Below are 57,671 nucleotides of genomic sequence, written 5' to 3'. Positions count from 1 at the left end.
CGGGCGTCAGGATCTCGTGCCACAGCGCCCGTGCGCGCAGGTCCTCGACGGCTGTCCCCGCGGCGTCGATCAGCGCTTCCGCGCAGCGCTCGCGCAGGGCCTTGTCCCTCCAGTCGACCGCGCCGCCGTGGCCGGTCACCGTCGCGGTGAGGGTGACCGCCTCGTGCGCGTCGTCCGGGCGGATGCGCGGGTCGTCGGGCCGCAGCACGGTGACCGTGGGCCGCTCGGCGAGACGGCCGCCGAAGACGGCCGCCGCCTCCGCGCCGGTGTCGGGGGAGTGGACCACGCTCCGGTGGACGGCCGAGGCGGGCCGCGCCCCGCTCAGTCCCAGCAGGACGGTGAACCGGCCCGGCAACTGCCCTGCGTCGGGCCCCCCTTGCGGGCGTACGTCACCGTCCTCCCACAGCTCCTGCCCGGCCGCAATCGCGGTGTCCGCGCCCGCCACCACATGGTCGGCCTCGGCGACCGCGCCCCCGGCGAGCTCGACGCCGGCCGCGCGACCGTCCCGCACGACGACCGACGTCACCTCCGACCCGAAGCCGAACTCCACCTTCCGGGCCAGACAGCGCTCGTACACCGCACGGGCCAACTCCCGCATCCCGCCCGCGACATACCAGCTGCCGAACGTCTGCTCCATGTACGGCAGCAGGGCGGCGCTCGCGGGGGCGCGCCGGGGGTCCAGGCCGTATGCCAGGGCGCAGCCCTCGAAGAGCGCGGCCAGCCGGGGGTCGGCGAGCTCCAGGGCGCCGACCTCGGCGACGGTGGCCGCCTGCCGGGTGCGCAGCATTCTGCGCTGCCGCAGGGCCGGGTAGGGATCCCGGCCCAGCACCTGCCAGTCGTCCCACAGGGGCTCCTCCAGCAGCGGCCGGCGGGAGCGGTCCCAGGCGTCCCGCGCCCGTCCGAGGAAGTCGCCCCACCGCTCACCGGCTCCGGCGCCCAGCGCCGACTCCAGCGCGGAGACGATGCCCGCCCGTGAGGCGTTCGGAAGGGTCACCGCGGAGCCGTCGGCGAAGAGGTGCCGGCTCGCGGGGTCGACCTCGGTCAGGCCGACGCACCGCTCCAGCGGCTCTTTGCCGGTCTTCAGGAACAAGTCCCGCCAGACGGCGGGCAGATGCAGCAGACCCGGTCCGGTGTCGAAGACGAACCCGTCGCGTTCGAAGGCGCCCAGCGCGCCGCCGTACGTCGCCGAACGCTCGTACACCGTCACCCGGTGGCCTGCCACGGCCAGCCGGGCGGCAGCCGCCATGGCGCCCATCCCGGCGCCGATCACCGCAATCCGTGCCATGTCAGGGACTGTATCGGCCGCCTGTGACACTCAGCCCGGAGGGCGGCCGGCCACCGTGGCGGCCAGTCGTTTCTCCTCGCGGCGCTGCGCTCTGCGGCGCAGGAACCTGCGGATCCTGGACGCCAGGAACACCACGACGACGATGCCGAGGACCAGCAGCGTGGCGGCGATGATCGCCGCGGCCACCGGGTTGAAGACGGCAAAGGTGATGATCCCGGCGACGCCCAGGTCCTCGGCGACGCTCATCGCGACATTGCTGAACGGCTCGGGCGAGGTGTTGATCGCCATCCGGGTGCCGGACTTGACGAGATGGCTCATCAAGGCGGTCGAGCCGCCGATGGCGCCGGCCGCGATCTCCGGCAGCGACCCGCTCTCCCCGGCCAGCAGCGCGGCCACGACCGCGCCCGCCACCGGGCGGATCACGGTGTGCACCGCATCCCATATCGAGTCGACATAGGGGATCTTGTCCGCCACCGCCTCGCACAGGAAGAGCACACCGGCGACGACGAGGACGTCGGTGCGCTGGAGCGATTCGGGCACCTCGTCGGAGACCCCGGTGGCGCCGAAGATGCCGAACAGGAGGATCACCGCATAGGCGTTGATCCCGCTGGCCCAGCCACTGGTGAAGACGAGAGGGAGTACGGACACGGACGCGATCGTAACCAGAGGCGGGCCGCCGCGGGTGGGGATGAGCGCGGACGACTGAGTACCCGTACCTAGTGGGAGAGATGAGTAGGCGGGCGGATGGGGCGCCACGTGCGCAGAGGGAAGAGTGGAGACCACGGAAGGGGCGCAGCGCCGGCACCGCCGACACGGGGCGGCGGAACGGCGCGGCTCCCCTGACGGAACGGGGGGTGCACGACGGAGAACCCATCGACCACGGGTTGTCCGGCACCACAGGGGGACACAGGGGAACGGGGACACGGGGGGTACCGGGGAAACACGGGGGACGCACGGGGGACAAGGACGCCGGTCCGGCACGGCTCGGGAGACCGAACCGCGCCGGACCGGCGTCTTTTCCTGCGCCCGTCGACGGGCCGGTCGCATCACGCCTGCCCCCCGACAGGCGTCATTGCGTCCGGTCTCCGTCCGGTCGCATCGTGCTCCCGGCGAGCCCCCGAGGGGCCCCGGGAGGTCTCAGCGGCCGCTCACCCGGCCGTGCAGCAGCCGCGAGAGCGCCGCGTGCACGTCGTCGATCGACCGCTCCCGCTGGAAGGCCTGCCAGTCCAGCGCGGCCACCAGCACCATTCCGACCAGCGCTGCCGCGGTCAGCGAGATGTCGATCTCCTCGCTCAGTTCGCCGTTCTCGACGGCCTCCCGCAGCACCGTCTCGACCACCGCCACCGCCTGCTGCCGGACGACCAGGAGCGTCGACTGCCAGGCGCGGTTGGTGCGCCACAGCTCGGCCACGTACAGCTGGGTGAAAGCCGGATAACGGTCGATGAAGACCAGGCCCGCCCGGATCATGGCGTCCAGCGCCTCGACCTTGGTACCGCCGCGCTCCGCCGTCTCGTCGGCCGCGGACTGGAGCGACGCCGTGAGGAGGCCGACGCCGTACCGCAGCAGCTCCTCGAAGAGCTCGGTCTTGCTCTTGAAGTTGTAATAGACCGTGCCCTTGGCCACGCCGGCGCGCTCGGCGATCTCGTCCACCGTGGTGGCCGAGAACCCCTGTTCGGCGATGAGCGTCACCGCGGCTTCGTAGAGCTTCGCCCGGGTCGCCCGGCGTCTGGTGCTACTGCTGTCCATGACATCGATTCTCACAGGTCCGCCGCCCCTTCAGAGGCTCAGCTCGGGGTGCAGGCGGTCGAGCGTCCACACCTGCTTGCGGCGGGCGGAGATCGCGGTGAGCGCCAGCGCACCCGCTGTGAAGGCGATCATGACGGCACTCGCCTCCCACACCGGGCCCAGCCCGCCGCCCGTGATGAGCCGGCGCAGTGCGTCGACGACATAACTCATCGGGAGGAAGGGGTGGATCGCGTTGAAGAACGCCGGGCTCGTCTGGACGGGGTAGGTGCCGCCCGCCGAGGTCAGCTGGAGCATCAGCAGCGCCAGGACGAGGATCCGGCCGGCCGCCCCGAACCGGGCGTTCAGCCACTGGATGATCGCGGCGAAGCAGAGAATGACGAGCGCCAGGAAGCCGACCGTGCCGGCCGCGTGGACCATCTGCAGACCGACCGTCCAGTGCAGCACCGACATCAGCGCCACGACCTGCACCAGGCCGAGGGCCACCACCGGCAGCCAGCCCGCCACCGCGATCCGCCAGGCAGAGGCGCCCGCGGCGAGCGCCCGCCGGTTCAGCGGCGAGATGATCATGTACGCCACCATCGAGCCCACCCACAGGGAGAGCGGGATGAAGTACGGGGCGAATCCGGTGCCGTAGTTGGGCGCCTTGTGCAGGGACTGGCTCGCCAGCTTCACGGGGTCGGCCATCACCTCGGTACGGCGGTCCCGGTCCTTCTTGTCGTAGTCGGGGATCTTGTCGACGCCGTCGTTCAGACCGCCCGCGAGCTCGTCGGAACCGTCGGCGAGTTTGAACAGACCGCCGTCCAGCGTCCCGGCACCCTTCTTGAGCCTGCCCACGCCCGTGTCCAGTTCGGTGGAGCCCGACCGTGCGGTGCTCAGACCCGAGTGCAGCTTGTCCGCGCCCTGAGCGACCTTCCTGGCACCGGAGTTGAGCTCGTTGACCTTCTTGACGGCCGACTCCAGGTCGTCGTCGAGCCGCGGTGAGCGCCGGGCGATCTCGTCGGCCTTCTTCTGGAGATCGGCGAGCCGGGTGTCGAGCTTCTTGAGGTCACCCTGGTGGTCCTTCACCACGGCGTCGACATCGTCGGCGACCTTCGCCACGTCCTTCGCCGCGTCCCTGGCACGCTCCAGAGCCGAGCAGGCACCGGCGTCCGGCAGCAGGGCGTCCTCGCAGCGGGAGCGGTGGAGCGCTGCCAGCTCGTCGGCGGACTTGTGCGCGCGTGCGGCCGCGGCCGGGGCGCTCTTCACCAGATGGTCGAGGGTGTGGCGGACGGTCCGGGAGGAGTCGGAGACCAGACGGGCCGCGTCACCGATCGACTTGCCGTCGTCCCGTACGTACGGGCGGATACCGGCGGCCACCGCGTTGACCTTGTCGGCGAGTTGCTGGGTGCCGCCCGCGACCTTGCGGGAACCGGTCTCCAGCTCGCTCGCACCCTTGGAGAGCTTCGACAGACCGCCGACGAGTTTGCCGCTGCCGTCCTTCGCGTCCTCGAGGCCGTCGGCGAGCTCCTTGGAGCCCTTCTTGGCCTTGCCGATGCCGCCCTTGAGCTGGTCGGCGCCCTTGGCCGCCTTCTCCGTCGCGTCGTGGATGCTCGAGAAGGAGATGAAGATGCGGTCCAGGAACGAGCGGGACGCGTCGGTCGACGCGGCCGTGCGCACCTCGGCGAAGACCGTCCGCGAGATCTGGCCGACGATGTAGTTGTTGGCGTCGTTCGTACGGACCTGAAGGGCGCCGGTCTCGGGGGAGTTGCCCGAACTCGACGCGATGCGCTCACTGAAGTCCCCGGGCATGGTGAGCGAGAGGTAGTACGCGCCGTCCTCGACGCCCTCGCGTGCCTCGGCCGCACTCACCTCGTGCCACTCGAAGACGTCGCTCTCGCGCAGCCCCTTGGTGATCTCGTCGCCGGCCGTGATCTTCCTGCCCTCGGCCCGGGCACCCTTGTCGTCGTTGACGAGAGCGACGGGGATCCGGTCCAGCCGGCCGTACGGGTCCCAGAAGGACCACAGGTACAGCGCGCCGTAGAGCAACGGCAGCAGCACCACGGCGACCAGTGCGGCACGCGGCAGTTTCCCCCTGCCGAACCGCTTGAGCTCAAGCGCGGCCAGTTTCGGCGAGCGCATCGGCCGTCCCCTCCTCGGTGGTGTTCACGACGGTGGTCTCGTCGTGGGTGCCGGCGTGGTCGGTGCCGGTGTCGTCGGTGGTGCCGGCCGTGGTCCCGCCGTCGGTGCCGGTGTCGTTCGTGGTGCCGGTGGTGCCGGCCGTGGTCCCGCCGTCGGTGCCGGTGTCGTTCGTGGTGCCGTCGCCCTGACTGTCGTCGTCCGGGTTGCCGTCGGCCGGGCTGTCCGTGCCTCCGCCGGTGCTGACGACGACGGTCGCCCCCTCGGGCGCCTCGCTGCAGACCGCCAGCACGGTCGTGCCCGACTCCGCGACCGAGCGCAGCAGCCGCCACGCCTCGGCCCGGTCGGCGTCGGAGAGTTTCAGATCGGCGTCATCGACGGCGAGCAGCCGCGGCCGGCCGATCAGTGCCAGGGCCACGGACAGCCGCAGCGCCTCCAGCCGCTCCAGATCGCGTACGGAGGTGCGTTCCCGCTTGGGGAGCGTGGCCGTGTCCAGCGCGGCGGCTTTCAGCGCCTCGTCGACACGGCTCCGTGCCTCCTTCGCCCGCTCGGCGCGCGGCCTCAGCAGGGCGCGCAGCGAGGCGTCGAAACGGCGCTGCAGCAGGGCGCGTTCGCGCAGGTGCTCGCCGACGGTCAGCGCCGGGTCGAGCTCGCTGACCCCCTGCACGGGGCCGAGCGCGCTGATCCTGCGCACCGCGGCCATCTTCCGGGGCAGCGGCAGTCCGGCGACCTCGGCGCCCCCCTCGGTGGGACGCATACGGCCCGTGAGCGCGAGCAGAAGACTTGTACGGCCCGAACCGGACGGGCCCACGACGGCGATGAGCGAGCCGGGCTCCGCCTCGACGGCGACCGACCGGAAGGCCCAGCCGCGCGGGCCCTCGAGCCCGAAGTCCTCGGCAGTGACGGCTGCTCCGTGCGGGCTGTCCACGTGCCCTCCCCCAATTTTTGAACTGACCAGTCAGTGCAAAAACTACTACCGAACCTACGATCGAAGCAAAGGAGCAGGTCAGGGCCGATTGTCAGTGGGGGCCTCCACGATGGACACATACGGCCACAGTGCCGTCACACGACGACAGGAGGTTCGTCATGGCCAGCTCCTACGCAGCAGCCGCACACCGGCGCCGCGCCACCGGCCCTGCCCCCTCACTGACCGGACCGGCGAGCGACGTGCACCCCGTCCTGCGGCGGGCCACCGCGCCCCCCGCCGCCCTCGACCTCCTCGCCCAGGCCCGTACCGGACTGGACGAGGCAACCACCCTCGAAACGCCCAACGAGCGCTATGCCACGGCCCACCTGGCTGCCCTGCGCACCGCCGCCGCGGTGCTCGCCGCGCGGGGCCGCCCGGAGACGAACGAGCGACGACGCCGACGGATCCGGAGCGCTTGGGAAGTGCTCCCCGAGATAGCACCCGAACTGGCGGAGTGGAGCATCCTGTTCGCCTCGGGCGCCACCCGCAGGGCACGTGCCGAGGCGGGCATACAGGGGGCGGCGAGCACGCGCGACGCCGACGACCTGCTGCGTGACGCGGCCATGTTTCTGCGCCTGGTGGAACGGATGCTGGTGCTCCAGCCCGCCCTGCCGCAGCCCCGGACGGAGCCGCCGGGGAGGGGTGACGCCGCGGGGTGAGGCGGCCACGGAGCAGCCACCGGAAAGGGTCCGCGCCGCGGGGTGAGACGCAGCGCTGGGACGTCCGGCCGAGGCAATAGGGTGGGAGATGTCGTGCGTTCATCGACGTCGGTCATCGCTCACCGCCCGCCCCGCCCGCGTTCCAGCAGCCCGGGGCGGCACCGCCCGAGGAGTCAACTGCCGTGCCGGACCCGTCCCCCGGTGGGAAGACCCCACCGCGTCAGCCCCGCTCCGCCCTGCGCACCTCGGTCGTCTGGGAGGTCCTCAAGGACGCCCTGGACCGCCGGGCCAAGGTGACCGGGACGGACAGCCTGGACGTCCTGGACACCGGCGGCGGCAGCGGTTCCTTCGCGGTGCCCGTCGCCCGGCTCGGCCACCGCGTCACCGTGGTCGACCCCAGCCCGAACGCCCTCTTCGCGCTGGAGCGCAGGGCCGCGGAGGCCGGAGTCGCCGACCGGATCAAGGGCGTCCAGGGGGATGTGCACGGCCTCTTCGACGTCGTCGAGCGCGACGGTTACGACGCGGTCCTCTGCCACGGCGTCCTGGAGTACGTGGACGACCCGGCCGAAGGCGTGCGCAACACGGTCGCCGCCCTGCGGGCCGACGGCACCATCAGCCTGCTGGCCGCCGGCCTCGGCGGTGCCGTCCTCGCCCGGGCGCTCGCCGGGCACTTCACCGAGGCCCGGCAGGCGCTGACGGACCCCGCGGGCCGCTGGGGCGACGGGGACCCGATGCCCCGCCGCTTCACCGCGGAGCAGCTCACCACGCTGGCCTCCGACGCCGGTGTGGAGGTCGGCGCGGTGCACGGCGTGCGCGTCTTCGCGGACCTCGTTCCCGGCGTCCTGGTGGACACCGAGCCGCGCGCTCTGGAGGCTCTGCTCAAGCTGGAGGCGGCCGCGGCCGAGCTGCCCGCCTTCCACTCGGTCGCCACCCAGCTGCACGTACTGGGCGAGAAGCGCGCCTGATCAGCGGCGCAGCCGCACATGGAGTACGCCACAGACCCCCCGATCGTGGGCTCGGCCCCGTATGATCGGGGGACACCATCCGGCATGACGGATCGGCGGTTGGGGAATCTACGCCTCAGCAGCCAAGCCGCCATGGCGGCCCGGGCGGTGAACAGGCATAGAGGGCGGGTTTCACGGGGGCGATTCCCTGCCTATCCTGAAAGGGCCGCATACCGGTCGCCCCCCGCGGCCGACGACTAGGAGGACTCCGTGCCGCTCTCGGAGCACGAGCAGCGAATGCTCGAGCAGATGGAGCGAGCGCTGTACGCCGAAGATCCCAAGTTCGCTACAGCGCTTGAGGGAAGCGGGCTGCGTACGTACACCCGGCGACGGGTCTACCAAGCGGTCGCCGGCTTCCTGGTGGGTATCGCGCTCCTCATGGCCGGAATGGTCGCGCAGCAGATCTGGATCAGCGTGGTGGGTTTTCTCGTCATGCTCGGCTGTGCGGTCCTGGCGGTCACCGGATGGCGCAAGGCGCCGAAACCGGGTGAGCAACAGACCCTGGGAGACGCGCCCGCAACCGCGCGTCGCCAGTCCCGTCAGCGCAAGTCGATGATGGACCGGATCGAGCAGCGGTGGCAGCGCCGCCGCGACGAGCAGGGCCACTGAACCACCGCGGTCCTCGCGGAGGAGCTCACCGAGCAGGTGAACTGTTCGCGTGAGCTGCCGTGGTGGGATCGCGAGGCCCGGCCCGTGCGCCGGACCGGCGTGCCCCGGATTCGGGTGTCCGACCTTTCGCGTGCCTCGGGTCCCTGCGGCCCGAGTCCCGACTGTCCCGAGGCTCCGTTTCCCGAGTCCTGGGATCCGTTTCTCGGATTGAAGAGTCCCGGACACCACGTGCGGACGCCCTGTGTGCCGGAGGCATCGGTGCCGGAATTCCCCGGCCGATCCCGTCCCCGCAGGGCCGGATCCCCGAGTACTCAGCCCCCTGAATATGACCCCGGCGCATGCGCCGGCCCGGAGAACGGGTGAGGGGCCGACGCCCGAAGCGTCGGCCCCTCACCCGTTCTCGTGGTGTCTCAGCCCCGCTGGCGCGACGGACGGCGCAGGAACCCCGCCCACCGCTCCGGGGCCCAGCGGCTGCCGCGCCAGCTGTCCGTGAGCGACGCCCAGCGGCCCGAGAGGTCCCAGACCACCCGTACGGTCGAGCGGGGCAGCAGCAGCGCACGCAGCCGGGTCCCACGGCTCGTTCCGGACCGCAGTCCCTCCCGGATGCGGGTCACGTCGTCGCTCAGCCCCGTGCCCGGCTTGGGCACCGGCGCATAGAGCACCTGCTCGACGGCGCCCGCGATCCGGTGCACCGCGTCCGCCGCCTCGCCCTCCAGACGGCCGAGCCGCACGATGCGGGCCGCGGTCTTGCGTGCTGTCTGCGACTCGTCGGGGAGGATGCCGAAGTCCCAGGCGGTGTCCGTGACCTCCAGCCAGGCCGCGAGGGTCCGCGCCCCGGCGTCGGCCGGTGTGCGTCCGCCGGAGCCCAGCCGGCGTGCGGTGACTCTCAGCCGCCACAGCATCGGCAGCAGCGGCACACCCACTCCGAGCAGCACGGCCAGGCCCACCAGCAGGGTGGTCTTCAACGGGAAGCCCGAATCGCCGGGCGGGGTCAGATCCTGCGGCGCTGCCGCACCGCATTCACCGAGCTGCCGGGCCTGGGCCGGGCAGCGCTCGGAGGCGGACGGGGCGACGCTGGGTGCGGTGGAGGCGGTCGCCTCGGGCTGCGTCGGGCTGCTCGGCCCGCCCGACGGGGACTCCGAACGGGTGTACTCCGGTGCGGTGCCCCGGCTCGGGGTCGGCTCGAACCGTGTCCACCCCACGCCCTCGAAGTACAGCTCCGGCCAGGCGTGCGCTTCCTTCAGACCCACCGACATGCTGCCGTCGGCCAGCGGACTGCCCGGCGTGAAGCCGACCGCGACCCGTGCCGGAATGCCGAGCGTCCGCGCCATGGCGGCCATGGAGAACGAGAAGTGGACGCAGAATCCCTGCTTCTGCTGGAGGAAGCGGGAAATGGCGGAGACGCCCGTACCGGACTGGACATCGGTGTCGTAGGTGAAGCCACCGTCGACGGCGAACCAGTCCTGGAGCTTCACCGCCCGCTCGTAGTCGTTCGCGGCGCCTTCGGTGACCTTCTTCGCGGTGTCCTCGACCACGTCGGGCAGCACGTCGGGCACCTTGGTGTACTCGCGCACCAGCGAGGCCGGGGCCGGCGGAGCGCTCGCGAGCTGCTCCGCCGTCGGCTTCACCATCAGGCTGCTGACGGAGTACTTCGCGCCCCGGGTCGACTGGCCGCTGTCGCCGACCACCGTCCGGCCGACGGGCTCGAAGCGCCAGCGGCCTTCGATGTCCACGTCGGTCGCCGGGTAGGGGAGGGGCAGCCAGCTCTGCCGGTAGGAACCGGCGGCCGTGATGTTCGTTCTGATCTCGGTGGCGCCGACTGACGGGCTGAGACCGTCCGGCTGCGGAAGGCGGCGCGGGATGTCGGTGATGTCGCGCTGCGAGGTCTTCCACGCCGTGCCGTCGAACTGGTCCAGCGCCACGATCCGCAGATAGAGGTCCTGGGTGTCCGGTGCGTTGGTCCGGTAGCGGATGACCTCGCGGTTGTCGGGCTGCCGCAGGCTGTCCTGGAGGGAGACCAGCGGGTTCACCGCGTTGATCGTGCCGCCGCCCCCGCCGCCCGTGCCGTTACCGGTGGAGGCCAGCAGGCCGCCGTCCAGGGCCGGCAGCGCCGCCGGGACCACGAGTGCCACGCCCAGTGCGAGAGCGCCGATCCGGCGCCCGGTGCGCACCGGGGCGAGCGGATTGCCGCCGGCCGAGTCGAAGCCCTGCGCACCGCGCCCCTGTACGGGCACGGCTCCGCCGAAGACCCGGCCCCACTGCGAGAGCCGGTCCCGGCCCTCGGCCAGCAGGAGTACCAGATAGCCGCAGGCGGCCAGCAGGAACCACAGCCAGCTCGCGCCGCCGCCCGCCAGGCCGGCCGCGACCGAATAGAGCGCGAGGAGTGGCAGACCGGCGGGTGCGGCGCTGCGGAAGGTCACCGCGAGGGCGTCCACCGCCAGGCCGATCACCATGACCCCGCCGATCACCATCAGGCGGATGCCGTCGGTCGCGGGCGCCGGGATCGCGTACCGGCCGACGTCCTCGCCGCCGGCGGAGAGCAGGGTGCCGAAGTGCTGGAACGCCTCCGGGCCCGGCAGTACGCCGAGGAGCGCGTGCTCCCGGGCGAAGACCACCGTGAGCAGCAGCAGTGCGACGAGCGCCTGCACGAGGACGGTGAGCGGCCTGGCCAGCGGCACCCGCCGGGTCAGGGCGCCCGCGCCGCTCTGGACGGCCAGCAGGAAAGCCGCCTGCACCATCCAGCCCGCCGTGTCGATCAGCGGCAGGATCGCGCCCGATGCCATCAGTGTGGCGGCGAACGCGCACAGCGCCAGCCGTCCGCGACCGCTCATGTCCAACCCCCAGAATTGCCGTTCGTGCTGCTGGACTCGGTGCGCTGGCGGCCCGCCTGCTGCCACAGGTCGGCGAGCGGGGCCCCCGGCGCCACGGCGAGCGCGGTCCAGCCGGACTCCCGCAGCAGCCGCAGCCGCTCGTCGACCGCGCCGGCCACGGCACCGCTCGTCACCCAGGTCCCGCTGTCGAGGACGAAGGCCACGGCGGCGCCGCTGCGATGGCGCATCCGCGCGGCGAGCGTCGCCTGCTCCTCGTCGAGGTCGCCGAAGAACGCCACCAGGAGTCCTTCGTTCCCGCCGCGCAGCACGTCGTACGCCCGGGAGAGCCCGCCGCCGTCGGAGTGGTCGACGACCGCGAGGGTGTCCATCATCAGACCCGCGGAGTCCGCGGACTCCTGGGTCGAGCCCGCGAACCCGTCCGCGCCCTCGCCCGGCACCGAGCTGCCGGTGTCGGTCAACAGCCGCACCGCGAAGCCCCGTTCGAGCATGTGGACCAGCGCTGACGCGGCGCCCGAGACGGCCCATTCGAAGGCCGAGTCGGGACCGGCCCCCTGATAGGCGGCGCTCCGGGTGTCGAGCAGCACGGTGCAGCGCGACCGCTGGGGCTGCTCCTCACGGCGCACCATCAGTTCGCCGTAGCGCGCGGTGGAGCGCCAGTGCACCCGGCGCAGGTCGTCGCCATGCCGGTAGGTGCGCGGGATGACGTCGTCGTCGCCGGCCAGCGCCAGGGAGCGCTGGCGCCCGTCGCCGTACCCCGAGGCCTCGCCCGCCAGTCGCACCGACGGCAGCGACTCGGTCCGCGGGATCACCGTGAGGGTGTCGAACGCGCTGAACGAACGGGTCAGTTCGCACATCCCGAACGGATCGCTCAGCCGCAGCTGGAGCGGCCCGAGCGGATAGCGCCCGCGCAGGTCCGACCGCACCCGGTAGGACACCTCGCGGCGTCCGCCGGCCTCCACGCGGTCGAGCACGAACCGGGGCCGCGGGCCGAGGACATACGGCACGTGGTCCTGGAGCATCAGCAGTCCGGTGGGCAGCCGCGAGACGTTGTCCATCCGCAGATGCACCCGGGCCTCGGAACCGGCCGGCACCCGCGACGGCGAGAGCCGCCTGCTGCCCGCGACCCGGTAGCGGGTGCGGTAGAGCACGGCCACACAGACCAGGGGCAGCACGGCGAGCAGCAGGCCGACCCGCAGCAGATCGCTCTGCCCGAGGACGTACGCGCAGATCGCCGCGGCGATGCCGGCCGCGAGGAACGAGCGGCCGCGTGTGGTCAGCCCGCCCAGGGCCGCACGCACTCCGCCCGAGGCATTGCCCTCGGCGGCACCGGGGCCCTCGGACGACATCACAGCCGCCGGGCGCCGGGCTGCTGGCCGTAGAGCGGCGGCTGGACCGGACGGCCCGCGATGTAGGACGTCTCCGTGCCCTCGGCCGTGGGCACGGGGGTGCGCTGAAGGATCTCCAGCACGACCTGCTCCGCGGTGCGCCGGTTCAACTGGGCCTGGGCGGTGGGCAGCAGACGGTGCGCGAGCACCTGCACCACGAGCGACTGGACGTCGTCCGGCAGTGCGTACTCCCGGCCGTTGAGCGCGGCCGTGGCCTTGGCGGCACGCAGCAGATGCAACGTGGCACGCGGCGATGCACCGAGTCTGAGGTCCGGGTGGTTACGGGTGGCCGCGACCAGCTCCACCGCGTACCGCCGGACGGAGTCGGCGACATGCACGGTGCGCACCGCGTCGATCAGCTTCACGATGTCGTGGGCGTGCGCCACCGGCTGAAGGTCGTCCAGCGGGGAGACTCCGCCGTGCACGTCGAGCATCTGAAGCTCGGCCTCCGCGCTCGGATAGCCGATGGAGACCCGCGCCATGAAGCGGTCGCGCTGAGCCTCCGGCAGCGGGTAGGTCCCCTCCATCTCGACCGGGTTCTGCGTGGCCACCACCATGAACGGACTGGGCAGTTCGTAGGTGTTGCCGTCCATCGTGACCTGGCGCTCCTCCATCGACTCCAGGAGCGCCGACTGCGTCTTCGGCGACGCACGGTTGATCTCGTCGCCGATCACGATCTGGGCGAAGATCGCGCCCGGTTTGAACTCGAAGTCGCGCTGCTGCTGGTCGAAGATCGACACACCGGTGATGTCCGACGGCAGCAGGTCCGGCGTGAACTGGATACGCCGCACGGAACAGTCGATGGATCGCGCCAGCGCCTTGGCCAGCATCGTCTTGCCCACGCCCGGGACATCTTCGATGAGCAGATGTCCTTCGGCGAGCAGCACGGTCAGCGAAAGCCGTACGACCTCTGGCTTGCCCTCGATCACACCCTCGACCGACCTGCGGACACGATCCGCGGTGGTGGTCAGATCTGTGAGGCTCGCTCGATCGTCATAGGTCGTCACCCGGCCCTCCTCGGCCCGTTCTACGGGCCGGTGCGTATGGAACGGCCCGGCCCACCAAAAACACGAACACCGGTCTCCGGAAGTTCCGGAAGGGTGTCACAGACGCATTCTTGTTGGCGTTACCGCTTCGTGTCACTCGCCTGTGGACAACTGAGAGGGATTTGCCGGATCTGCTCTGTTATCTCCGGGTGTTCGTCCGGTCACACCGCGGGGTCGATCTCCCGCAACAGCCCCTGCTTCACGTCGAAGACAAAGCCGCGGACGTCGTCGGTGTGCACCAGGAACGGGGAGGTACGCACCCGCTGCATCGACTGGCGCACGTCCTGGTCGACGTCGCGGAACGCCTCCACCGCCCACGGCGGACGCTGCCCCACCTCGTCCTCCAGCTCGTGCCGGAAGTCCTCGGTCAGCGACTCGAGACCGCAGCCCGTGTGGTGGATGAGTATGACGCTCCGGGTGCCGAGGGCGCGCTGGCTGATGGTGAGCGAGCGGATCACGTCGTCCGTGACCACGCCGCCGGCGTTCCGGATCGTGTGGCAGTCGCCGAGTTCCAGGCCGAGCGCGTCGTGCAGGTCGAGCCGCGCGTCCATGCACGCGACGACGGCCACCTGGAGCACGGGGCGGGCGTCCATGCCCGGGTCCTGGAAACGGGCTGCGTATCGCTGGTTCGCTTCGACGAGACGATCGGTGACCGTCCCACCCGTACGCGCGGCGTCGGCGGAGTGGTGCGCAGAAGTCGTCATGACAATGACGGTAATGGGCACAGGCCTTCGAAGCCTGCTGTGAGAGGGGACAAAGAACATCAACAAGGCTTGTTGTGAGCTAACCCACAGGGGGGACACGGAAGGGCCCGTTCGGGTGAAGTGCGGTCATTCGCGACGGGTGTGTCACCCCTGCGCGACGCGCCAGCCGGTTGATTGACCGAAGGGGCCGGTGGACTAAAGTGACGCGCAGTTCACCGACACATCCTGCACGTTCACACCCTGCACATTTCCAAGAGTCTCCCCGCGTGTGCGGCATTCACGTACGGCTCGGCCTCCCTCCGCTCGCCGGTCGGTCGAGGCCCGCGGCGGACCTGAGAGGGCGCTTTGAGCAATACCCGACACGTCCCGGTGATGCTCCAGCGGTGCCTGGACCTGTTGGCCCCGGCCCTGGAGCGACCGGGTTCGGTCGTCGTCGACTGCACCCTCGGCCTCGGCGGACACAGCGAGGCGCTGCTCACCCGGTTCCCCGAGGCGCGCCTGGTCGCCCTCGACCGGGACAAGGAGGCCCTGCGCCTCTCCGGTGAACGGCTCGCCCCCTTCGGAGACCGAGCCACGCTCGTCCACGCCGTCTACGACGAACTCCCCGATGTGCTGGGCCGCCTCGGCATCCCGCGCGTCGAGGGCGTCCTCTTCGACCTCGGTGTCTCCTCCATGCAGCTCGACGAGGCCGACCGCGGCTTCGCCTACGCCCAGGACGCACCGCTCGACATGCGGATGGACCAGACGACCGGCATGAGCGCCGCCGAGGTGCTCAACACCTACCCGGCCGGCGAGCTGGTGCGGATCCTGCGGGCGTACGGCGAGGAGAAGCAGGCCAAGCGGATCGTCTCCGCGGTCGTGCGGGAGCGCGAGAAGGAGCCCTTCAGCAACAGCGCCCGTCTGGTCGAGCTGATCCGTGACGCGCTGCCGCAGGCCGCCAAGCGCACCGGCGGCAACCCGGCCAAGCGCACCTTCCAGGCCCTGCGCATCGAGGTGAACGGCGAGCTCAGCGTGCTGGAGCGGGCGATCCCGGCGGCCGTCGGGACGCTCTCGGTCGGCGGGCGGATCGCCGTGCTGTCGTACCACTCGCTCGAGGACCGCCTGGTCAAGCAGGTCTTCGCGGCCGGCGCGGCCAATACGGCCCCGGCCGGTCTGCCCGTGGTCCCCGAGGAGTACCAGCCGCGGCTGAAGCTGCTGACCAGGGGCGCGGAACTGCCGACGGAGGACGAGATCGCCGAGAACCGCCGCGCCGCGCCCGCGCGTCTGAGGGGTGCGCAGCGCATCCGGGAGGACGTGCGGTGAGGCAGGCGCCCCGGGCTGCCCGGCCGGCCACGGCCGCGAGGCCCGTGCCGAGGGGACGGACAGGTCGAGAAGCGATCGGGAGGATGCGGTGAGCGAAGCGGCCAAGCAGCTGAAGGGACGCGCCGCCCGACTGGCCCGGCTGATGCCGGCAGGACCGAGCACCGCGGCACGTACCCCCTTCGTCCTGCTGGTCGTCGTGCTCCTCGGCGGTGGGCTGATCACACTGCTGCTGCTGAACTCGTCCCTCAACGAAGGCTCCTTCGAGCTGAGCGAGCTCAAGCGGGAGACCACCGAACTCACCGACGAGCAGCAGGCGCTCCAGCGGGACGTGGACAGTTACTCCGCCCCGGACGCGCTGGAGCGGCGGGCGCGCGAGCTGGGCATGGTGCCGGGCGGCAACCCCGCCTTCATCGACCCGGACGGCACGGTCCGCGGGGTGCCCGGCAAGGCGACGGCCCGGCCCTCGCCCGCGCCCTCGCCCCTGGAGATCGCCGAGACCCCACTGACGGCGACCGAGCCCGCGCCGTCCCCCGTCGCTTTCCCCGCGGCCTCGTCTCCCGCGACGGCCTCCTCCTCCGCCCCCGTGTCCGGGGCACAGCCGTCCGGAGCCGTACCCCGCACAGCGCCCGACCCCGCGGCGCCCACGCCGTCGATCCCGCCCGCGAAGCCGACCCCCACGCCCCCCGGCAGGTGACGCAGTGCCTCCTCAGCAACCACCGCGCCGCCGGGTGCCAGGGCCCTCCCGGCGGCCGTCCGCACGCCCCCGGCCGCGTACGCCCAAGCCCGGACCCAGTGCCATCCGGCTCGGCAGCCCGCGCCCGCGGCTGCGGCTGGTCAGCCTCGGACTGACCCTGGTGATGCTGGCCTTCGTCGTACGCCTTCTCCAGGTACAGGCGGTCGACGCGAGCGCGTACGCGGCCAAGGCGGAGAAGAATCGCTACCTCAGCCATGTGCTCGCCGCGGAGCGCGGAGAGATCACCGACCGGGCCGGGGTCGCGCTCGCCACGAGCGTCGACGCGTACGACATCACGGCCGACCCGAAGATGTTCACGCCCGAGGACAGCAAGTCGCCCAACGCGCCCGAACAGGCCGCCGGACTGCTCGCGCCGATCCTCGGCAAGGACGCCAACGAGCTCGCCAAGAAGCTCAGGACGCCCAAGTCCCGCTACGCGGTGCTGGCCCGCCGCCAGACCCCTCAGGTCTGGAACCAGATCAAGGACCTGAAGGGCGTCTTCGCCGAGAAGGCCAGGGCCGACAAGGCCAAGGGCGGACCCGGAGCCAATGTGCTCGGCGGCGTGTTCCAGGAGCCGAGCACCAGACGCGTCTACCCCAACGGTGACCTCGCCGCCGGGATACTGGGTTATGTCAACGCCGACGGCCACGGCGGCGGCGGTATCGAGTCCATGCTCGACAAGCCCCTCGCCGGCGAGGACGGAAAGATCACCTACGCCCAGTCCGGCGGCCGGCGCGTGCCCACCGCGGGCGGTACCCACGAGACCCCGGCCGTGCCCGGCTCGGACATCGAGCTGACCATCGACCGCGACATCCAGTGGGCGGCCCAGCGCGCGATCAGCGAGCAGGTCAGGAAGTCCGCGGCGGACCGCGGCTACGTGATAGTGCAGGACACCCAGACCGGCGAGGTCCTCGCCATGGCGAACGCGCCGGGCTTCGACCCCAACGATCTCTCCGAGGCCAATTCGGCCGCCATGGGCAACGCGGCCCTCCAGGACGCGTACGAGCCCGGCTCCACCGCGAAGGTCATGTCCATGGCCGCCGTGCTGGAGGAGGAGGCGGCCGTCCCCGGCACGCATGTCGTCGTGCCCAACCGGCTGCACCGAGGGGACCGGCTCTTCAAGGACGACATCGACCACCCGACCTGGTACCTCACGCTCAACGGCGTGCTCGCCAAGTCCAGCAACATCGGCACCATCCTCGCGACCGGCCAGCTCGGCAGGACGCAGGCGCAGGCCAACGGCGTCCTCCACTCCTACCTGCGGAGGTTCGGACTGGGCAGCCCCAGCGGACTGAACTACCCGGGGGAGACGCCGGGCATCCTCGCGCCTCCCGCCAAGTGGTCGACCTCGCAGCAGTACACGATCCCCTTCGGCCAGGGACTGTCGATCAACGCCATGCAGGCGGCGTCCGTCTACTCGACCATCGCCAACGGCGGCGTCCGCGTGGAGCCGACGATGGTCCGCGGCACCAAGGGTCCCGACGGACGGTTCACGCCTGCCCCGGCACCCAAGAAGACCCGCGTCGTCAGCGAGAAGACCGCGAAGACGCTCGCGACCATGCTGGAGTCGGTCGTCGGCAACGAGGAAGGCACCGGCACCAAGGCCCGTATCCCCGGCTACCGGGTCGCGGGCAAGACGGGCACCGCCAACCGCGTCGACCCGGAAACCGGGCGCTACCGCGGCTACACCGCCTCCTTCGCCGGCTTCGCCCCCGCCGACAAGCCCAGAATCACGGTCTACTGCGCCATCCAGAACCCCACGAAGGGCAGCTACTTCGGCGGCCAGATCTGCGGCCCGATCTACCAGCAGGTCATGGAGTTCGCGCTGAAGACGCTGCAGGTGGCGCCGACCGGCAACGAACCCGCCCGGCTGCCCGTCTCCTTCCAGCCCGGCGAATGACCGGAGGAACCACCCGTGACAACGCCCTCATCGCACCGTGCTGCTCGCGGCACCCCCTCATTTAGCCCCGGACAGGGTGCGCCCGGTACGCTCACCGCCGTGCCACACGCTGATCAGTCCCGAACCACCCCGCAGGACGCCACCGCGAAACAGCCGGGAGCGCCCCGTCCGGACCGGCTCCACCCGACACCCCTCGGGGAGCTGGCCTCCCGGCTGGGGGTGAAGAGCCCCGAAGGGCATCCGGCGGACGTCACGGGCATCACGCACGACTCGCGTGCCGTACGCCCCGGTGACGTGTACGCCGCTCTGCCCGGCGCCCGCTTCCACGGCGCCGACTTCGCGGCCCAGGCCGCAGATCTGGGCGCCGCCGCGATCCTCACGGACCCGGCAGGTGCCGAGCGCGCGGAGCAGACCGGTCTGCCGGTCCTCGTCACCGACGATCCCCGGGCCCGGATGGGCGAGCTCGCCACCGAGATCTACGGACACCCCGGCAACGACCTGCTGCAGATCGGCATCACGGGCACGTCCGGCAAGACGACCTCGGCGTACCTCGTCGAGGGCGGCCTGCGGGCGGCCGGCCGCAGTACGGGGCTGATCGGCACCGTCGAGATGCGCATCGGCGACGAGCGCATCAAGTCCGAACGCACCACCCCCGAGGCCACCGACCTCCAGGCGCTGTTCGCGGTCATGCGCGAGCGCGGTGTCGAGGCGGTCGCCATGGAGGTCTCCAGCCACGCCCTCGTGCTCGGCCGGGTCGACGGCTGCGTCTTCGACGTCGCCGTCTTCAACAACCTGAGCCCCGAGCACATGGAGTTCCACTCCGACATGGAGGACTACTTCCAGGCGAAGGCGCAGCTCTTCACGCCCCTGCGCAGCAGGACGGGCGTCGTGAACTTCGACGACGAATACGGCCGCAGGCTCATCAAGGAGGCGTCCGTACCGGTCACCACCTTCTCCGCCGAGGGCCACCCGGACGCCGACTGGCATGCCGAGGACGTCGAGATCAGCTCGGTCGGCTCGGTCTTCACGGTGGTGGGCCCCGGCGGCGAGCGGATCCGCGCCGAGGCCCCGCTGCCGGGACCGTTCAACGTGGCCAACACCCTGGCCGCCGTCGTCACCCTGGCCGTCGCCGGCATCGACCCGCAGACCGCCGCGGACGGCATCGCCGCCGTGCCCGGTGTGCCGGGCCGTCTGGAGCGCGTGGACGAGGGCCAGCCGTATCTGGCCGTCGTCGACTACGCCCACAAGACCGACGCGGTCGAATCCGTGCTGCGCTCCCTGCGCAAGGTCACCGAGGGCAATGTGCACATCGTGCTCGGCTGCGGCGGAGACCGGGACAAGACCAAGCGCGGCCCGATGGGCGCCGCGGCGGCCCGTCTCGCCGACACCACCGTGCTGACCTCCGACAACCCGCGCTCCGAGGACCCCCTGGCGATCCTCGCCGCCATGCTGGCCGGCGCCGCCGAGGTACCGATCCACGAGCGCGGCGACGTCCTGATCGAGGCCGACCGGGCCGCGGCCATCGCGCTGGCCGTCAGCCGCGCCGAGCCCGGCGACACCGTGCTGATCGCGGGCAAGGGCCACGAGCAGGGCCAGGACATCGCCGGAGTCGTCCGCGCCTTCGACGACCGCGAGGTCCTGCGCGCAGCCATCCGCGCCACCCTTCCCGCGGGTTCGGCCCGCGAAGGCGGGCCGGAACGAGAGCACCCGGGGATGACCAAGTGATCGCTCTCTCCCTCGCCGAGATCGCCGAAATCGTCGGCGGGCAGCCGCACGACATACCGGATCCGGCGGTGCGGATCACCGGTCCCGTGGTCATCGACTCCCGCCAGGTGGGGCCCGGCGCACTGTTCGCCGCGTTCGCCGGCGAGCGGGTCGACGGCCACGACTACGCCGAGCGGGCCGTCGGCGCGGGTGCCGCGGCCGTCCTGGCGACCCGCCCCGTCGGCGTAGCCGCGATCGTCGTGCCCGACGTCACCGCCGCGCTGGGCGCGCTCGCGCGCCACGTCGTCGAACGCCTCGGCACCACGACCGTCGCGCTCACCGGCTCCGCCGGCAAGACGAGCACCAAGGACCTGATCGCCCAACTCCTGGAGCGCAAGGGCCCGACCGTCTTCCCCGCGGGCAATCTCAACAACGAGATCGGCCTGCCCCTGACCGCCCTGCGGGCCGACGAAGGCACTCAGCACCTCGTCCTCGAAATGGGCGCCCGCTACATCGGCGACATCCGCTACCTCACCGGCCTGGTGCCGCCGAAGGTCGGGCTCGTACTGAACGTGGGCTCCGCCCACATCGGCGAGTTCGGGGGCCGCGAGCAGATCGCCCAGGCCAAGGGCGAGATCATCGAGAACCTTCCGCCCGCCGACGCGGGCGGCGTGGCCGTGCTCAACGCCGACGATCCGCTGGTACGGGCCATGGCCCCCCGGACGAAGGCCCGGGTGGTCTTCTTCGGAGAGGCCGACAGCGCCGACATCCGTGCCGAGAATGTCCGGCTCACCCACCAAGGACAGCCCGCCTTCACGCTCCAAACCCCCACCGGGTGCAGCGACGTGACCATGCGGCTGTACGGTGAGCACCACGTGTCGAACGCGCTCGCCGCGGCCGCCGTCGCCCATGAGCTGGGCATGCCCGTCGACGAGATCGCACTCGCGCTCTCCGAGGCCGGCACCCTCTCCCGCTGGCGCATGGAGGTCACTGAGCGACCGGACGGCGTGACGATCGTCAACGACGCCTACAACGCGAACCCCGAGTCCATGAAGGCCGCGCTGCGCGCGCTGGCCGCCATGGGCGGAGCAGCACAGGCACAGGGGGGAAGGACGTGGGCGGTGCTCGGTCAGATGGCCGAGCTCGGAGACGAAGCGCTCGCCGAGCACGACGCCGTCGGACGGCTCGCCGTCCGGCTCAACGTCAGCAAGCTTGTCGCAGTCGGGGGCAGGGAAGCGTCCTGGCTTCAGCTGGGCGCATATAACGAGGGTTCGTGGGGTGAGGAGTCGGTGCACGTGTCCGACGCGCAGGCGGCGATCGATCTGTTGCGCAGTGAACTGCGTCCGGGAGACGTCGTGCTGGTGAAGGCTTCCAGGTCGGTCGGTCTCGAACTGGTCGCCCAGGCACTGCTGGAGAACGCGGCAGGATCCTCGGATGGGCAGGGTGCCGTCCGATGAGGCAGATCCTCTTCGCGGGAGCCATCGGGCTCTTTCTGACGCTCGTCGGTACACCCCTGCTGATCAAACTCCTGGCCCGCAAGGGATACGGGCAGTTCATCCGGGACGACGGTCCGCGCAGCCACGGCAGCAAGAAGGGCACGCCCACCATGGGCGGCATCTCCTTCATCCTGGCCACGCTGATCGCGTACGCCCTGGCCAAGGTGATCACCGGCGAGGACCCGACGTTCTCGGGTGTGCTGGTGCTCTTCCTGATGGCGGGCATGGGTCTCGTCGGCTTCCTGGACGACTACATCAAGATCGTCAAGCAGCGTTCGCTCGGTCTGCGCGCCAAGGCGAAGATGGCCGGCCAGCTGATCGTCGGCATCACCTTCGCCGTACTCTCGCTCCAGTTCGCGGACACCCGCAACAACACCCCCGCCTCCACCAAGCTGTCGTTCATCACGGACTTCGGCTGGTCGATCGGGCCCGTGCTGTTCGTGGTCTGGGCGCTGTTCATGATTCTCGCGATGTCGAACGGCGTGAACCTGACGGACGGTCTGGACGGTCTGGCCACCGGCGCGTCCGTGATGGTCTTCGGTGCGTACACCTTCATCGGCCTCTGGCAGTTCCAGGAGTCCTGCGCCAACGCGGTGACGCTGACCAACCCCAGTGCCTGCTTCGAGGTACGCGATCCACTCGACCTCGCCGTGGTCGCCTCCGCCCTGATGGGCGCCTGCTTCGGCTTCCTGTGGTGGAACACCTCGCCCGCCAAGATCTTCATGGGTGACACCGGCTCGCTGGCGCTCGGCGGCGCCCTCGCGGGTCTGGCGATCTGCTCCCGCACGGAGCTCCTGCTCGCCCTCCTCGGCGGACTGTTCGTCCTGATCACCATGTCCGTGGTCATCCAGGTCGGCTCGTTCCGCATGACCGGCAAGCGCGTCTTCCGGATGGCTCCGCTTCAGCACCACTTCGAACTCAAGGGGTGGTCCGAGGTCCTTGTCGTGGTGCGCTTCTGGATCATCCAGGGCATGTGCGTCATCGTCGGCCTCGGTCTCTTCTACGCGGGCTGGGCGGCCGACAAGTGAGCACGCCCGACTGGCAGGGCAAGCGCGTCACCGTCGCCGGTCTGGGCGTCTCCGGGATCCCCGCGGCGAAGGTGCTGCACGGTCTCGGGGCCGTGGTGACGGTCGTCAACGACGGGGACGACGAGCGTTCCCGTACGCAGGCGGCCGAGCTGGAGGCCCAGGGCATCACTGTGCGCCTCGGCGACGGGGCGACCCTGCCCGAGGGCACCGAACTGGTCGTCACCGCGCCCGGCTGGCAGCCCGACAAGCCGCTCTTCCTGGCCGCCGCCGCGGCCGGTGTGGAGATCTGGGGCGACGTCGAACTGGCGTGGCGTCTGCGCGGCCCGGACGCGGCTCCCTGGCTCGCGGTCACCGGCACCAACGGCAAGACCACGACCGTGCGGATGCTCGCCTCGATCCTGGAGGCCGCCGGGCTGAGGACCGCCGCCGTCGGCAACATCGGTGTCTCGCTCCTCGACGCGGTCGCGGGTGACGAGACGTACGACGTCCTCGCCGTGGAACTCTCCAGCTACCAGCTGCACTGGGCGCCTTCGCTGCGCGCGCACTCCGCCGTCGTGCTCAACCTGGCGCCGGACCACATCGACTGGCACGGCTCCATGGAGGCGTACGCCGCCGCCAAGGGCCGCGTCTACGAGGGCAACACCGTGGCCTGCGTCTACAACGTCGCCGACAAGGCGACCGAGGATCTGGTCCGCGAGGCGGACGTCGAGGAGGGCTGCCGGGCGATCGGCTTCACCCTCGGGACGCCCGGACCCTCCCAACTCGGCGTCGTGGAAGGCCTGCTGGTCGACCGCGCCTTCGTCGACAACCGGCAGCAGCAGGCCCAGGAACTCGCCGAGGTCACCGATGTGAACCCGCCGGCGCCGCACAACATCGCCAACGCCCTTGCGGCCGCGGCACTGGCCCGTGCGTACGGCGTCCCCGCGGCCGCGGTGCGCGACGGACTGCGGGCCTTCCGGCCCGACCCGCACCGCATCGAGAAGGTCGCCGACGTCGACTCGGTCGCCTGGATCGACGACTCCAAGGCGACCAACACCCATGCCGCGGAAGCGTCCCTGGCCTCCTACGACCCGATCGTCTGGATCGCGGGCGGGCTGGCGAAGGGCGCTACCTTCGACGAACTCGTCGAGAAGTCGGCAAAGCGACTGCGCGGAGTCGTACTTGTCGGAGCCGACCGTGCGCTCATCCGGGAAGCCCTCGCGCGACACGCCCCCGAGGTCCCGGTCGTCGACCTCGACCGGACAGACACTGGGGCGATGTCGGCGGCGGTCCGGGAGGCGGCGCAGCTCGCCCGGCCGGGGGACACGGTTCTCCTGGCCCCGGCCTGTGCCTCGATGGACATGTTCGCCAATTACAACAAGCGAGGCGAGGCGTTCGCGGACGCGGTCCGCGCACTCGCCGCCGAGCGCGCCTGACCGGCCCGACCTCCGCGCCGTGCCGTGCCTCCCGGGACACCTTCCGGGAGGCTCGCAGCGCGTCAGGCACGACTGGAGGGGACAGCGACCATGCCGGCCGACGACACCGCCCCCGCCGCGCGGAGCGCGGCCCGCAGCAGGGCCGGCGTCGCCCTGCGCGGCGGGACCGCCAAGGCACGCCGCCCCGTCGCCGCCAGAGCCCCCGGACCGGGCATTCCCCGGCCCCCGGGCGGCAACGGCGTCCGGCGGCTGTACGAACAGGCACGCAAGGCCTGGGACCGGCCGCTGACCGCGTACTACCTGATCCTCGGCAGCGCCCTGCTCATCACCGTGCTCGGCCTGGTGATGGTCTACTCCGCCTCGATGATCAAGGCGCTGGAGCTCTCGCTGCCGGCCTCGTACTTCTTCCGCAAGCAGTTCCTCGCCGCCGTCATCGGCACCGGGCTGCTGCTCCTCGCCTCCCGGATGCCGTCCAAGCTGCACCGGGCGCTGGCCTACCCGCTGCTGATGGGCACCGTCTTCCTGATGGTGCTCGTCCAGATCCCCGGGATAGGGCATGCGGTCAACGGCAACCAGAACTGGATCTACCTCGGCGGTCCCTTCCAGCTCCAGCCCAGTGAGTTCGGCAAGCTGGCGCTGATCCTGTGGGGGGCCGACCTGCTCGCCCGCAAGCAGGACAAGCGGCTGCTGACCCAGTGGAAGCACATGCTCGTACCGCTCGTGCCGGTCGCCTTCATACTGCTCGGCCTGATCATGCTCGGCGGCGACATGGGCACGGCGATCATCCTCACCGCGATCCTCTTCGGCCTGCTGTGGCTGGCCGGGGCGCCCACGCGGCTGTTCGCCGGAGTGCTCGGCGTTGCCGGATTCGTCGGCCTCATGCTGATCCGCACCAATGAGAACCGCATGTCACGGCTCTCCTGCATCGGGGCGATCGATCTCGGACCCCAGGGCGAGTGCTGGCAGGCCGTGCACGGGATCTATGCTCTTGCCTCCGGCGGATGGTTCGGATCCGGCCTCGGTGCAAGTGTGGAGAAATGGGGCCAACTCCCCGAACCTCACACCGACTTCATCTTCGCCATCGCCGGGGAGGAACTGGGCCTGGCGGGGACGCTGTCGGTGCTCGCTCTGTTCGCGGCTCTAGGCTATGCGGGTATCCGCGTTGCCGGACGCACGGAGGAACCCTTCGTGAGGTACGCGGCGGGAGGTGTGACCACCTGGATCACGGCGCAGGCCGTGGTCAACATCGGTGCGGTGCTCGGTCTGCTGCCGATCGCCGGTGTCCCGCTCCCGCTGTTCTCCTACGGAGGGTCGGCTCTGCTGCCGTCCATGTTCGCTGTCGGGCTGCTGATCGCCTTCGCGCGAGAGGATCCCGCCGCGAAGGCGGCTCTGGCCGTGCGGAGGCCAGGGGTGAGATGGAAGACGATGAGACGGCGCGTCAAGAGGCGTCCGTCCGGAGAGCGGTGAATTTCGGTGCATGTCGTACTCGCCGGTGGGGGGACCGCCGGCCACATCGAGCCGGCGCTCGCCCTCGCGGATGCCCTGCGCAGGCAGGACCCGACCATGGGGATCACGGCCCTCGGCACGGAGCGCGGACTCGAGACCAGGCTGGTGCCCGAACGGGGCTATGAGCTGGCGCTCATCCCCGCCGTGCCGCTGCCGCGCAGGCCCACGGCGGAGCTCATCACCGTCCCCGGGCGTCTGCGCGGCACCATCAAGGCCGCCGAGCAGGTCCTGGAGCGCACCAAGGCGGACTGCGTCGTCGGCTTCGGCGGCTATGTGGCCCTGCCCGCGTATCTGGCCGCCAAGCGGCTCGGTGTCCCGATCGTGGTGCACGAGGCCAACGCCCGGCCCGGCCTCGCCAACAAGATCGGCTCCCGGTACGCCGCGGGCGTCGCCGTCGCCACGCCCGACAGCAAGCTGCGCGGCGCCCGCTACATCGGCATCCCGCTGCGCTACTCCATCGCGACCCTCGACCGCGCCCGGGTGCGCCCCGAGGCGCGCGCCGCGTTCGGTCTCGACCCCAATCTGCCGACCCTGCTGGTGTCCGGCGGCTCGCAGGGCGCCCGCCGTCTCAACGAGGTCGTCCAGCAGATCGCCCCGGTCCTCCAGCGCTCCGGCATCCAGATCCTCCACGCGGTCGGCCCGAAGAACGAACTGCCGCGCGTGGACAACATGCCCGGAATGCCGCCCTACATCCCGGTACCGTACGTGGACCGGATGGACCTCGCGTACGCCGCGGCCGACATGATGCTCTGCCGCGCGGGCGCGATGACCGTCGCCGAACTCTCCGCCGTCGGGCTCCCCGCCGCGTACGTACCGCTGCCGATCGGCAACGGCGAACAGCGGCTCAACGCCCAGCCCGTGGTGAAGGCCGGCGGTGGGCTGCTGGTCGACGACGCGGAACTGACCCCCGAGTGGGTCCAGGGCAATGTCCTTCCGGTACTGGCCGATCCGCACCGGCTGTACGAGATGTCCCGTGCAGCCGCCGAGTTCGGCCGCAGGGACGCCGACGACCTCCTCGTCGGCATGGTGTACGAGGCGATGGCGGCACGCCGGCAGGCGTGAGCCTGCGCCGGCCCCGGGGCGACCCCGGGCCCCAGCCGGAAGGAGACCGGGAGCGTGGCCGGACCGACCACCGCCGAGCGCGGTGCACGCAAGCCCTGGAAGTCCAAGGGTGAGACGTCCGGCCCGCCCCCGGGCCGCCGCCGCAGGCGCCGGCTGCGCCTGAGCGGCCGGGCCCTGCTGCTCGCCCTCGCCGCCGTCCTGTTCGCCGGCGGCGGGGTCTGGGCGCTCTACGGCTCCGATCTGCTGCGCGTGGAGCAGGTGAAGGCGTCGGGTACGGACATTCTTTCGCCGGGCGAGGTGGTCGCGGCGGCGGACGTCCCGATGGGCTCGCCGCTGATTTCCGTCGACACGGGCGGCATTGAAGCCAGGCTGCTGAAGCGACTTCCGCGGATCGACTCGGTCGAGGTGTCCCGCTCGTGGCCCGACGGCGTCGCGATGAAGGTGACCGAACGAAAGCCCGTCCTGCTCATGGCGAAGGGCGAGCAGTTCGTCGAAGTGGACGCGAAGGGCGTTCGGTTCGCCACGGTCGACAAGGCTCCCAAAGCCGTTCCCCTGCTGCAATTGACGCCCGAGCAGTCGCCGAGTCTGCGCCGGTTCGGGACCGCCCGGCTTGTCGCCGAGGCGGTACGCGTCAGAAGCGAAGTCCCCGGAAAAGTCGCCACGGACACCCGGACCGTTGTAGTGCGCTCATACGACTACATCTCCCTGGAGTTGAGCCGCGACCGCACGGTGGTGTGGGGGAGCTCCGCGGACGGCGAGGCGAAGGCGCGCGCGCTCACCGCGCTGATGAAAGCCGCCCCGTCGGCCCGGCACTTCGATGTGAGTGCGCCCACCGCCCCTGCGGCGTCGGGGAGTTGACGCACATTTGCGCTGGCCAGCACCCTGGTTGGTCATCGCAACGGCTGATCACATAGGGTGAAAAGAAAAACGGGAGGTTCGGCGTGTTCATTGAACGTGCGCCACTTGTCGACTTAGTGTCCTGTTCGGAAGAGTCCAGCGAACGGACACACTGGTAACCCTAAACTTCAACGTTAGGGTTTGGGTCGGCGTTTCGGACCGTCCCATCGGCATCCGTCGTCGCGGCACGAGAACCGCGCCGTGACGACACGTAACTCGAGGCGAGAGGCCTTCGACGTGGCAGCACCGCAGAACTACCTCGCAGTCATCAAGGTCATCGGTGTCGGCGGCGGTGGTGTCAATGCCATCAACCGAATGATCGAGGTCGGTCTCAAGGGCGTCGAGTTCATCGCGATCAACACAGACGCACAGGCTCTGTTGATGAGCGACGCCGACGTCAAGCTCGACGTCGGCCGTGAACTCACCCGCGGCCTCGGCGCCGGGGCCAATCCGGCAGTCGGTCGCAAGGCGGCAGAGGACCACCGTGAGGAGATCGAGGAGGTCCTCAAGGGGGCCGACATGGTCTTCGTCACCGCAGGCGAAGGCGGCGGCACCGGCACCGGCGGCGCACCCGTCGTCGCCAACATCGCGCGCTCGCTCGGCGCCCTCACGATCGGTGTGGTCACCCGCCCGTTCACCTTCGAGGGACGCCGCCGCGCGAACCAGGCGGAGGACGGCATCGCCGAGCTCCGCGAAGAGGTCGACACCCTCATCGTCATCCCCAACGACCGGCTGCTGTCCATCTCGGACCGCCAGGTCAGCGTGCTGGACGCGTTCAAGTCCGCGGACCAGGTGCTGCTTTCGGGTGTCCAGGGCATCACCGACCTCATCACCACCCCGGGCCTGATCAACCTCGACTTCGCCGACGTCAAGTCCGTGATGTCCGAGGCCGGCTCGGCGCTCATGGGCATCGGCTCGGCCCGCGGCGACGACCGCGCGGTCGCCGCCGCCGAAATGGCGATCTCCTCGCCGCTGCTCGAGGCGTCCATCGACGGCGCCCGCGGCGTGCTGCTCTCCATCTCCGGCGGTTCGGACCTCGGTCTCTTCGAGATCAACGAGGCCGCGCAGCTGGTGAGCGAGGCCGCCCACCCCGAGGCCAACATCATCTTCGGTGCGGTGATCGACGACGCGCTCGGCGACGAGGTACGGGTCACGGTCATCGCGGCGGGCTTCGACGGCGGTCAGCCGCCGACCAAGCGCGACAACGTTCTCGGCTCGGCCTCGAACAAGCGCGAGGAGCCGCCGGCCACCCCGGCGCGCGGTACCGAGTCGCCCCGGTCCTCCGGACTGGGCAGTGTTCCGGTCCGCGAGGAGTCCGAGCCTCTCCCGGTCGCGAACGACCTGTCGTCGTCGTCCTCCCCGCACGTCCCGCCGGCCCGTCCGTACCCGGACACCCAGGCCGAAGAGCTGGATGTACCGGACTTCTTGAAGTGACCGTGCGGCACGACCCGATACACGCGAGCGGCGCCCATTTCGCCTTCACCGACAGGTGGGGCGGGGTGAGCGCCGTTCCGTACGAGGAGCTCAACCTCGGCGGCGCGGTCGGCGACGACCCCGCCGCCGTCCTGGCGAACCGGGCGGCCGCCGCCGAGGAGCTGGGGCTCGACCCGGACGCGGTCGTCTGGATGAACCAGGTCCACGGCAAGGACGTCGCCGTGGTCGACGGGCCGTGGGGTGACGCGCCGGTCCCGCAGGTCGACGGGGTGGTCACCAACCGTCGGGGGCTCGCCCTCGCCGTACTGACCGCGGACTGCACTCCCGTCCTGCTCGCCGACCCGGTCGCGGGTGTGGTGGGAGCCGCGCACGCCGGCCGCCCCGGGATGGTCGCGGGGATCGTGCCCGCCACCGTGGCGGCGATGACGTCGCTGGGCGCGGAGCCGGAGCGGATCGTGGCCCGTACGGGGCCGGCGGTCTGCGGACGGTGCTACGAGGTGCCCGAGCAGATGCGCGCCGAGGTGGCGGCGGCCGAACCGGCCGCCTGGTCGGAGACGAGCTGGGGGACCCCGGCCGTCGATGTGACCGCCGGAGTGCATGCCCAGCTCGAAGCCCTCGGTGTCGCCGACCGGCAGGCGTCCGGATTCTGCACACTGGAGTCGCGGGACCACTTCTCGTACCGCCGGGACCGCACCACCGGGCGGCTCGCCGGATATGTCTGGCTGGCTGGAGTGACACACGCATGACCGACCGCAGAAACGAACTCGCGACGAACCTGGCGGCAGTGGAGGAACGTATCTCCTCTGCCTGCGCGGCTGCCGGCCGCAAGCGGGAGGAGGTGACGCTCATCGTCGTCACCAAGACCTACCCCGCCAGTGATGTGCGCCTGCTCCACGAACTCGGAGTCCGGCATGTGGCCGAGAATCGTGACCAGGACGCGGCCCCCAAGGCCGAGGCCTGCTCGGATCTGGACCTCAGCTGGCACTTCGTCGGTCAGTTGCAGACGAACAAGGTCCGTTCTGTTGCGAGTTATGCCGATGTGGTGCAGTCGGTCGACCGACTGAAGCTGGTCGGCGCACTCTCGTCGGCCGCCGTGAAGGCGGAGCGCGAGCTCGGCTGTCTGATCCAGGTCGCGCTGGACGCCGACGCGGGGACCCGGGGGGAGCGGGGCGGCGTCGCGCCCGACGGGATCGACGAGTTGGCCGCCGCGGTCGCGGAGGCGCCAGGGTTGCGGCTCGACGGACTCATGACCGTCGCGCCGCTGGCCGGACCGTTCGCGGGGCGGCAACGGGCGGCATTCGAGCGGATGATGGAATTCTCATCCAGCCTGCGCGCCGGGCATCCGGCTGCGAACATGGTGTCAGCAGGGATGAGTGCGGATCTCGAAGAGGCGGTGGCGGCCGGAGCGACACATGTACGCGTCGGCACCGCGGTACTCGGAGTCCGACCCCGGCTCGGGTAACGTCGCGAAGCAAGTCGGACCACAGCAGAAAATATGGTCATTCCCGCCACATAGCGGGCAGGCCGAGTGGATCGCGGGCACTTGGTGACGAGGCCGATCCACCACAGAGCGGAGGACTCAGAGAATGGCCGGCGCGATGCGCAAGATGGCGGTCTACCTCGGCCTCGTGGAGGACGATGGGTACGACGGCCGGGGTTTCGATCCCGACGACGACTTCGAACCCGAGCCGGAGCCCGAGCGGGAGCACCGGCGGCACCAACCCCCGCACCAGGTGGAGCGGGAGGAGCCGGTGCGGGCAGTTCAGCCCCCGGCGCAGCGTGAGCCGGTTCCGCTTCCCGCTGAAAGTGGACGTCCGGCACGAATTGCCCCCGTGGCATCCATCACACCTGAACGTCCGAGCCTGGAGAAGAACGCACCGGTGATCATGCCCAAGGTTGTGTCCGAGCGGGAGCCCTACCGCATCACCACACTTCACCCGCGGACCTACAACGAGGCCCGTACCATCGGGGAACACTTCCGCGAGGGCACCCCGGTGATCATGAATCTCACGGAGATGGACGACACCGATGCGAAGCGACTTGTCGACTTTGCCGCGGGACTCGTCTTCGGTCTGCATGGCAGCATTGAGCGAGTGACGCAGAAGGTGTTCCTGTTGTCGCCTGCTAACGTCGATGTCACGGCGGAGGACAAGGCCCGCATCGCAGAGGGCGGGTTCTTCAACCAGAGCTGAGACACGACACGGGAACGACCCGGCCGCGAGGCCGGACCGAGAGAGCCAGGGGAGAGGGAAGCGCGGGATGGGCGTCGCACTACAAGTGATCTACATCGTGCTCATGTGCTTCCTCATCGTGCTGATTTTCCGGCTGGTCATGGACTACGTCTTCCAGTTCGCCCGCTCATGGCAACCCGGCAAGGCGATGGTGGTCGTTCTGGAGGCCACCTACACTGTCACCGATCCACCGCTCAAGCTTCTGCGGCGGTTCATCCCGCCGCTGCGTCTCGGGGGCGTGGCACTCGACCTGTCCTTCTTCGTTCTGATGATCATCGTTTACATCCTGATCTCCATCGTGAACAGCGTGGGGAATTGATGTGAGCGATACGGTCTTGCCGACTGCCGACGACTACGTAGAGGTGAAGAAGAGATGCCGCTGACCCCCGAGGACGTGCGGAACAAGCAGTTCACGACCGTCCGCCTCCGAGAAGGCTATGACGAGGACGAGGTCGATGCCTTCCTCGACGAGGTCGAGTCCGAGCTGACCCGCCTGCTCCGCGAGAACGAGGACCTGCGCGCCAAGCTGGCCGCGGCGACCCGTGCGGCGGCGCAGAACCAGCAGCAGCAGGGCATGCGCAAGCCGCCGGAGCAGCAGGACGGCCGAGGCCCGGGTGCCCCGGTGCCCGCCGCCATATCCGGACCGCCGGTCCAGCAGCAGCCTCCGCAGATGGGCCCGCCCCAGCTGCCCGGTGGTGCTCCGCAGCTTCCGGCCGGCCCCAGCCACGGCGGCCCGCAGGGCCAGCACGGCCCCGGCCCCATGCAGGGTGGTCCCATGCAGGGCGGCCCCATGGGCGGTCCGATGCAGGGTGGCCCCATGGGCGGCCCGATGGGTCACGGCCCGCAGATGGGTCAGCCCGGTCAGGGCCCCGGCGGCGACAGCGCCGCGCGTGTCCTCTCGCTGGCCCAGCAGACCGCCGACCAGGCGATCGCCGAGGCTCGTTCCGAGGCCAACAAGATCGTCGGCGAGGCACGTTCGCGCGCCGAGGGCCTGGAGCGGGACGCCCGCGCCAAGGCGGACGCGCTCGAGCGGGACGCGCAGGAGAAGCACCGCGTCGCGATGGGCTCGCTGGAGTCGGCCCGCGCCACGCTGGAGCGCAAGGTCGAGGACCTGCGAGGCTTCGAGCGTGAGTACCGTACGCGTCTGAAGTCCTACCTGGAGTCGCAGCTGCGTCAGCTGGAGACCCAGGCCGACGACTCGCTGGCTCCGCCGCGGACCCCGGCGGCCGCGTCGCTGCCGCCGTCCCCGTCGATGGCTTCGGCCGGCGCGGGTTCGATGGGTCACACCATGGGTGGCAACCCGTCCATGGGCCAGTCGATGGGCGGCAACCCGTCGATGGGCGGTCCGCCCTCGTACGGTGGCCAGCAGCAGATGTCCCCGGCGATGACTCAGCCGATGGCACCGGTACGGCCGCAGGCGCCGCAGCCGATGCAGCAGGCGCCGTCGCCGATGCGGGGCTTCCTGATCGACGAGGACGACAACTGACGGGCGGTCGCGCGGAGCGCGCGTAGCCGTCGGCAGGCTGAGGGCCGGGCCCGGGACCATGTCCCGGGCCCGGCCCTTGTCTTGTGCGGGTGTCTGTCGCGACCGGGGCGCCCGCCTGGCCCTTGCGCCTCAATCGCCGGCGGGGCTTGATGTGGTGCGGCTGGCTGTCGCGCTCGGGTCGGTACCGCCTGGCCGGGGTTGCGGGCCCGGGTCCTCGCGCCTGGCGGGGATCGGCTCGGCCGGCAGTCCTGCCGGGTGCTGGGGCTGAGCCGGGCAGCGTGCCCCCGGGCCGTTCGCGCCTCAATCGCCGGCGGGCTTGATGTGGTGCGGCCGGCAGTCGCGCTCGGGTCGGTACCGCCTGGCCGGGGTTGCGGGCCCGGGTCCTCGCGCCTGGCGGGGATCGGCTCGGCCGGCAGTCCTGCCGGGGGTGCTGGGGCTGAGCCGGGCTGCGTGCCCCCGGGCCGTTCGCGCCTCAATCGCCGGCGGGGCTTGATGTGGTGCGGCCGGCTACCGCACCGACGGCCTGACCGTTGGGCGTCTGCGTACCCTGCTCCTGACCGCACGCCGTCGTCAGCGCGAGTACGGCCGCCGCAGTCACCGCGAGGTCCGGCTCGGGTCGCCACGTCCTGACCGGGGGTGCGGGCCCGGGTCCTCGCGCTTGGCGCGGCCTGATGTGGGTCCGGCGAGGTGTCCTGCTCGGGGCTGTGCGGACTGAGCCCGCGTGCGGTTGGGCGGGGGCTGCGCCTCGAGCAGGCGTCGATCGGGGCCGCCCCGGCAACACGAAAGGGCCCGAGGCCGAAGCCCCGGGCCCCTTCGTGCAGGGCGGTTACTGCTTGCGCAGGTGGAACGTCAAAGACAGGCCCTCGTCCGTGAAGGGCGGGCCGAAGTCCGCGGGCGGGGTCGACGGGGTGAACGACGTCGCCAGCACCTCGTCCGAGATCAGCGGGGCGTGCTCCGTGAGCGCCTCCGTCGTCGAGGGGTCCGTCGAGGACCAGACGACCGCGATCCGGTCCGCCACATCGAGGCCGCTGTTCTTGCGGGCCTCCTGGATCAGGCGGATCGCGTCACGTGCAAGGCCCGCGAGGCGCAGCTCGGGGGTGATCTCCAGGTCGAGCGCGACCGTCGCGCCCGCGTCGGACGCCACCGACCAGCCCTCGCGCGGGGTCTCCGTGATGATCACCTCGTCCGGGGAGAGGGTGATCGTCTCGCCGTCGACCGTCACCGTGGCCGTGCCGTTGCGCAGCGCGAGCGACAGGGCCGCCGCGTCCGCCTCGGCGACCGCCTTGGCCACGGCCTGAACGCCCTTGCCGAACCGCTTGCCCAGCGCCCGGAAGTTGGCCTTCGCCGTCGTGTCGACGAGCGAGCCGCCGACCTCGGCGAGGGTGGCGAGCGAGGAGACGTTCAGCTCCTCGGTGATCTGCGCACGCAGCTCGGGGGAGAGCGACTCGAAGCCCGTCGCCGCCACCAGCGCACGCGAGAGCGGCTGGCGGGTCTTGACGCCCGACTCGGCCCGCGTCGCGCGTCCCAGCTCGACCAGCCGCCGTACCAGCGCCATCTGCTGGGACAGCACCGGGTCGATCGCGTCCAGGTCCGCCGCCGGCCACGTGGACAGGTGCACCGACTCGGGGGCGTCCACCGTCACCGGGACCACCAGGTCCTGCCAGACCCGCTCCGTGATGAACGGGGTCAGCGGCGCCATGAGCCGCGTCACCGTCTCCACCACGTCGTGGAGCGTGCGCAGGGCCGCCTTGTCGCCCTGCCAGAAGCGGCGGCGCGAGCGGCGCACGTACCAGTTCGACAGGTCGTCGACGAACGAGGACAGCAGCTTGCCGGCGCGCTGGGTGTCGTACGACTCCATCGCCTGCGTCGTCTGGTCCACCAGCGCGTTGAGCTCGCTCAGCAGCCACCGGTCCAGCACCGTGCGCTCCGCCGGGGCCGGATCGGCCGCGGAGGGCGCCCAGTTGGACGTGCGGGCATACAGCGCCTGGAAGGCCACCGTGTTCCAGTAGGTGAGGAGCGTCTTGCGGACGACCTCCTGGATGGTGCCGTGACCGACCCGGCGGGCGGCCCACGGGGAGCCGCCGGCGGCCATGAACCAGCGCACCGCGTCCGCGCCGTGCTGATCCATGAGCGGGATCGGCTGGAGGATGTTCCCCAGGTGCTTGGACATCTTGCGGCCGTCCTCGGCGAGGATGTGGCCGAGGCACACGACGTTCTCGTAGGAGGACTTGTCGAAGACCAGAGTGCCGACCGCCATCAGGGTGTAGAACCACCCGCGGGTCTGGTCGATCGCCTCCGAGATGAACTGCGCCGGGTAGCGCTTCTCGAAGATCTCCTTGTTCCGGTACGGGTATCCCCACTGCGCGAACGGCATCGAACCCGAGTCGTACCAGGCGTCGATGACCTCAGGGACACGGGTCGCGGTGGCGGAGCACTGCGGGCAGTCGAAGGTGACCGCGTCGATGAACGGGCGGTGCGGGTCCAGCGCCGACTGGTCGGTGCCCGTCAGCTCGGTCAGCTCGGCACGCGAGCCGACGACCGTGAGGTGGTCCTCCTCGCAGCGCCAGATCGGCAGCGGCGTGCCCCAGTAGCGGTTGCGGGAGAGCGCCCAGTCGATGTTGTTGTTGAGCCAGTCGCCGTACCGGCCCTGCTTGACCGAGTCGGGGAACCAGTTGGTGTTCTCGTTCTCCTCGAGCAGCCGGTCCTTGATGGCGGTGGTGCGGATGTACCAGGACGGCTGCGCGTAGTAGAGCAGCGCCGTGTGGCAGCGCCAGCAGTGCGGGTAGCTGTGCTCGTACGGGACGTGCCGGAAGAGCAGGCCGCGCGTCTGGAGGTCCTCGGTCAGTGCCTCGTCGGCCTTCTTGAAGAAGACGCCGCCGACCAGCGGGACGTCCTCCTCGAAGGTGCCGTCCGGGCGGACCGGGTTCACCACGGGCAGGCCGTACGCACGGCAGACCTTGAGGTCGTCCTCACCGAAGGCGGGGGACTGGTGGACCAGACCCGTACCGTCCTCGGTCGTGACGTACTCGGCGTTGACGACGTAGTGCGCGGGCGCCGGGAACTCGACCAGCTCGAAGGGGCGCTGATACGTCCAGCGCTCCATCTCGGCGCCGGTGAACGACGCCCCGGTGGTCTCCCAGCCTTCGCCGAGCGCCTTCTCGAGCAGCGGCTCGGCGACGACCAGCTTCTCGTTGCCGTCCGTGGCCACCACGTAGGTGACCTCGGGGTGCGCGGCGACCGCCGTGTTGGACACCAGCGTCCACGGGGTCGTCGTCCACACCAGCAGCGACGCCTCGCCGGCGAGGGGGCCCGAGGTGAGCGGGAAGCGGACGAAGACCGAGGGGTCCACGACCGTCTCGTAGCCCTGCGCCAACTCGTGGTCGGACAGGCCGGTACCGCACCGGGGGCACCAGGGCGCGACGCGGTGGTCCTGGACCAGCAGGCCCTTGTTGAAGATCTCCTTCAGCGACCACCAGACGGACTCGATGTACGAGGGGTCCATCGTGCGGTACGCGTCGTCGAGGTCGACCCAGTAGCCCATGCGGTTCGTCAGTTCCGCGAAGGCGTCGGTGTGCCGGGTCACCGACTCGCGGCACTTCTCGTTGAACTCGGCGATGCCGTACGCCTCGATGTCCTTCTTGCCGGAGAAGCCGAGCTCCTTCTCGACGGCGAGCTCGACCGGCAGCCCGTGGCAGTCCCAGCCGGCCTTGCGGCCGACGTGATAGCCGCGCATGGTGCGGAAGCGCGGGAAGACGTCCTTGAAGACGCGGGCCTCGATGTGGTGCGCGCCGGGCATGCCGTTGGCGGTCGGCGGGCCCTCGTAGAACACCCATTCGGGGCGGCCCTCGGACTGATCGAGGCTCTTGGCGAAGATCTTGCTCTCGCGCCAGAAGTCGAGCACGGCGTGCTCGAGCGCGGGCAGGTCGACCTGGGCGGGTACCTGGCGGTACTGCGGGGGTGCCATCTACGAACTCCTCCGGCGGACAGTTGCTCTTCCGTCGGAGGGACGAGAGCTGGGCTCCCGCGGTACCACCCTCCTTGGCGGCGCGGAACGCACCGCCCCCTCATTGGGGTCGCGACGCCGGGTCTACTCGCCTCACGGCTTTCTTCCGGCAGCTCCGGGGTGATCCTTCACTTCGCGCTCGCCCCCGGGCTCTCACCGTCCCCGGGTCGCTCATGGCTGCGTACGACGCTACTCGTCCCCATCCAAGCCTTTCGCTCCGCCCAGTGTACGGGCCGCCGCGAGGCGCGTCCGACCGGTTTTCGGGGGCGTCGTCGCGGGGTCCCTCGCGTGACCCGAATGGCCACTCCCGCCCGAGCGGCTCCCGGCGGCCCGATGTCGGCGGATTACGCGGATTACCCGGCGGGGAGCTGGGCACAACCGATGCAGGTTCGTCTCACCGCAGGCCGGGGCGGGCCCGCGCGGCGGTGTGCCCCGTTTGCTGCGGAGCTGGGGTCGATTTATCGTCCCAGCACGATTCGCGTGCAAGATCACAATATGTGAAGGGGCCGCGGCCATGGTGGCGAAGAAGACTGCCGAGAGGAAATCGGCGTCCAGCAGATCCACCGCCGCTGAGGCGGCGGCCAAGGGCGGGAGCGGGAAGAAGAGCACCGTCATGAACCAGGCCGCGGCACCCGAGGACAAGGCCACGGCGAAGAGGACGACCGCGAAGAAGGCGACCGCGAAGAAGACGGCGACCGCGAACAAGACAGCCGTGAAGAAGGCGAACGCGAAGAAGGCGGCGGCCGGAAAGGCGGCCGGGGCGGACAAGAGCGCCCCTGCCAAGAAGGCTCCCGCCACGAAGAGGGCGGCTGCCGCCGAGGCAGCGGCCGGGAAGACGTCCGCCAGGAAGCCGGCGGGCGGCAGGACCACGGCGAGGAAGACCGCCGCGGACAGGACGAAGGCCGTGGAGGAGACGGCCGCCTCACCGGCGGCGAAGGCGCCGGTGAAGAAGGCACCTGCGAAGAAGGCCATGGCCGCGAAGGCCGCAAGGAAGGCCGCACCGGCGGCCAAGGGGGCGGCCGAGGCCGCACAGCAGACAGGAGCCAGGACGGTGGGAGCGAAGAAGACCACGGCGGGAGCCGGCAACAGCGCCACGGCGGTGCCCGGGGCACCCGTGACGGCCGCACCCGGAGAGCTGGCCGTACGGCCCGGCGAGGACCCGTGGACGCCGGAAGAGGTCGCCGAGGCACGGGCCGAGCTGGAGGGCGAGGTGGTCCGGCTGAACGCCGAGCTGACCACGTCCGAGGCGGCGCTGGCGGGCCTCATGCGGGACTCCGGGGACGGCGCCGGCGACGACGACGCCGACACCGGGAGCAAGAACATCACGCGCGAGCACGAGTTGGCGCTCGCCGCCAACGCCCGGGAGATGCTGGAGCAGACAGAGCGCGCGCTCCAGCGGCTCGACGCCGGCACCTACGGTCTCTGCGAGAACTGCGGCAACCCCATCGGCAAGGCCCGCATGCAGGCGTTCCCGCGCGCGACCCTGTGCGTGGAGTGCAAGCAGAAGCAGGAACGGCGGGTCTGAGCGCGGCAGGTGGGTGCCGTACCCTCGTGCTCAGTCAGGCACCTAGGTTGAGGGACTCACGTGGCAGAGGCGGAGCGCATCATCGGTACGCCGGATTCAGCAGGAGCCGACGAAGCTGCGGCGCCCGCCGAGCCGCCCCGGCGCAGGCGGAAGATCGCCGTGCTCTTCGGTGTGGCCGTGGTGGCGTACCTGCTCGACCTCGTCACCAAGATGATCGTGGTGGCGAAGCTCGAGCACCACGAGCCGATCGAGGTCATCGGTGATCTGCTGAAGTTCGAGGCGGTACGGAACGCGGGTGCGGCCTTCGGTATCGGCGAGGCCTTCACCGTGATCTTCACCGTCATCGCGGCCGCGGTGATCATCGTGATCGCCCGGCTGGCGCGCAAGCTCTACAGCATGCCCTGGGCCATCGCCCTCGGCCTGCTGCTCGGTGGTGCGCTCGGCAATCTCACCGACCGGATCTTCCGCTCTCCCGGCGTCTTCAAGGGTGCGGTCGTGGACTTCATCGCGCCCGCGCACTTCGCCGTCTTCAACCTCGCCGACTCCGCGATCGTCTGCGGCGGCATCCTCATCGTGATCCTCTCCTTCCGGGGGCTGGACCCCGACGGGACCGTCCACAAGGACTGACAAGGCATACTCGACGGGTGAGTACGCTTCCCGAGATCCGCACCCTGCCCGTACCCGATGGCCTCGAGGGCGAGCGCGTCGACGCCGCCATCTCCCGGATGTTCGGGTTTTCCCGCACCAAGGCGGCCGAGCTCGCCGCTGCCGGAAAGGTGCAGGTCGACGGCTCGGTGGTCGGTAAGTCCGAGCGGGTGCACGGCGGGGCGTGGCTCGAGGTGGAGATGCCGCAGGCGCCCGCGCCCGTCCAGATCGTGGCCGAACCGGTCGAGGGCATGGAGATCGTCCACGACGACGACGACATCGTCGTGATCATGAAGCCCGTCGGTGTCGCCGCCCACCCGAGCCCCGGCTGGACCGGGACGACCGTGATCGGCGGTCTCGCGGCCGCCGGCTACCGGATCTCGACCTCCGGCGCCGCCGAGCGCCAGGGCATCGTGCACCGGCTGGACGTCGGCACCTCCGGACTGATGGTCGTCGCCAAGTCGGAGCGGGCGTACACCCTGCTCAAGCAGCAGTTCCGGGAGCGGACCGTGGACAAGCGCTACCACGCGCTGGTGCAGGGACACCCGGACCCGATGAGCGGGACCATCGACGCTCCCATCGGGCGCCACCCGAACCACGACTACAAGTGGGCGGTGACGGCGGAGGGCAAGCCGTCGGTGACGCACTACGACCTGATGGAGGCCTTCCGGGCCGCCTCCCTGCTCGACATCAAGCTGGAGACCGGGCGTACGCACCAGATCCGGGTGCACATGGCCGCCCACCGGCACCCGTGCGTGGGCGACCTGACCTACGGCGCCGACCCCACTATGGCCAAGCGCCTCGGGCTTACCCGGCAGTGGCTGCACGCCGTCCGCCTCGGCTTCGAGCACCCCGCCGACGGGCAGTGGGTGGAGTTCGAGAGCACCTACCCCGACGACCTCCAGCAGGCCCTCGACAAGATCGCGGCGGAGAGCGCGTGACGACCGGGTTCCGGGTGCGGGTCGCCGACGGGCCCGCCGATCGTGAGGCCTGCTTCGCGGTCCGCAAGGACGTGTTCGTCGTCGAGCAGCGGGTCCCCGCGGACATCGAGTACGACAACTTCGACGAGATCGGCACCGGCACCGTGCACGTGCTGGCCACGGCCGACGACGGGACCCCGCTCGGCACCGGCCGGCTGCTGCACGGGCCGGCCGCCGCGGACCGGACCGGCGGCGACCCGTCGGTCGGCTCGCTGGGCCGGCTCGCGGTGACACCCGCCGCACGGGGCCTGGGCGTCGGAGTGGCGCTGGTGCACGCCATCGAGGACGCGGCGCGAGAGCTCGGCCTCATGGCGGTGGACCTGCATTCCCAGACGCACGCGCTCGGTTTCTACGAGCGCCTGGGGTATGTGGCGTACGGCGAGGAGTTCTGGGACGCGGGGATAGGCCACCGGGCGATGCGCCGCCCCTTGTAGGCCGCCCCGGATTTCCCGTCCTCGAACAGGAGGCTCTCGCACCGTGGACCAACTGGCGCTGGTACTCGCGCTGTTGCTCGGGGCCGTGGTGACCGTACCGCTGGGGGACAAGTTCGATCTTCCGGCACCCGTGCTGATGACGCTGGCGGGCATCGCGCTGGCCTTCATCCCGTTCGTGCCCAACGTCGAGATCCCGCCCGACTTCATCCTGCCGCTGGTGTTGCCGCCGCTGCTCTACGCGACGGTGCAGCGCACCTCCTGGCGCCAGTTCGCGGCCAACGTCCGGCCGATCATGCTGCTCGCCGTGGCCCTGGTGTTCGTGACGATGGCCGCCGTCGCGGCCGTCGCGACCACGCTCGTCCCCGGACTGCCCCTCGCCGCGGCCGTGGCGCTCGGTGCGCTGGTCGCCCCGCCCGATCCGGTCGCCGCCACCGCGGTCGCCGGCCGGCTGGGGCTGCCGCGCCGCCTCGTGTCCATCCTGGAGGGCGAGGGACTCTTCAACGACGTCACCGCGATCGTGCTCTACCACGTGGCGATCGCCGCCGCGGTCAGCGGAACGTTCTCCTGGCCCGCGGCCGCCGGGGAGCTCGTGCTGTCCGCCGTCGTCGCGGTCGCGGTCGGGCTCGCGCTCGGCTGGCTCTCCAACAAGCTGATGAGCTACCTCGGCGACGCCACCCTGCAGATCGGCCTGTCGCTGCTGGTGCCCTTCGCGAGCTATGTGCTCGCCGAGGAACTGCACGGCTCCGGCGTCCTCGCCGTCCTCACCACCGCGCTCTTCCTCGCCGAGCACACGGCGGACGCCGACGACGTGACCGGCCGGCTGGCCGGCAACACCTTCTGGGACATCGTCGACACCCTGGTGACCGGCGTCGCCTTCGGCCTGATCGGCCTGGAGCTGCACAACGTCTTCGGCACGGCCGAGGCGCGGCTGTGGGAGATGCTCGGCTGGGGCGCCGCGATCAGCGCGGTCGTCGTGGGCGTACGGCTGCTCTATCTCCTGCCGGCGACCTGGCTGGCCAAGCGCCTGCACGACAAACGCGACCTCGACGAGGAGATCCCGGTCGGCTGGCGCGAGACCGTCGTCATGTGGTGGGCCGGCATGCGGGGAGTGGCGACCGTCGCGCTGGCCCTCGCCATCCCGCTCACCACGGACAGCGGCGAGGCCTTCCCCGGCCGGGACCAGATCATCTTCATCGCGTTCTCGGTGATCATCTCCACCCTGGTGTTCCAGGGGCTCACGCTGCCCTGGCTGGTCAAGCGCCTCGGGGTGCAGGCCGACTCGGACGCCGAGCGGGCACTGGAGCACGGGCTCGCCCTGCGCGCCGCCAAGGCGGCCAAGCACCGGCTGCGCGAGATCGAGGACAGCGAGGAGCTGCCGGAGGAGATCAGTGAGCGGCTGCTGCGCAGGGCCTACGAGATCGGGGCACGGATCAGCCCCGACATCGTCGAGGACGAGCGGCGCGAGTGGTACACCAAGCGGCTCGACCGGCTGAAGATGGTCCAGCGCATCCAGCGCGAGATGATGTCGGCGGCCCGCCACGAAGTGCTGTCGGCGCGCAACGAGCCCGGAGCCGATCCAGAGATCGTCGACCGGGTGCTGCGCCACCTGGATGTACGCAGCCTCCGCTGAGCGCCGCGGGCTCGTAGGATCCGGAGCATGGCGCGCACCGTGGTGATCAGTGGCGGCGGGACGGGAATCGGATTCGCGGCGGCGGAGGCATTCGCCGCCGACGGGGAGCAGGTGGTGCTGCTCGGGCGGCGCGAGGAGGTCCTCGCGCGGGCGGCCGAGCAGATCCCGGGCTCCCGCTACTGCGCGGTCGACCTCAGCGAACCGCGCGGCGCCCGGGAGGCCGCGGAGTTCACGGAGCGCGAGTACGGCACCGTCGACGTCCTCGTGCACAGCGCGGGCGGCAACGGACGTCTGGAGCAGCGTTCCGCGTACGACGACGACCCGCTGGAGGCCGTCGCCCGCGACTGGACCCTGAACTTCCGGCTCAACACCCTCACGGCCGCCCTGCTCACCGAGGCCACCCGCGGCCATCTGGCCACCCCCGGGGGCCGGGTGCTGTTCCTCAGCTCGATCGCGGCGTACCGGGGGTCCGGCCTCGCGCCGTATGCGGCAGCCAAGGCCGCGCTGCATCCGTACGCCTTCAAGCTCGCCCGCGAACTCGGACCGCGCGGGATCACGGTCAACGTCGTCGCGCCGGGGTTCGTCGAGGAGACCGAGTTCTTCGGCGGCGGTGACTTCCCCGAGGAGCGCCGAAGCGCCCTGGTCGCGGAGACCGCGACCGGGCGGATCGGTCACCCCGGCGATGTGGCGCAGACCCTGCGCTGGCTCGCCTCGTCGGCGGCCGGCCACATCACGGCCCAGGTCATCCAGGTCAACGGCGGCGCCGAGCGCGGCCACTGAGGGCCGGGACGCCCGGCGCCGGCGCTCGGATGAGAGCCGGGGTTTCTGTGCATCGCGGACACCCCGTGGGTCAGCCGCGGCCGGTCCGTGGAGTGCCTTCCTCCGGCGCGATCTGGTCCTGGGTGAGCTCGGCCGGCTTCTCCTCCCGCTCCACGGCGTGGGCGGTGGCGATCCGCGGCAGCGCGTACGGATGCTGGTCGGACAGCCAGGCGATCAGCTGCTCGCGCACCGCGCACCGCACGGTCCAGATGTCGTCCGCGTCCTTCGCGGTCATCACCGCGCGTACCTGGATCGTCGACGGCGTGGTGTCCGTGACGGCGAGCGACCAGTCGCGGCCGTCCCAGGCCGGGCACTCGCGCAGGACGTCACGGAGCTTCTCGCGCATCTCCGGCACCGGTGTGGAGTGGTCCAGATGGAAGAAGACGGTGCCGGTCATCTGCACACCGCCGCGGGACCAGTTCTCGAACGGCTTGCTGGTGAAGTACGACACAGGCATGGTGATCCGGCGCTCGTCCCAGGTCCGGACGGCGAGGAAGGTGAGCGTGATCTCCTCGACCGTTCCCCACTCGCCGTCCACCACCACGGTGTCGCCGATGCGCACCATGTCGCCGAACGCGATCTGGAGTCCCGCGAACAGGTTGCCCAGCGTCGACTGGGCGGCGACACCGGCGACGATGCCGAGGACACCCGCCGACGCCAGCATCGAGGTCCCGACGGCGCGCATGGCGGGGAAGGTCAGCAGCATCGCCGCGAAGGCCACCACACCGACCACGGCGATGACGACCCGCTGGATGAGGGTCACCTGGGTGCGCACCCGGCGTACCCGGGCCGGGTCGCGGGTGGCCGCGGCGTAACGGGTGTAGGTGGACTCGACGATGGCCGTCGCGATGCGCACGACGAGCCAGGCGGAGGCGCCGATCAGCACCAGGGTCAGCACCTGGCCGATGCCCCGGTGGTGTTCGCGGATGCTCTCGATCTGCGCCTGGCGGTAGGTGGCTCTCAGGATCGCCGTGCACAGGACGACCTGCAGGGGCAGGCGGCACCGCCGCAGCAGACCCCACAGCGGGGTCTCGGTGTGGCGGGTGTCCTCTCGGCGCAGCAGCAGGTCGACCAGCCATCCCACGAACAGCGTGAGGACGACCGAGCCACCGATGACGATCAACGGGCGCAGCACGTTCTCCATGCCCACGAACGTAACCTGACGGCATGGACATCATGCTTTTCCATTCGACGTATGGCCTTCGTCACGGTGTGCGCCAGGCCGCCGAGCGCCTGGAAGCCGCAGGTCACACGGTCTGGACCCCGGATCTCTTCGAGGGCAGGACCTTCGGGAGCACCGAGGAGGGCATGGCCTTCCAGGACGGGATCGGAAAGGACGAACTGCTCAAAAGGGCGGTTCTCGCCGCGGCGCCCCGCTCGGACCGGGGTCTCGTCTACGCCGGCTTCTCGCTCGGCGCCTCCGTCGCGCAGACGCTGGCGCTCGGCGACGAGAAGGCCCGCGGGCTGCTGCTGATGCACGGCACCTCCGACATCGCGGAGAACGCGGCGGTCGACGACCTGCCGGTGCAGCTGCATGTCGCGGACCCCGACCCCTTCGAGCCGCACGACTGGCTGACCGCCTGGTATCTCGGGATGGGGAGGGCCGGAGCCGATGTCGAGGTCTACCGCTACGCGGGCGCCGGGCATCTCTACACCGACCCGGACCTGCCCGACTACGACGAGGACGCCGCCGAGCAGACCTGGCGGGTCGCTCTCGCCTTCCTCGCATCCCTGGACGGCACGCCGTAGGACGGGTGTTGGGGTCCGGCCATGTTCGGGGGCGGGCTCAGGGCCGGGTGCAGCGGCCCGAGGCGCCGGCCGCCGTGGGGCGGCACTGGAGGCCGTAGTCGGCCGAACTCGTGCTCAGATAGCGCCCGATGCAGGTGCTCGGTGACGTCCTGCCGCGTTCGGCGCAGAAGGCCAGTGCCGCCCGGCCGTCCGCGAAGGGGCCGGGTGCGTAGATGACCCAGAACCCCGGGCGCAGCGAGGCGTAGTCGTCGCTGCGGACGAAGACGGCCTCGGGCACGGTGGCGCGGACCTTCGCGAGGCGTACGTCACGTGCGGCGGTGCCGGTGCCGAGGGGCTCGGAGTAGAGCTGGGCGATCCAGCCGCCGGTGGCCGGCGGACGGGGCGGGTCCGAGGACTCGTCGGGGCTGCTCGGCGTCGGAGTGGGCGTGGGCGTCGGCGTGGGTGACGGGGTGGGGCTGGGGCTCGGCGTGGGCCCTGGATCGCTCGTCGTCGCTGCCGGCGTCGACGCGGTGGACCCGGTCGGGCCGCCCTGGCCGCCCGCGTTGTCCTTGCCCTGGTCCCGCAGGACGAGCACCAGAGCGGTCGCGGCGGTGATCGCCACCGCCACCGCGATCACAGCGGCGACGACGGCCCCGCGAGGTTTACTGCTCGTCCGGTCCGGCAACGGCGGCGGCTGCGGGACCGTCGGCCGCGGACTGTCCAGCTGGGTGGGGACGGGAGGTACCGGGCCCGGCATCACCGGGGGCGGCGCGGTCGCCGTCATCGTCGGGCCGGCCCAGTGCGGCAGCATGCCGGACTCCACCTGCGCCAGCATGGCGTCCAGTTGCCGCGCGTCGGGGCGGCCCGCCGGGTCGCGTACGAGCAGGGCCCGCAGTACCGGTGCGAGCGGACCGGAGCGCACCGGCGGCGGTACGTCCTCGTCCAGCACGGCGGCGAGCGTGGCCAGGGTCGTCCCCCTGCGCAGCGGGCTCAGCCCTTCGACGGACACGTAGAGCACCAGCCCCAGCGACCACAGGTCGGAGGCCGGATCGTCGTCCCGGCCGCGGATGCGCTCGGGGGCGATGTACTCGGGGGAACCGATGAGTTCACCGGTGGCCGTGAGCGAGGCCGAGCCCTGGAGCGCGGCGATACCGAAGTCGGTGAGCACGGCCCCGCCCCCGGGGCCGTCCCGCAGCAGCACATTGGCGGGCTTCACATCGCGGTGCTGAATGCCCGCCGCGTGGGCGGCGCGCAGCGCCGAGAGCACCTGACGGCCGATGCGCGCCGCCTCCACGGGTGCGAGGGGACCACGGCCGAGCCGGTCCTGGAGCGTGGTGCCCCGCACCAGCTCCATCACGATCCACGGATGCGGTTCGCCGTCCACGATGTGATGGATCGTCACCACATGCGGGTGGCTGAGCCGGGCGAGTGCCCGGGCCTCGCGGAGCACCCGCTCCCGCACGGCGCCGGAGGTCCCGGCCTCCGACCGCACCGCCTTCAGGGCGACTTCGCGGTGGAGCACGGTGTCGCGAGCCCGCCACACCGTGCCCATACCGCCACTGCCCAGCGGCTCGATCAGCTCGAACCGCCCGTCGATCACGTCCCCCGGCGCATGCATGGCGTCAGGTTAGAGCAGCTCTGCGTCATCACACCCGCACAGGGTTCTTTCTTCACCCGTTGGTTCCCGGGCCGCGGGGACCGGCGGGCCGAGTGCCTCAGCGCACCGGCTGGTTCACCCGCTCGACCTTCTGCGTGCCGTTCAGCGTCCGGTACGACCGGGCCCACGTGGCGGTCGCCTCGCGCTTCTTCTTGTCGGACAGCACGTAGTAGTCCATCTGCGAGCGCTCGGCGGTCACGTCGAGGACGCCGTAGCCGTGGCTGTCCATGTCCAGCCACTTCACATGGCGGTTGGCGGCCCTGACCGCCGCCTGCGCGACGACGGAGACGGTCCCCGGTGCGACATGGAGGATGTCGTCCAGGTTGTCCGAGGTCACCGACGTCACGACGAACTCGGTCGCGGCGGACGGGGACAGCGGGTACGTCGCGGCCTTGACCGGCACGTCGTTGGCCCATGCCATGTGGATGTCACCGGTGAGGAAGACCGTGTTCTTGATCCCGCGCTGCGTGAGGTGCGCCAGCAGCTCCCGGCGGTCGTCGGTGTAGCCGTCCCACTGGTCGACGTTGATGGCCAGGCCGCCCTTGGGCAGACCGAGCAACTCCGCGATGGGCTCCAGCAGATGGGCCGGCAGCGCTCCGAAGGCGACCGGCGAGATCATCACCGAGGTGCCGACCAGCTTCCACGCCGCGTCGGACCCGGCCAGCCCGGCCTTCAGCCAGTCCAGCTGGGCACGGCCGGTGATGGTGCGGTCCGGGTCGTCCACACCGCCGTTGCCGATCGACGACTGCTGCGAGCGGAAGGACCGCAGATCCAGCAGATGCAGATCCGCCAGCTTGCCGAAGCGGAGCCTGCGGTAGACCGTGCCCTCGGTGGAGGCGCGCACGGGCATCCACTCGAAGTACGCCCGGCGGGCGGCGGCCGCGCGGGCCGCGTAGTCGCCCTCGGTGCCCGGGGTGTGGTTCTCGGCGCCGCCGGACCAGGCGTCGTTGGCGATCTCGTGGTCGTCCCAGATCGCGACCACGGGGTGCGCGGCGTGCAGCGCCTGGAGGTCCGGGTCCGTCTTGTAGGTGGCGTGGCGGAGCCGGTAGTCGGCGAGCGTGAGGATCTCGTGGCGGGGCGAGTGCTGCCGTACGCCGTACTGCTCTTCCGGGTAACCGCCCGCCGCGTACTCGTAGATGTAGTCGCCGAGATGGAGAATCGCGTCCAGGTCGGCGCGGGCGGCCAGGTGCCGGTAGGCGGAGAAGTAGCCGGCCTCCCAGTTGGCGCAGGAGACCACACCGAAGCGCACCCCCGACGTCGCGGCGTCGGTGGCCGGAGCGGTACGGGTGCGGCCCACGGCGGACACGGTGGTCCCGGCGGTGAAACGGAACCAGTAGACGGTCGCCGGGCGCAGGCCCCTCACGTCCGCCTTGACGGTGTGGTCCGTCTCGGCCGTCGACGTGGTGGCGCCACGGGCGACGACCTTGGTGAAGGCGCTGTCCTCCGCGACCTCCCAACCGACCGCGGTGTCGGGGCCCTTGTCCGAGCCCGGGAGGGACTCAGGTGTGGGGGTGATGCGTGTCCACAGCAGTACGCCGTCGGGCAGAGGGTCACCGGAGGCGAGGCCGTGCAGAAAGGCCGGAGCCAGGGCGGCGGTGGCCGCGGAGGCGGAGGCGGAGGCGGCGACCGCTATGGCGGGCGCAGCGACGACAGCAGTGGCGGCAGCGGCCTTGACGACCGTGCGGCGGCTGGGAGTTGACGGGGTTCGACTGGTCACGGCCGATCAGACTACTGACCGGTAAGGCGAATGGGCGAGCGAACTGTCAAAGTTCGCCCGCCCATCCGGAACGGTCAACCGGCGCGTTCCCTGGCGGCCGCCCGCCCGCCCGGGACCTTTCGGTCACCGGGCCTGCGGGGCGGGCCGTGAAGCCGCGCGGATCAGCCCTTGAGCACCTTGTCGAGCGAGGTCCGGAACTGCTCCACGGTCATCGGCGGGTTGTCGGTGCCCTCCGCCGTGATCTTCTTGCCGTCCATCTTCAGCGTCGGCGTACCGCCGACACCGCTCTTGTCGAACGTCGCGGACATCTTCATCGCCCACGCGTCGAACGTCCCGTCCTCGACGTTCTTCTTGAACTCGGCGTTGGACTTGAGCGCCGGGACGGAGTCGGCGACCTCCAGGAGGTAGGAGTCCTTGGCGAACTTGTCCTGGCTCTCCTCGGGGTGGAACTTCGACGAGTACAGAGCGGCCTTGTACGCCGTGAAGGCATCGGGGCTCACCTGGAGTGCGGCGCCGAGCGCGCTCAGCGCGTTCTTCGAACCCTCGCCCTGGTCGGCGTTGTCGATGAAGGTGGCGCCGACGTACTTGAGCTTGTACTTGCCGTCGGCGACGTCCTTGGTGACCGTCTCGCCGACCGCCTGCTCGAAGCTCGCGCAGACCGGGCAGCGGGAGTCCTCGTACAGCTCCAGCGTCTTCTTCGCGGCCGGCTTGCCGATGACGACGGTCGTGCCGTTCGTGCCCTCGGTGTTCTTGGGCGCGGTCACGGTCTTCTCGTCCTTCACCGACTCCCAGTGATCCGGCTTGTTGGCCTGCATCACGGCGTATCCGGCGCCGCCCGCGATCGCGAGGACCACGATCGTCGAGCCGATGACGATGAGCTGGCGGCGGGTCTTGTCCTTCTTGGCCTGGCGCTCGCGCTCCTGGCGCAGCCGCTCGCGGGCCGCCGCCTTGTTGGCCTGGCTGTTACGTGCACTCATGGTTGTTCACTCCGTGGGATGTCGTATCCGCGGATACGGGGAAACGCCGGGGACACGGAAACCGGGACGTACCGGGGTATCTCGGTACCGGGAAGTCCGGGAATCCGGAAGGGGACTGTGGGCTCAGGCGAGTACCGCGGCCGAGCTCGGCGGTCCCCTCCGTCCGACGGAATGCACCAGCAGCCGTGCGCGGGCCCGCGCCGCCCGGACCGGTGCGCGCCGGGCGACGGTTCCCGCGGATCCGTCCGCCGCCCCCACCGCGGCGACGGCCAGCAGCAGTGGCCGGAACGCGAAGGCGCCGACCGCCCGTACGAGGCCGGCCAGCGCGGACTCGCCGCGCCGCAGCCAGGCCGCGGCGAGCAGGCCGACCGAGACATGAGCGGCGAGCAGCAGCCAGGGCACGGCGGGGTCGGCGGAGTGCAGCAGGTTCGCCGCGCCCGGGTCGGCCGCGGCCACCCCCGGCAGCCCGCTGCCCACACTGCCGCCGCAGAGCACGTCGAAGCCGACCGTGCGCAGCGAACCGGCGACCGGTCCGCCGCCCGGGCCGTAACAGACGTCCTGGCCGGCGGTGAAGACGGTGTCCGCGGCCAGCTCCAGGGGGACGAGCAGGCCCGCGATCCGCCAGAAGCCGCGCTCCTGCCCGGACAGCAGATAGGCGACGCCGAAGACCAGCGCCGACATCCCGGCGAGGGTCGTCCACGGGAGCGGGGAGCGGGAGAGCAGCACATGGGAGGCGGCGGACAGCGTCACGACCAGTGCCGTGAAGATCGCTGCCCGCAGCCCCCTGAGCTGCACACCCGACAGATTCATCACCGGGGAGTCTCCCATGGCTCCCTGAGAGGGTTCTTAACGGATCCGGTCGCCGGACGGACCGGCTACAGACCGGGGATCCGGCCGTTGCGGAACAGGTCCACGAAGATCTGGTGGTCCCTGCGCGCCCGGGAGCCGTAGCTGTGCGCGAAGTCGACCAGCAGATCGGCGAAACCGTCCTCGTCCGCCGCGATCGCCGCGTCGATGGCCCGCTCGGTCGAGAACGGCACCAGCGAGTGACCGCTCTCGTCGTCGGCGGCCCCGTGCATCGTGGCGGTGGCCCGGCCGAGGTCCGCGACGACCGCCGCGATCTCCTCCGGGTCGTCGATGTCCGACCAGTCCAGGTCCACCGCGTACGGCGAGACCTCGGCGACCAGCTGGCCGGCGCCGTCGAGCTCGGTCCAGCCCAGCCACGGATCGGCGTGGTCCTGGAGCGCGCGCTGCGAGATCACCGTGCGGTGACCCTCGTGCTGGAAGTACTCCCGCACCGACGGGTCGTCGATGTGCCGGGAGACCGCCGGGGTCTGCGCCTGCTTCATGTAGATCACGACGTCGTTCTCGAGGGCGTCACTGTTGCCCTCCAGCAGGATGTTGTACGAGGGGAGGCCGGCGGAGCCGATGCCGATGCCGCGCCGGCCGACCACGTCCTTGACCCGGTAGGAGTCGGGGCGGGTCAGGCTGGACTCGGGCAGCGTCTCCAGATAGCCGTCGAAGGCCGCCAGCACCTTGTACCGGGTCGCCGCGTCCAGCTCGATCGTGCCCCCGCCGGAGGCGAAGCGGCGCTCGAAGTCCCGGATCTCCGTCATCGAGTCGAGCAGGCCGAAGCGGGTCAGCGAGCGGGCCACGCGCAGCGCGTCCAGCAGCGGGCCCTCGGCGGTGTCCAGCGTGAAGGGCGGCACCTCGTCGTTCTTGGCGCCGGCTGCCAGGGCGTGGATGCGCTCGCGGTAGGCGGCGGCGTAGATCCGCACCAGCTCGGTGATCTGCTCGTCGCTGAGGGCCTTGGTGTAGCCGATCAGGGCCAGGGACGCGGCCAGCCGCTTCAGGTCCCAGGTGAACGGGCCGACATAGGCCTCGTCGAAGTCGTTGACGTTGAAGATCAGCCGGCCGTTGGCGTCCATGTACGTGCCGAAGTTCTCGGCGTGCAGATCGCCGTGGATCCACACCCTGCCGGTGCGCTCGTCCAGGTAGGGACCGCCGTGCTGTTCCCGCTCGAGGTCGTGGTAGAAGAGGCAGGCGGTGCCGCGGTAGAAGGCGAACGCGGAGGCCGCCATCTTCCGGAACTTGACCCGGAAGGCGGCCGGATCGGCGGCCAGGAGCTCGCCGAAGGCGGTCCCGAATACGGCGAGGATCTGCTCACCGCGCTGTTCGGCCGTGACCTCGGCGGTGTGCGGTACCGACATCGCTGGGTGCCTCCTGGTGCATGACAAATGGGACAGTGCTTCCGCCCCTCCAACGCTCGAAGGTACTCGGGAGTGCCCCGCGATTGTCAGTGGAGAGTCGTAGACTTCCACGCTGTCCCCCCAGACCGTCCGTTACCCGCCACTCGCCGTTCCCCGGAGGCCCCCGCCGTGACCAAGCCGCCGTTCACGCACCTGCATGTGCACACCCAGTACTCGCTGCTGGACGGTGCCGCGCGGCTGAAGGACATGTTCGACGCGTGCAACGAAATGGGCATGTCGCACATCGCGATGACGGACCACGGCAACCTCCACGGGGCGTACGACTTCTTCCACTCGGCGAAGAAGGCCGACGTCACTCCGATCATCGGCATCGAGGCGTATGTGGCCCCGGAGTCCCGGCGGAACAAGCGCAAGATCCAGTGGGGACAGCCGCACCAGAAGCGCGACGACGTCTCCGGTTCCGGTGGTTACACGCACAAGACGATCTGGGCGGCGAACAGGACCGGACTGCACAACCTCTTCCGGCTCTCCTCCGACGCGTACGCCGAGGGCTGGCTCCAGAAGTGGCCGCGGATGGACAAGGAGACCATCGCCCAGTGGTCCGAGGGGCTGATCGCCTCGACCGGCTGCCCGTCCGGCGAGCTCCAGACCCGGCTGCGGCTCGGCCAGTTCGACGAGGCGCTGAAGTCGGCGGCGGAGTACCAGGACATCTTCGGCAAGGACCGGTACTTCCTGGAACTGATGGACCACGGCATCGAGATCGAGCGCCGGGTCCGTGACGGGCTGCTGGAGATCGGCAAGAAGCTCGGCATCCCGCCGCTCGTCACCAACGACTCGCACTACACCTACTCCCACGAGGCGACGGCGCACGACGCGCTGCTGTGCATCCAGACCGGCAAGAATCTCTCGGACCCGGACCGCTTCCGCTTCGACGGCACCGGCTACTACCTCAAGTCCACCGACGAGATGTACGCGGTGGACTCCTCGGACGCCTGGCAGGAGGGGTGCGCCAACACCCTCCTGGTCGCCCAGCAGATCGACACGACCGGCATGTTCGAGGCCAAGAACCTCATGCCGAAGTTCGAGATCCCCGACGGCTTCACCGAGGTCACCTGGTTCCAGGAGGAGGTGCGGCGCGGCATGGAGCGCCGCTATCCCTCCGGCGTCCCCGCCGACCGCCAGAAGCAGGCGGAGTACGAGATGGACGTCATCATCCAGATGGGGTTCCCCGGATACTTCCTCGTGGTCGCCGACTTCATCATGTGGGCCAAGAACAACGGCATCGCGGTCGGCCCCGGCCGAGGCTCCGCGGCCGGCTCGATCGTGGCGTACGCCATGGGCATCACCGACCTCGACCCGATCGAGCACGGACTGATCTTCGAGCGCTTCCTCAACCCCGAGCGCGTGTCCATGCCCGATGTCGACATCGACTTCGACGAGCGCAGGCGCGTCGAGGTGATCCGGTACGTGACCGAGAAGTACGGCGCCGACAAGGTCGCCATGATCGGCACCTACGGCAAGATCAAGGCGAAGAACGCCATCAAGGACTCCGCCCGGGTCCTCGGCTATCCGTACGCGATGGGCGACCGGCTCACCAAGGCGATGCCGGCGGACGTCCTCGGCAAGGGCATCGATCTGTCCGGCATCACCGACACCTCGCACCCCCGCTACAGCGAGGCCGGCGAGATCCGCGGGATGTACGAGAACGAACCGGACGTGAAGAAGGTCATCGACACCGCCAAGGGCGTCGAGGGCCTGGTCCGGCAGATGGGTGTGCACGCCGCCGGCGTCATCATGTCCAGCGAGCCCATCGTCGACCACGCGCCGATCTGGGTGCGGCACACCGACGGTGTGACCATCACGCAGTGGGACTACCCGCAGTGCGAGTCGCTCGGCCTGCTGAAGATGGACTTCCTCGGCCTGCGCAACCTCACGATCATGGACGACGCCATCAAGATGGTGAAGGCCAACAAGGGCATCGACCTGGAGATGCTCGCTCTCCCGCTGGACGACCCGACGACGTACGAACTGCTGTGCCGCGGTGACACGCTGGGTGTCTTCCAGTTCGACGGCGGCCCGATGCGCTCGCTGCTGCGGCTGATGAAGCCCGACAACTTCGAGGACATTTCCGCCGTCTCGGCCCTGTACCGCCCGGGCCCGATGGGCATGAACTCCCACACGAACTACGCGCTCCGCAAGAACGCGCAGCAGGAGATCACGCCGATCCACCCGGAGTTGGAGGAGCCTCTCAAGGAGGTCCTCGGCGTCACCTACGGCCTGATCGTCTATCAGGAGCAGGTCCAGAAGGCCGCCCAGATCATCGCCGGGTACTCCCTCGGCGAGGCCGACATCCTCCGTCGTGTGATGGGCAAGAAGAAGCCCGAGGAACTGGCGAAGAACTTCGTCCTGTTCCAGGAGGGGGCCCGCAAGAACAAGTACTCCGACGAGGCGATCCAGGCGCTGTGGGACGTCCTGGTCCCCTTCGCCGGATACGCGTTCAACAAGGCGCACTCCTCGGCCTACGGCCTGGTCACCTACTGGACCGCGTACCTCAAGGCGAACTACCCCGCCGAGTACATGGCCGCGCTGCTCACCTCGGTCAAGGACGACAAGGACAAGTCCGCGGTCTACCTCAACGAGTGCCGCCGCATGGGCATCAAGGTGCTGCCGCCCAATGTGAACGAGTCCCAGTCGAACTTCGCCGCGCAGGGCGACGACGTGATCCTCTTCGGCCTGTCCGCCGTCCGCAACGTCGGGACGAACGTGGTCGAGTCGATCATCCGCTCCCGCAAGGCCAAGGGGAAGTACACGACGTTCCCCGACTTCCTCGACAAGGTCGAGGCGGTCGTCTGCAACAAGCGGACCGTGGAGTCCCTCATCAAGGCCGGCGCCTTCGACGAGATGGGCCACACCCGCAAGGGCCTCGTCGCCCACCACGAGCCGATGATCGACAACGTGGTGGCGGTCAAGCGCAAGGAGGCCGAGGGGCAGTTCGACCTCTTCGGCGGCATGGGCGACGCGGACGACAGTTCCGAGCCCGGCTTCGGTCTCGACGTGGAGTTCTCCGACATCGAGTGGGACAAGTCCTATCTGCTCGCCCAGGAGCGCGAGATGCTCGGGCTGTACGTCTCGGACCACCCGCTCTTCGGTATCGAGCATGTCCTCAGCGACAAGACGGACGCGGCGATCTCCCAGCTCACCGGCGGCGAGCACGCGGACGGCGCGGTCGTCACCATCGGCGGCATCATCTCCGGCCTCCAGCGCAAGATGACCAAGCAGGGCAACGCCTGGGCCATCGCGACCGTCGAGGACCTGGCCGGTTCCATCGAGTGCATGTTCTTCCCCGCGACCTACCAGCTGGTGTCCACCCAGCTCGTCGAGGACACGGTCGTCTTCGTCAAGGGACGGCTCGACAAGCGCGAGGACATTCCGCGGCTCGTCGCCATGGAACTGATGGTTCCCGATCTGTCGTCCGCGGGCACCAACGCCCCGGTCGTCGTCACCATCCCCACGGTGAAGGTGACCCCGCCGATGGTGAGCAGGCTCGGGGAGATCCTCAGCCATCACAAGGGCAACACCGAGGTACGGATCAAGCTTCAGGGGCCGCGCAAGACGACGGTGCTGCGGCTCGACCGGCACCGTGTGCAGGCGGACCCGGCCCTGTTCGGCGACCTCAAGGTGCTGCTCGGCCCGTCCTGTCTGGCGGGCTGACACCGCATCCGGGCCATCGTGCCCGAACACCCGGAAGGGGCGCGCCCGTCGTCACGGGCGCGCCCCTTCCGCTGGATGCGGGCCGGTCAGTTGTGACCGAAGCGCCGCTGATGTTTACGGGCAACGTCCGCCGGGCTGCCCTGAGCCTGCGTCTGCGGGCGGGACTGGGACTCGTAGGCGGTCGTCTTCGCCTGTTCGGTGCCACGCTCCGCCGGGGACGCCGCGCGCTCCTGTTGGCTGCCCTTGCGATTCTTGTTCTTGGCCATGGTGTGCCTCCACTGGGATCTAGGGGCCAGGGCCGCGATCAGACTCACATATAGGACGATACGCCGCATTTTGGATCATAGCGGTGGGTAAAGACCCCATGTCACAGGCCTTGACACGGGATCCGCCACGCCGATGATCGAGTTCCGGCCGTTAAGCCTCATGTGGTCGGGCAGACTCGAAGGAAACCCGCAAGAATCCCCGGTCCGGAACCCTTTTCCGGTCCGGACCCTTTTCTTATTCCGAAGTTCCCGAAGTTCCCGAAAGAAGGTGGAACGCGTGGACCGCTGCGTTGTCCTGGTTGACGCCGGATATCTGCTGGGCGCCGCCGCGAGCCTGCTTGCCGGGGAACCGGCACGTTCCCGGATCACTGTCGACCATTCCGCACTTATTCAAGGCCTTCGCGAACTCGCCGAAGCCGATACCGAGCGCCCGCTGTTGCGTATCTACTGGTTCGACGGAGCCCCCGACCGCGTGCCGCAGCCCGAACACCGCCGGCTGCGCGTGATGCCCCGGGTGACGGTCCGCCTCGGCGCACTGACCCGCAGCGACGGACGCTGGGCTCAGAAGGGCGTGGATGCGGCCATGCACGCCGAGCTCACCGAACTGGCCAGAAATCGCGCATGCTCCGACGTGGTCCTGGTGACCGGCGACGGAGATCTGCTGCCCGGTCTGATGTCCGCCAAGGAGCACGGCGTGGCCGTGCACCTGTGGGCGGTGCAGGCCGCCGACGGCGACTACAACCAGTCCGAGGACCTGGTCGCCGAGGCCGATGAGCGGCGGGTGCTCGACCGCGCCTGGATCACCCGGGCCGTACGGGCCAAGGAGCTCACCGGCGTCTGCGCGCCGCCGCCCGTCCCGCGGCCGGAGATCGCGGCGATCCTGTCGGCGCCCCTGCCCGAGTCGGCGCTCGCCGCCTCCCAGGAGCGGGCCGCCGAGGCCGCACGCAACGGCGCGCCGCCCGAGCCCACCGACAACGGCGCCGCGGCCCCTCCCGCCCCCGCCGCCTCCTCCAAGGGCGTGCCCACGCCGAAGGACCTGGCGAGTCTGCGGGCTCCCGGACCGCACCCCCCGCACCACCCCGCGAACGCCACCCTGCGCTGGTCCTCGGACAAGGGCTGGGTCGAGCGGGCCGGCGGTGCGCTGGGCGAGCCGCCGGAGACGGCCTCGCTGCCGACGCTGGCTCAGCTCACCAGCGCCGAGCAGCGCTGGGCCGACCGCGAGGAGGACATCACGACGGTCGGCGGCGACCCCTTCGAGGTCGGTCAGGTGTTCGCCCGGCGCTGGATGGCGCGACTGCCGGAGGCCGGCCATGTGCAGAAGCTGTCGACGATGTACCCGCGGATCCCGCACCGCATCGACGGAGAACTGCTGCGCTACGCAGCACGTTTCGGTCTGCTGGCCCATAAGGACGACCAGATCGACGAACACGACCGCTATGCGATCCGGGCCGGATTCTGGCGGGAGATCGACGTCCGGGCGGCGGCGGAACACGCCCCGGCCGGGGAGTAGCCCCGGCGACCCCGTAGTCTCGTACCTCGTGAGTACGGTGTGCGTGGTGCGGCGACTGGTCAAGACGTACCCCGCCGTGCGCGCCCGGCGGGGGGTTCCCGCGACGCCCGAGGTGAGGGCCACCGACGGGATCAGCCTGGAGGTCCGGGGCGGTGAGATCTTCGGTCTCCTCGGCCCGAACGGCGCCGGCAAGTCCACCCTCGTACGCCAGCTGACCGGTCTGATGCGGCCCGACTCGGGCAGCGTCGAGGTGCTCGGCCACGATCTCGTACGCCACCCGGAGCGGGCCGCGCGGCTCGTCGGGTACCTCGGGCAGGAGTCCACGGCGCTGGACGAGCTGACCGTCGCGCTGGCCGCCGAGACGACCGGGCGGCTGCGCGGACTGACCACCCGGGACGCGCGGGCCGAGCGGGACTCCGTCCTGGAGGAGCTCGGGCTGACGGCGCTCGCCGGGCGGCCGCTGAAGAAGCTGTCCGGCGGGCAGCGCCGACTGGCCTGCTTCGCCGCCACGCTGGTCGGTGAGCGCCCGCTGCTGGTTCTGGACGAGCCGACGACCGGTATGGACCCCGTCGCGCGCCGCGCGGTGTGGGCGGCCGTCGACCGGCGCCGCGCCGTGAACGGAACGACGGTCGTGCTCGTAACTCATAACGTGATCGAGGCGGAGACCGTCCTCGACCGTGTCGCCGTCCTGGAGCGCGGCCGGGTGATCGCCTGCGACACCCCGGGCGGGCTGAAGGAACGGGTCGCGGGTGAGGTGCGGGTCGAGCTGGTGTGGCGGGACCGGGCGCCGCTGGACGTGCCCGAGGTCGCCGCGCTGCACGGCTCCGCGCAGCAGTCGGGGCGCCGCTGGGTGCTGCGACTGGCGCCCGACGAGGCGCGGGCCGCGGTCGCCGCTGTGACGGGGGGAGCGGCGTTCGCCGCACTCGACGACTTCACGCTGACGACGCCCAGCCTGGAGGACGTGTACTTGGCGCTCGGGGGGAACGCGACGAAGGGGCTGGTCAAAGCGTGAGCATCGTTCCCGCGGAGGCGGTGTCCGGGAAAACCGGACAGATCAGGGTCCACAGCGCGGCGGCCGAACCCGCCGCGCCGCTCGCACCACGGGCCCGGCTGCTGCCGGCCCTCGGTGCCGTGTACCGCGCGCAGCTGTCGCGGGCACGGGTGGCCAGGATCCCGCTCCTCTTCGTGGCGACGTTCCAGTCCGTCGGGATCATGGTCCTGATGCGCGGGGTCGTGGACGGCGGTGCCGAGGCGCGTGCCGTCGTCGCCGGCTCCTCGGTCCTCGTCGTCGCGTTCGTCGCGCTGAATCTGCTC

The 57,671-nt window shown here is 70.7% G+C and carries 47 protein-coding genes and 1 pseudogene (2 of these 48 cut by a window edge); 30 read left to right on the top strand and 18 right to left on the bottom strand.

Annotated elements, in window-relative coordinates:
- From ACQPWZ_RS09530 to ACQPWZ_RS09510, 5 genes are all read right to left on the bottom strand, one after another.
- Window positions 1–1,270, bottom strand: partial view of a phytoene desaturase family protein gene (locus ACQPWZ_RS09530; RefSeq protein WP_433573796.1) — the 5' portion only. 203 nt of this gene lie to the left of the window's left edge; only the first 1,270 of its 1,473 coding nucleotides appear in the window; it begins with the start codon at window positions 1,268–1,270; its stop codon lies beyond the left edge, outside the window.
- Between the two features lie 45 nt (window positions 1,271–1,315).
- Complete coding sequence (locus ACQPWZ_RS09525; RefSeq protein WP_405568861.1) at window positions 1,316–1,933, bottom strand: DUF4126 domain-containing protein; 618 nt, start codon at window positions 1,931–1,933, stop codon at window positions 1,316–1,318.
- A gap of 489 nt (window positions 1,934–2,422) precedes the next feature.
- On the bottom strand, window positions 2,423–3,031 hold the full coding sequence (locus tag ACQPWZ_RS09520; RefSeq protein ID WP_327684717.1) for a TetR/AcrR family transcriptional regulator: 609 nt from the start codon (window positions 3,029–3,031) through the stop codon (window positions 2,423–2,425).
- 30 nt (window positions 3,032–3,061) lie between these two features.
- A complete protein-coding gene (locus ACQPWZ_RS09515) occupies window positions 3,062–5,149 on the bottom strand; it encodes a YhgE/Pip family protein (protein ID WP_433571102.1) in 2,088 nt (695 codons plus the stop codon).
- Window positions 5,121–6,074: an ATP-binding cassette domain-containing protein gene (locus tag ACQPWZ_RS09510; protein ID WP_433571101.1), complete on the bottom strand. Its 954-nt coding sequence runs from the start codon at window positions 6,072–6,074 to the stop codon at window positions 5,121–5,123. The genes ACQPWZ_RS09515 and ACQPWZ_RS09510 overlap by 29 nt, the downstream gene beginning before the upstream one ends.
- Window positions 6,075–6,232: 158 nt before the next feature.
- On the opposite strand from ACQPWZ_RS09510, the gene ACQPWZ_RS09505 reads away from it, so the two are divergent.
- The 3 genes from ACQPWZ_RS09505 (at window position 6,233) to ACQPWZ_RS09495 (ending at window position 8,385) form a co-directional block, all read left to right on the top strand.
- Complete coding sequence (locus ACQPWZ_RS09505; protein WP_340472616.1) at window positions 6,233–6,772, top strand: SAV_6107 family HEPN domain-containing protein; 540 nt, start codon at window positions 6,233–6,235, stop codon at window positions 6,770–6,772.
- A gap of 182 nt (window positions 6,773–6,954) precedes the next feature.
- Window positions 6,955–7,737 carry a class I SAM-dependent methyltransferase gene (locus ACQPWZ_RS09500; protein WP_356699186.1) on the top strand — a complete coding sequence of 261 codons (783 nt, stop codon included), beginning with the start codon at window positions 6,955–6,957 and terminating at the stop codon, window positions 7,735–7,737.
- 249 nt (window positions 7,738–7,986) lie between these two features.
- The gene (locus tag ACQPWZ_RS09495) at window positions 7,987–8,385 is read left to right on the top strand and encodes a DUF3040 domain-containing protein (protein ID WP_313946857.1); all 399 of its coding nucleotides are present in this window, start codon (window positions 7,987–7,989) and stop codon (window positions 8,383–8,385) included.
- Window positions 8,386–8,795: 410 nt separating this feature from the next.
- On the opposite strand, the gene ACQPWZ_RS09490 is transcribed toward ACQPWZ_RS09495, so the two are convergent.
- The 4 genes from ACQPWZ_RS09490 to ACQPWZ_RS09475 all read right to left on the bottom strand — a co-directional run bounded on the left by ACQPWZ_RS09490 (window position 8,796) and on the right by ACQPWZ_RS09475 (window position 14,351).
- Window positions 8,796–11,216 carry a transglutaminase TgpA family protein gene (locus ACQPWZ_RS09490; protein ID WP_433571100.1) on the bottom strand — a complete coding sequence of 807 codons (2,421 nt, stop codon included), beginning with the start codon at window positions 11,214–11,216 and terminating at the stop codon, window positions 8,796–8,798.
- A complete protein-coding gene (locus ACQPWZ_RS09485) occupies window positions 11,213–12,562 on the bottom strand; it encodes a DUF58 domain-containing protein (RefSeq protein WP_340472613.1) in 1,350 nt (449 codons plus the stop codon). The genes ACQPWZ_RS09490 and ACQPWZ_RS09485 overlap by 4 nt, the downstream gene beginning before the upstream one ends.
- The gene (locus tag ACQPWZ_RS09480) at window positions 12,562–13,608 is read right to left on the bottom strand and encodes an AAA family ATPase (protein ID WP_313946860.1); all 1,047 of its coding nucleotides are present in this window, start codon (window positions 13,606–13,608) and stop codon (window positions 12,562–12,564) included. Before ACQPWZ_RS09480 ends, ACQPWZ_RS09485 begins: the two co-directional genes overlap by 1 nt.
- Before the next feature lie 200 nt (window positions 13,609–13,808).
- Complete coding sequence (locus ACQPWZ_RS09475) at window positions 13,809–14,351, bottom strand: beta-class carbonic anhydrase (protein ID WP_340472612.1); 543 nt, start codon at window positions 14,349–14,351, stop codon at window positions 13,809–13,811.
- A gap of 345 nt (window positions 14,352–14,696) precedes the next feature.
- On the opposite strand from ACQPWZ_RS09475, the gene rsmH reads away from it, so the two are divergent.
- The 16 genes from rsmH (at window position 14,697) to ACQPWZ_RS09395 (ending at window position 32,545) form a co-directional block, all read left to right on the top strand.
- The gene (gene rsmH / locus ACQPWZ_RS09470) at window positions 14,697–15,653 is read left to right on the top strand and encodes a 16S rRNA (cytosine(1402)-N(4))-methyltransferase RsmH (RefSeq protein WP_383236512.1); all 957 of its coding nucleotides are present in this window, start codon (window positions 14,697–14,699) and stop codon (window positions 15,651–15,653) included.
- 88 nt (window positions 15,654–15,741) lie between these two features.
- Window positions 15,742–16,347, top strand: coding sequence for an FtsB family cell division protein (locus ACQPWZ_RS09465; RefSeq protein WP_356699192.1), 606 nt, complete (start codon window positions 15,742–15,744; stop codon window positions 16,345–16,347).
- Window positions 16,348–16,351: 4 nt separating this feature from the next.
- Complete coding sequence (locus ACQPWZ_RS09460; protein ID WP_356699194.1) at window positions 16,352–18,286, top strand: peptidoglycan D,D-transpeptidase FtsI family protein; 1,935 nt, start codon at window positions 16,352–16,354, stop codon at window positions 18,284–18,286.
- Between the two features lie 99 nt (window positions 18,287–18,385).
- Window positions 18,386–20,011 (top strand): UDP-N-acetylmuramoyl-L-alanyl-D-glutamate--2,6-diaminopimelate ligase, encoded by a 1,626-nt coding sequence (locus ACQPWZ_RS09455; RefSeq protein WP_340472608.1) that lies wholly within the window; start codon window positions 18,386–18,388, stop codon window positions 20,009–20,011.
- Complete coding sequence (locus tag ACQPWZ_RS09450) at window positions 20,008–21,447, top strand: UDP-N-acetylmuramoyl-tripeptide--D-alanyl-D-alanine ligase (RefSeq protein WP_433571099.1); 1,440 nt, start codon at window positions 20,008–20,010, stop codon at window positions 21,445–21,447. The genes ACQPWZ_RS09455 and ACQPWZ_RS09450 overlap by 4 nt, the downstream gene beginning before the upstream one ends.
- Entirely contained in the window at window positions 21,444–22,514 is a 1,071-nt protein-coding gene (gene mraY, locus ACQPWZ_RS09445) for a phospho-N-acetylmuramoyl-pentapeptide-transferase (protein WP_340472606.1), read from the top strand. Before ACQPWZ_RS09450 ends, mraY begins: the two co-directional genes overlap by 4 nt.
- Window positions 22,511–23,929 carry a UDP-N-acetylmuramoyl-L-alanine--D-glutamate ligase gene (murD, locus tag ACQPWZ_RS09440; RefSeq protein WP_340472605.1) on the top strand — a complete coding sequence of 473 codons (1,419 nt, stop codon included), beginning with the start codon at window positions 22,511–22,513 and terminating at the stop codon, window positions 23,927–23,929. The genes mraY and murD overlap by 4 nt, the downstream gene beginning before the upstream one ends.
- A gap of 90 nt (window positions 23,930–24,019) precedes the next feature.
- Window positions 24,020–25,396 (top strand): putative lipid II flippase FtsW, encoded by a 1,377-nt coding sequence (gene ftsW, locus ACQPWZ_RS09435; protein ID WP_356699200.1) that lies wholly within the window; start codon window positions 24,020–24,022, stop codon window positions 25,394–25,396.
- 6 nt (window positions 25,397–25,402) lie between these two features.
- Window positions 25,403–26,497 carry an undecaprenyldiphospho-muramoylpentapeptide beta-N-acetylglucosaminyltransferase gene (gene murG / locus ACQPWZ_RS09430; RefSeq protein WP_313946870.1) on the top strand — a complete coding sequence of 365 codons (1,095 nt, stop codon included), beginning with the start codon at window positions 25,403–25,405 and terminating at the stop codon, window positions 26,495–26,497.
- A gap of 54 nt (window positions 26,498–26,551) precedes the next feature.
- Window positions 26,552–27,355, top strand: coding sequence for a cell division protein FtsQ/DivIB (locus ACQPWZ_RS09425; RefSeq protein WP_433571098.1), 804 nt, complete (start codon window positions 26,552–26,554; stop codon window positions 27,353–27,355).
- Between the two features lie 276 nt (window positions 27,356–27,631).
- Entirely contained in the window at window positions 27,632–28,828 is a 1,197-nt protein-coding gene (gene ftsZ, locus ACQPWZ_RS09420; RefSeq protein ID WP_433573795.1) for a cell division protein FtsZ, read from the top strand.
- Complete coding sequence (gene pgeF, locus ACQPWZ_RS09415) at window positions 28,825–29,574, top strand: peptidoglycan editing factor PgeF (protein ID WP_340472603.1); 750 nt, start codon at window positions 28,825–28,827, stop codon at window positions 29,572–29,574. Before ftsZ ends, pgeF begins: the two co-directional genes overlap by 4 nt.
- The gene (locus ACQPWZ_RS09410) at window positions 29,571–30,290 is read left to right on the top strand and encodes a YggS family pyridoxal phosphate-dependent enzyme (RefSeq protein ID WP_433571097.1); all 720 of its coding nucleotides are present in this window, start codon (window positions 29,571–29,573) and stop codon (window positions 30,288–30,290) included. Before pgeF ends, ACQPWZ_RS09410 begins: the two co-directional genes overlap by 4 nt.
- A 124-nt stretch (window positions 30,291–30,414) precedes the next feature.
- Window positions 30,415–31,020 (top strand): cell division protein SepF, encoded by a 606-nt coding sequence (locus ACQPWZ_RS09405; protein WP_313946875.1) that lies wholly within the window; start codon window positions 30,415–30,417, stop codon window positions 31,018–31,020.
- Between the two features lie 67 nt (window positions 31,021–31,087).
- Entirely contained in the window at window positions 31,088–31,378 is a 291-nt protein-coding gene (locus ACQPWZ_RS09400) for a YggT family protein (protein ID WP_313946876.1), read from the top strand.
- Between the two features lie 54 nt (window positions 31,379–31,432).
- Complete coding sequence (locus ACQPWZ_RS09395) at window positions 31,433–32,545, top strand: DivIVA domain-containing protein (protein WP_327684736.1); 1,113 nt, start codon at window positions 31,433–31,435, stop codon at window positions 32,543–32,545.
- A gap of 478 nt (window positions 32,546–33,023) precedes the next feature.
- Here the strand turns inward: ACQPWZ_RS09395 and ACQPWZ_RS09390 are convergent.
- Together ACQPWZ_RS09390 and ileS are read right to left on the bottom strand one after the other, a co-directional pair.
- Window positions 33,024–33,218, bottom strand: a pseudogene (locus ACQPWZ_RS09390) (hypothetical protein); the annotation flags it as partial.
- A 153-nt stretch (window positions 33,219–33,371) separates the two neighbouring features.
- Window positions 33,372–36,509: an isoleucine--tRNA ligase gene (gene ileS, locus ACQPWZ_RS09385; protein ID WP_433571096.1), complete on the bottom strand. Its 3,138-nt coding sequence runs from the start codon at window positions 36,507–36,509 to the stop codon at window positions 33,372–33,374.
- A gap of 553 nt (window positions 36,510–37,062) precedes the next feature.
- On the opposite strand from ileS, the gene ACQPWZ_RS09380 reads away from it, so the two are divergent.
- The 6 genes from ACQPWZ_RS09380 to ACQPWZ_RS09355 are packed head-to-tail and all read left to right on the top strand — an operon-like array spanning window position 37,063 to window position 42,542.
- Entirely contained in the window at window positions 37,063–38,073 is a 1,011-nt protein-coding gene (locus ACQPWZ_RS09380; protein ID WP_340472600.1) for a TraR/DksA family transcriptional regulator, read from the top strand.
- Window positions 38,074–38,133: 60 nt separating this feature from the next.
- On the top strand, window positions 38,134–38,700 hold the full coding sequence (lspA, locus tag ACQPWZ_RS09375; RefSeq protein ID WP_340472599.1) for a signal peptidase II: 567 nt from the start codon (window positions 38,134–38,136) through the stop codon (window positions 38,698–38,700).
- Window positions 38,701–38,717: 17 nt separating this feature from the next.
- A complete protein-coding gene (locus ACQPWZ_RS09370; protein ID WP_313946881.1) occupies window positions 38,718–39,659 on the top strand; it encodes an RluA family pseudouridine synthase in 942 nt (313 codons plus the stop codon).
- Window positions 39,656–40,132 carry a GNAT family N-acetyltransferase gene (locus tag ACQPWZ_RS09365; protein ID WP_433571095.1) on the top strand — a complete coding sequence of 159 codons (477 nt, stop codon included), beginning with the start codon at window positions 39,656–39,658 and terminating at the stop codon, window positions 40,130–40,132. The genes ACQPWZ_RS09370 and ACQPWZ_RS09365 overlap by 4 nt, the downstream gene beginning before the upstream one ends.
- 43 nt (window positions 40,133–40,175) lie before the next feature.
- Complete coding sequence (locus tag ACQPWZ_RS09360) at window positions 40,176–41,762, top strand: Na+/H+ antiporter (protein WP_340472597.1); 1,587 nt, start codon at window positions 40,176–40,178, stop codon at window positions 41,760–41,762.
- 27 nt (window positions 41,763–41,789) lie between these two features.
- A complete protein-coding gene (locus ACQPWZ_RS09355) occupies window positions 41,790–42,542 on the top strand; it encodes an SDR family NAD(P)-dependent oxidoreductase (protein WP_340472596.1) in 753 nt (250 codons plus the stop codon).
- A gap of 70 nt (window positions 42,543–42,612) precedes the next feature.
- Here the strand turns inward: ACQPWZ_RS09355 and ACQPWZ_RS09350 are convergent, their stop codons facing one another.
- Entirely contained in the window at window positions 42,613–43,725 is a 1,113-nt protein-coding gene (locus ACQPWZ_RS09350) for a mechanosensitive ion channel family protein (RefSeq protein ID WP_340472595.1), read from the bottom strand.
- A gap of 23 nt (window positions 43,726–43,748) precedes the next feature.
- On the opposite strand from ACQPWZ_RS09350, the gene ACQPWZ_RS09345 reads away from it, so the two are divergent.
- Complete coding sequence (locus tag ACQPWZ_RS09345) at window positions 43,749–44,330, top strand: dienelactone hydrolase family protein (protein ID WP_340472594.1); 582 nt, start codon at window positions 43,749–43,751, stop codon at window positions 44,328–44,330.
- A gap of 37 nt (window positions 44,331–44,367) precedes the next feature.
- On the opposite strand, the gene ACQPWZ_RS09340 is transcribed toward ACQPWZ_RS09345, so the two are convergent.
- The 5 genes from ACQPWZ_RS09340 to ACQPWZ_RS09320 form a co-directional block, all read right to left on the bottom strand.
- Window positions 44,368–45,927, bottom strand: coding sequence for a serine/threonine-protein kinase (locus ACQPWZ_RS09340; protein WP_433571094.1), 1,560 nt, complete (start codon window positions 45,925–45,927; stop codon window positions 44,368–44,370).
- Between the two features lie 97 nt (window positions 45,928–46,024).
- Window positions 46,025–47,683 carry an alkaline phosphatase D family protein gene (locus ACQPWZ_RS09335; RefSeq protein WP_433571093.1) on the bottom strand — a complete coding sequence of 553 codons (1,659 nt, stop codon included), beginning with the start codon at window positions 47,681–47,683 and terminating at the stop codon, window positions 46,025–46,027.
- Between the two features lie 161 nt (window positions 47,684–47,844).
- Window positions 47,845–48,660 carry a DsbA family protein gene (locus ACQPWZ_RS09330; RefSeq protein WP_340472591.1) on the bottom strand — a complete coding sequence of 272 codons (816 nt, stop codon included), beginning with the start codon at window positions 48,658–48,660 and terminating at the stop codon, window positions 47,845–47,847.
- Between the two features lie 123 nt (window positions 48,661–48,783).
- A complete protein-coding gene (locus ACQPWZ_RS09325; protein ID WP_433573794.1) occupies window positions 48,784–49,470 on the bottom strand; it encodes a hypothetical protein in 687 nt (228 codons plus the stop codon).
- A gap of 65 nt (window positions 49,471–49,535) precedes the next feature.
- Entirely contained in the window at window positions 49,536–50,870 is a 1,335-nt protein-coding gene (locus ACQPWZ_RS09320; protein WP_356699225.1) for a DUF2252 domain-containing protein, read from the bottom strand.
- A 168-nt stretch (window positions 50,871–51,038) separates the two neighbouring features.
- On the opposite strand from ACQPWZ_RS09320, the gene dnaE reads away from it, so the two are divergent.
- Entirely contained in the window at window positions 51,039–54,581 is a 3,543-nt protein-coding gene (gene dnaE, locus ACQPWZ_RS09315; protein WP_340472589.1) for a DNA polymerase III subunit alpha, read from the top strand.
- An 86-nt stretch (window positions 54,582–54,667) separates the two neighbouring features.
- On the opposite strand, the gene ACQPWZ_RS09310 is transcribed toward dnaE, so the two are convergent.
- Window positions 54,668–54,847 (bottom strand): hypothetical protein, encoded by a 180-nt coding sequence (locus ACQPWZ_RS09310; protein WP_340472588.1) that lies wholly within the window; start codon window positions 54,845–54,847, stop codon window positions 54,668–54,670.
- Window positions 54,848–55,124: 277 nt separating this feature from the next.
- On the opposite strand from ACQPWZ_RS09310, the gene ACQPWZ_RS09305 reads away from it, so the two are divergent.
- The 3 genes in view from ACQPWZ_RS09305 to ACQPWZ_RS09295 are tightly spaced (at most 37 nt apart) and all read left to right on the top strand, a layout consistent with a single transcriptional unit that may run on beyond the window.
- Window positions 55,125–56,357 carry an NYN domain-containing protein gene (locus tag ACQPWZ_RS09305; RefSeq protein ID WP_327684747.1) on the top strand — a complete coding sequence of 411 codons (1,233 nt, stop codon included), beginning with the start codon at window positions 55,125–55,127 and terminating at the stop codon, window positions 56,355–56,357.
- 37 nt (window positions 56,358–56,394) lie between these two features.
- Window positions 56,395–57,369: an ABC transporter ATP-binding protein gene (locus ACQPWZ_RS09300; RefSeq protein ID WP_433573793.1), complete on the top strand. Its 975-nt coding sequence runs from the start codon at window positions 56,395–56,397 to the stop codon at window positions 57,367–57,369.
- Window positions 57,366–57,671 carry the beginning of an ABC transporter permease gene (locus ACQPWZ_RS09295; RefSeq protein WP_433571092.1) on the top strand. 525 nt of this gene lie beyond the right edge of the window, so only the first 306 of its 831 coding nucleotides appear in the window; its start codon is at window positions 57,366–57,368; the stop codon falls past the right edge of the window. The genes ACQPWZ_RS09300 and ACQPWZ_RS09295 overlap by 4 nt, the downstream gene beginning before the upstream one ends.

It is taken from the genome of Streptomyces sp. CA-251247 (genome assembly GCF_050952975.1).
Classification (GTDB): domain Bacteria; phylum Actinomycetota; class Actinomycetes; order Streptomycetales; family Streptomycetaceae; genus Streptomyces; species Streptomyces achmelvichensis.
This window is presented reverse-complemented; position numbering and strand designations above follow the sequence as displayed.

What these genes read in the sequence shown, in the direction of transcription:
- ACQPWZ_RS09520 (WP_327684717.1), bottom strand. Translation starts at nt 3,031, where the DNA reads ATGGACAGCAGTAGCACCAGACGCCGGGCGACCCGGGCGAAGCTCTAC.
- ACQPWZ_RS09515 (WP_433571102.1), bottom strand. Translation starts at nt 5,149, where the DNA reads ATGCGCTCGCCGAAACTGGCCGCGCTTGAGCTCAAGCGGTTCGGCAGG.
- ACQPWZ_RS09505 (WP_340472616.1), top strand. Translation starts at nt 6,233, where the DNA reads ATGGCCAGCTCCTACGCAGCAGCCGCACACCGGCGCCGCGCCACCGGC.
- ACQPWZ_RS09490 (WP_433571100.1), bottom strand. Translation starts at nt 11,216, where the DNA reads ATGAGCGGTCGCGGACGGCTGGCGCTGTGCGCGTTCGCCGCCACACTG.
- ACQPWZ_RS09485 (WP_340472613.1), bottom strand. Translation starts at nt 12,562, where the DNA reads ATGTCGTCCGAGGGCCCCGGTGCCGCCGAGGGCAATGCCTCGGGCGGA.
- ACQPWZ_RS09475 (WP_340472612.1), bottom strand. Translation starts at nt 14,351, where the DNA reads ATGACGACTTCTGCGCACCACTCCGCCGACGCCGCGCGTACGGGTGGG.
- mraY (WP_340472606.1), top strand. Translation starts at nt 21,444, where the DNA reads ATGAGGCAGATCCTCTTCGCGGGAGCCATCGGGCTCTTTCTGACGCTC.
- ftsW (WP_356699200.1), top strand. Translation starts at nt 24,020, where the DNA reads ATGCCGGCCGACGACACCGCCCCCGCCGCGCGGAGCGCGGCCCGCAGC.
- ACQPWZ_RS09410 (WP_433571097.1), top strand. Translation starts at nt 29,571, where the DNA reads ATGACCGACCGCAGAAACGAACTCGCGACGAACCTGGCGGCAGTGGAG.
- ACQPWZ_RS09405 (WP_313946875.1), top strand. Translation starts at nt 30,415, where the DNA reads ATGGCCGGCGCGATGCGCAAGATGGCGGTCTACCTCGGCCTCGTGGAG.
- ACQPWZ_RS09400 (WP_313946876.1), top strand. Translation starts at nt 31,088, where the DNA reads ATGGGCGTCGCACTACAAGTGATCTACATCGTGCTCATGTGCTTCCTC.
- ACQPWZ_RS09395 (WP_327684736.1), top strand. Translation starts at nt 31,433, where the DNA reads ATGCCGCTGACCCCCGAGGACGTGCGGAACAAGCAGTTCACGACCGTC.
- ileS (WP_433571096.1), bottom strand. Translation starts at nt 36,509, where the DNA reads ATGGCACCCCCGCAGTACCGCCAGGTACCCGCCCAGGTCGACCTGCCC.
- ACQPWZ_RS09380 (WP_340472600.1), top strand. Translation starts at nt 37,063, where the DNA reads ATGGTGGCGAAGAAGACTGCCGAGAGGAAATCGGCGTCCAGCAGATCC.
- ACQPWZ_RS09355 (WP_340472596.1), top strand. Translation starts at nt 41,790, where the DNA reads ATGGCGCGCACCGTGGTGATCAGTGGCGGCGGGACGGGAATCGGATTC.
- ACQPWZ_RS09350 (WP_340472595.1), bottom strand. Translation starts at nt 43,725, where the DNA reads ATGGAGAACGTGCTGCGCCCGTTGATCGTCATCGGTGGCTCGGTCGTC.
- ACQPWZ_RS09345 (WP_340472594.1), top strand. Translation starts at nt 43,749, where the DNA reads ATGGACATCATGCTTTTCCATTCGACGTATGGCCTTCGTCACGGTGTG.
- ACQPWZ_RS09340 (WP_433571094.1), bottom strand. Translation starts at nt 45,927, where the DNA reads ATGCATGCGCCGGGGGACGTGATCGACGGGCGGTTCGAGCTGATCGAG.
- ACQPWZ_RS09330 (WP_340472591.1), bottom strand. Translation starts at nt 48,660, where the DNA reads ATGAGTGCACGTAACAGCCAGGCCAACAAGGCGGCGGCCCGCGAGCGG.
- ACQPWZ_RS09325 (WP_433573794.1), bottom strand. Translation starts at nt 49,470, where the DNA reads ATGAATCTGTCGGGTGTGCAGCTCAGGGGGCTGCGGGCAGCGATCTTC.
- ACQPWZ_RS09320 (WP_356699225.1), bottom strand. Translation starts at nt 50,870, where the DNA reads ATGTCGGTACCGCACACCGCCGAGGTCACGGCCGAACAGCGCGGTGAG.
- ACQPWZ_RS09310 (WP_340472588.1), bottom strand. Translation starts at nt 54,847, where the DNA reads ATGGCCAAGAACAAGAATCGCAAGGGCAGCCAACAGGAGCGCGCGGCG.